Source organism: Paenibacillus sp. RS8, assembly GCF_041956825.1.
Taxonomy (GTDB): Bacteria; Bacillota; Bacilli; order Paenibacillales; family Paenibacillaceae; genus Paenibacillus_AQ.
In genome coordinates this window covers 5,007,111-5,064,781 of sequence record NZ_CP168131.1, presented here as the reverse complement: position 1 = coordinate 5,064,781, position 57,671 = coordinate 5,007,111, and the positions used below count along the sequence as shown (strand labels likewise).

General features: G+C 41.0%; 50 protein-coding genes (2 of these 50 cut by a window edge). 18 read left to right on the top strand and 32 right to left on the bottom strand.

What is annotated here, in order from left to right; all coding sequences use genetic code 11:
- The 3 genes from ACDZ28_RS24005 to ACDZ28_RS23995 form a co-directional block, all read right to left on the bottom strand.
- Positions 1–720: the 5' portion of a hypothetical protein gene (locus tag ACDZ28_RS24005; RefSeq protein WP_375102947.1), read on the bottom strand. It extends 189 nt beyond the left edge of the window; only the first 720 of its 909 coding nucleotides appear in the window; its start codon is at positions 718–720; its stop codon lies beyond the left edge, outside the window.
- Positions 717–1,343, bottom strand: coding sequence for an RNA polymerase sigma factor (locus ACDZ28_RS24000; protein WP_375102946.1), 627 nt, complete (start codon positions 1,341–1,343; stop codon positions 717–719). The genes ACDZ28_RS24005 and ACDZ28_RS24000 overlap by 4 nt, the downstream gene beginning before the upstream one ends.
- Before the next feature lie 696 nt (positions 1,344–2,039).
- Complete coding sequence (locus tag ACDZ28_RS23995) at positions 2,040–2,918, bottom strand: alpha/beta fold hydrolase (protein ID WP_375102945.1); 879 nt, start codon at positions 2,916–2,918, stop codon at positions 2,040–2,042.
- A 135-nt stretch (positions 2,919–3,053) separates the two neighbouring features.
- Here ACDZ28_RS23995 and ACDZ28_RS23990 point away from each other — a divergent pair, with 135 nt between their 5' ends.
- Positions 3,054–3,773: a MerR family DNA-binding transcriptional regulator gene (locus ACDZ28_RS23990; RefSeq protein ID WP_375102944.1), complete on the top strand. Its 720-nt coding sequence runs from the start codon at positions 3,054–3,056 to the stop codon at positions 3,771–3,773.
- A 137-nt stretch (positions 3,774–3,910) separates the two neighbouring features.
- Here ACDZ28_RS23990 and ACDZ28_RS23985 read toward each other — a convergent pair whose 3' ends face one another.
- Both ACDZ28_RS23985 and ACDZ28_RS23980 read right to left on the bottom strand, forming a co-directional pair.
- The gene (locus ACDZ28_RS23985; protein ID WP_375102943.1) at positions 3,911–4,264 is read right to left on the bottom strand and encodes a VOC family protein; all 354 of its coding nucleotides are present in this window, start codon (positions 4,262–4,264) and stop codon (positions 3,911–3,913) included.
- A gap of 75 nt (positions 4,265–4,339) precedes the next feature.
- On the bottom strand, positions 4,340–5,140 hold the full coding sequence (locus ACDZ28_RS23980; RefSeq protein ID WP_375102942.1) for a phosphotransferase: 801 nt from the start codon (positions 5,138–5,140) through the stop codon (positions 4,340–4,342).
- 221 nt (positions 5,141–5,361) lie between these two features.
- Between ACDZ28_RS23980 and ACDZ28_RS23975 the strand changes: the two genes are divergently transcribed.
- Positions 5,362–8,472, top strand: coding sequence for an ATP-binding protein (locus ACDZ28_RS23975; RefSeq protein WP_375102941.1), 3,111 nt, complete (start codon positions 5,362–5,364; stop codon positions 8,470–8,472).
- Between the two features lie 57 nt (positions 8,473–8,529).
- Here the strand turns inward: ACDZ28_RS23975 and ACDZ28_RS23970 are convergent, their stop codons facing one another.
- The 5 genes from ACDZ28_RS23970 to ACDZ28_RS23950 form a co-directional block, all read right to left on the bottom strand.
- On the bottom strand, positions 8,530–9,324 hold the full coding sequence (locus ACDZ28_RS23970) for an SDR family NAD(P)-dependent oxidoreductase (RefSeq protein ID WP_375102940.1): 795 nt from the start codon (positions 9,322–9,324) through the stop codon (positions 8,530–8,532).
- A 90-nt stretch (positions 9,325–9,414) separates the two neighbouring features.
- Complete coding sequence (locus ACDZ28_RS23965; protein WP_375102939.1) at positions 9,415–10,443, bottom strand: helix-turn-helix domain-containing protein; 1,029 nt, start codon at positions 10,441–10,443, stop codon at positions 9,415–9,417.
- Positions 10,444–10,561: 118 nt separating this feature from the next.
- The gene (locus ACDZ28_RS23960; RefSeq protein WP_375102938.1) at positions 10,562–11,512 is read right to left on the bottom strand and encodes an LLM class flavin-dependent oxidoreductase; all 951 of its coding nucleotides are present in this window, start codon (positions 11,510–11,512) and stop codon (positions 10,562–10,564) included.
- On the bottom strand, positions 11,493–11,855 hold the full coding sequence (locus ACDZ28_RS23955; RefSeq protein WP_375102937.1) for a hypothetical protein: 363 nt from the start codon (positions 11,853–11,855) through the stop codon (positions 11,493–11,495). The genes ACDZ28_RS23960 and ACDZ28_RS23955 overlap by 20 nt, the downstream gene beginning before the upstream one ends.
- Before the next feature lie 55 nt (positions 11,856–11,910).
- A complete protein-coding gene (locus ACDZ28_RS23950) occupies positions 11,911–12,360 on the bottom strand; it encodes an OsmC family protein (protein ID WP_076121648.1) in 450 nt (149 codons plus the stop codon).
- 153 nt (positions 12,361–12,513) lie between these two features.
- On the opposite strand from ACDZ28_RS23950, the gene ACDZ28_RS23945 reads away from it, so the two are divergent.
- From ACDZ28_RS23945 to ACDZ28_RS23935, 3 genes are all read left to right on the top strand, one after another.
- Entirely contained in the window at positions 12,514–12,999 is a 486-nt protein-coding gene (locus ACDZ28_RS23945) for a nucleoside deaminase (RefSeq protein WP_076121649.1), read from the top strand.
- 270 nt (positions 13,000–13,269) lie between these two features.
- Complete coding sequence (locus tag ACDZ28_RS23940; RefSeq protein WP_375102936.1) at positions 13,270–14,244, top strand: glycoside hydrolase family 43 protein; 975 nt, start codon at positions 13,270–13,272, stop codon at positions 14,242–14,244.
- A 50-nt stretch (positions 14,245–14,294) separates the two neighbouring features.
- Positions 14,295–15,437, top strand: coding sequence for a glycosyl hydrolase family 8 (locus ACDZ28_RS23935; RefSeq protein ID WP_375102935.1), 1,143 nt, complete (start codon positions 14,295–14,297; stop codon positions 15,435–15,437).
- A gap of 85 nt (positions 15,438–15,522) precedes the next feature.
- Here ACDZ28_RS23935 and araA read toward each other — a convergent pair whose 3' ends face one another.
- From araA to ACDZ28_RS23920, 3 genes are read right to left on the bottom strand one after another with little or no spacing between them, the layout of a single operon-like run.
- Positions 15,523–16,947 carry an L-arabinose isomerase gene (araA, locus tag ACDZ28_RS23930; protein ID WP_375102934.1) on the bottom strand — a complete coding sequence of 475 codons (1,425 nt, stop codon included), beginning with the start codon at positions 16,945–16,947 and terminating at the stop codon, positions 15,523–15,525.
- A gap of 37 nt (positions 16,948–16,984) precedes the next feature.
- The gene (locus ACDZ28_RS23925; RefSeq protein ID WP_076121655.1) at positions 16,985–17,680 is read right to left on the bottom strand and encodes an L-ribulose-5-phosphate 4-epimerase; all 696 of its coding nucleotides are present in this window, start codon (positions 17,678–17,680) and stop codon (positions 16,985–16,987) included.
- A 16-nt stretch (positions 17,681–17,696) separates the two neighbouring features.
- Entirely contained in the window at positions 17,697–19,304 is a 1,608-nt protein-coding gene (locus ACDZ28_RS23920) for a xylulokinase (RefSeq protein ID WP_375102933.1), read from the bottom strand.
- Between the two features lie 313 nt (positions 19,305–19,617).
- On the opposite strand from ACDZ28_RS23920, the gene ACDZ28_RS23915 reads away from it, so the two are divergent.
- Positions 19,618–20,700 carry a GntR family transcriptional regulator gene (locus ACDZ28_RS23915; protein ID WP_375102932.1) on the top strand — a complete coding sequence of 361 codons (1,083 nt, stop codon included), beginning with the start codon at positions 19,618–19,620 and terminating at the stop codon, positions 20,698–20,700.
- A 134-nt stretch (positions 20,701–20,834) separates the two neighbouring features.
- On the opposite strand, the gene ACDZ28_RS23910 is transcribed toward ACDZ28_RS23915, so the two are convergent.
- From ACDZ28_RS23910 to ACDZ28_RS23890, 5 genes are all read right to left on the bottom strand, one after another.
- Complete coding sequence (locus ACDZ28_RS23910) at positions 20,835–21,962, bottom strand: glycoside hydrolase family 11 protein (RefSeq protein WP_375102931.1); 1,128 nt, start codon at positions 21,960–21,962, stop codon at positions 20,835–20,837.
- A gap of 313 nt (positions 21,963–22,275) precedes the next feature.
- Complete coding sequence (locus ACDZ28_RS23905) at positions 22,276–23,109, bottom strand: SUMF1/EgtB/PvdO family nonheme iron enzyme (protein WP_076121560.1); 834 nt, start codon at positions 23,107–23,109, stop codon at positions 22,276–22,278.
- Positions 23,110–23,260: 151 nt separating this feature from the next.
- Positions 23,261–23,896: a glycoside hydrolase family 11 protein gene (locus tag ACDZ28_RS23900; protein WP_375102930.1), complete on the bottom strand. Its 636-nt coding sequence runs from the start codon at positions 23,894–23,896 to the stop codon at positions 23,261–23,263.
- Between the two features lie 378 nt (positions 23,897–24,274).
- Positions 24,275–24,868, bottom strand: coding sequence for an NAD-dependent epimerase/dehydratase family protein (locus ACDZ28_RS23895; RefSeq protein ID WP_375102929.1), 594 nt, complete (start codon positions 24,866–24,868; stop codon positions 24,275–24,277).
- Positions 24,869–24,874: 6 nt separating this feature from the next.
- On the bottom strand, positions 24,875–25,144 hold the full coding sequence (locus ACDZ28_RS23890) for an ArsR/SmtB family transcription factor (protein ID WP_375105402.1): 270 nt from the start codon (positions 25,142–25,144) through the stop codon (positions 24,875–24,877).
- Between the two features lie 384 nt (positions 25,145–25,528).
- Here ACDZ28_RS23890 and ACDZ28_RS23885 point away from each other — a divergent pair, with 384 nt between their 5' ends.
- The 10 genes from ACDZ28_RS23885 (at position 25,529) to ACDZ28_RS23840 (ending at position 38,509) form a co-directional block, all read left to right on the top strand.
- The gene (locus ACDZ28_RS23885; RefSeq protein WP_375102928.1) at positions 25,529–27,292 is read left to right on the top strand and encodes a sensor histidine kinase; all 1,764 of its coding nucleotides are present in this window, start codon (positions 25,529–25,531) and stop codon (positions 27,290–27,292) included.
- Positions 27,285–28,838 carry a response regulator gene (locus tag ACDZ28_RS23880; RefSeq protein ID WP_375102927.1) on the top strand — a complete coding sequence of 518 codons (1,554 nt, stop codon included), beginning with the start codon at positions 27,285–27,287 and terminating at the stop codon, positions 28,836–28,838. The genes ACDZ28_RS23885 and ACDZ28_RS23880 overlap by 8 nt, the downstream gene beginning before the upstream one ends.
- Before the next feature lie 129 nt (positions 28,839–28,967).
- Entirely contained in the window at positions 28,968–29,924 is a 957-nt protein-coding gene (locus ACDZ28_RS23875) for a sugar ABC transporter permease (RefSeq protein ID WP_042127715.1), read from the top strand.
- A gap of 9 nt (positions 29,925–29,933) precedes the next feature.
- Positions 29,934–30,836, top strand: a complete 903-nt coding sequence (locus tag ACDZ28_RS23870; RefSeq protein WP_042127713.1) for a carbohydrate ABC transporter permease — start codon at positions 29,934–29,936, stop codon at positions 30,834–30,836.
- A gap of 76 nt (positions 30,837–30,912) precedes the next feature.
- On the top strand, positions 30,913–32,664 hold the full coding sequence (locus tag ACDZ28_RS23865) for an ABC transporter substrate-binding protein (protein WP_375102926.1): 1,752 nt from the start codon (positions 30,913–30,915) through the stop codon (positions 32,662–32,664).
- A 200-nt stretch (positions 32,665–32,864) separates the two neighbouring features.
- On the top strand, positions 32,865–33,959 hold the full coding sequence (locus tag ACDZ28_RS23860) for an endospore germination permease (RefSeq protein ID WP_076121550.1): 1,095 nt from the start codon (positions 32,865–32,867) through the stop codon (positions 33,957–33,959).
- Between the two features lie 38 nt (positions 33,960–33,997).
- A complete protein-coding gene (locus ACDZ28_RS23855; protein ID WP_076121548.1) occupies positions 33,998–35,404 on the top strand; it encodes a spore germination protein in 1,407 nt (468 codons plus the stop codon).
- Positions 35,404–36,543, top strand: coding sequence for a Ger(x)C family spore germination protein (locus tag ACDZ28_RS23850; RefSeq protein WP_042127708.1), 1,140 nt, complete (start codon positions 35,404–35,406; stop codon positions 36,541–36,543). The genes ACDZ28_RS23855 and ACDZ28_RS23850 overlap by 1 nt, the downstream gene beginning before the upstream one ends.
- A gap of 270 nt (positions 36,544–36,813) precedes the next feature.
- Positions 36,814–37,110 (top strand): hypothetical protein, encoded by a 297-nt coding sequence (locus ACDZ28_RS23845; RefSeq protein WP_042127706.1) that lies wholly within the window; start codon positions 36,814–36,816, stop codon positions 37,108–37,110.
- Positions 37,111–37,255: 145 nt separating this feature from the next.
- Positions 37,256–38,509, top strand: a complete 1,254-nt coding sequence (locus ACDZ28_RS23840) for an ATP-binding protein (protein WP_375102925.1) — start codon at positions 37,256–37,258, stop codon at positions 38,507–38,509.
- A gap of 67 nt (positions 38,510–38,576) precedes the next feature.
- Here ACDZ28_RS23840 and ACDZ28_RS23835 read toward each other — a convergent pair whose 3' ends face one another.
- The 11 genes from ACDZ28_RS23835 to ACDZ28_RS23785 all read right to left on the bottom strand — a co-directional run bounded on the left by ACDZ28_RS23835 (position 38,577) and on the right by ACDZ28_RS23785 (position 53,212).
- A complete protein-coding gene (locus ACDZ28_RS23835) occupies positions 38,577–41,648 on the bottom strand; it encodes a glycoside hydrolase family 2 TIM barrel-domain containing protein (protein ID WP_375102924.1) in 3,072 nt (1,023 codons plus the stop codon).
- A gap of 38 nt (positions 41,649–41,686) precedes the next feature.
- Positions 41,687–42,508 (bottom strand): carbohydrate ABC transporter permease, encoded by an 822-nt coding sequence (locus tag ACDZ28_RS23830; protein WP_042127700.1) that lies wholly within the window; start codon positions 42,506–42,508, stop codon positions 41,687–41,689.
- Positions 42,508–43,320: a carbohydrate ABC transporter permease gene (locus tag ACDZ28_RS23825; protein ID WP_231574270.1), complete on the bottom strand. Its 813-nt coding sequence runs from the start codon at positions 43,318–43,320 to the stop codon at positions 42,508–42,510. The genes ACDZ28_RS23830 and ACDZ28_RS23825 overlap by 1 nt, the downstream gene beginning before the upstream one ends.
- Before the next feature lie 228 nt (positions 43,321–43,548).
- Entirely contained in the window at positions 43,549–44,850 is a 1,302-nt protein-coding gene (locus tag ACDZ28_RS23820) for an ABC transporter substrate-binding protein (protein WP_042127696.1), read from the bottom strand.
- A 184-nt stretch (positions 44,851–45,034) separates the two neighbouring features.
- Positions 45,035–46,825: a sensor histidine kinase gene (locus ACDZ28_RS23815; protein ID WP_375102923.1), complete on the bottom strand. Its 1,791-nt coding sequence runs from the start codon at positions 46,823–46,825 to the stop codon at positions 45,035–45,037.
- Complete coding sequence (locus tag ACDZ28_RS23810; RefSeq protein ID WP_375102922.1) at positions 46,822–48,381, bottom strand: helix-turn-helix domain-containing protein; 1,560 nt, start codon at positions 48,379–48,381, stop codon at positions 46,822–46,824. Before ACDZ28_RS23810 ends, ACDZ28_RS23815 begins: the two co-directional genes overlap by 4 nt.
- A gap of 520 nt (positions 48,382–48,901) precedes the next feature.
- Positions 48,902–49,792 (bottom strand): hypothetical protein, encoded by an 891-nt coding sequence (locus ACDZ28_RS23805; RefSeq protein WP_042127690.1) that lies wholly within the window; start codon positions 49,790–49,792, stop codon positions 48,902–48,904.
- Between the two features lie 120 nt (positions 49,793–49,912).
- Complete coding sequence (locus tag ACDZ28_RS23800) at positions 49,913–50,698, bottom strand: ABC transporter permease subunit (RefSeq protein ID WP_375102921.1); 786 nt, start codon at positions 50,696–50,698, stop codon at positions 49,913–49,915.
- Positions 50,699–50,712: 14 nt separating this feature from the next.
- Entirely contained in the window at positions 50,713–51,594 is an 882-nt protein-coding gene (locus tag ACDZ28_RS23795) for an ABC transporter ATP-binding protein (RefSeq protein WP_375102920.1), read from the bottom strand.
- Entirely contained in the window at positions 51,575–52,525 is a 951-nt protein-coding gene (locus tag ACDZ28_RS23790; protein WP_375102919.1) for an ABC transporter ATP-binding protein, read from the bottom strand. Before ACDZ28_RS23790 ends, ACDZ28_RS23795 begins: the two co-directional genes overlap by 20 nt.
- A gap of 30 nt (positions 52,526–52,555) precedes the next feature.
- Positions 52,556–53,212, bottom strand: coding sequence for a TetR/AcrR family transcriptional regulator (locus ACDZ28_RS23785; protein WP_375102918.1), 657 nt, complete (start codon positions 53,210–53,212; stop codon positions 52,556–52,558).
- Positions 53,213–53,455: 243 nt separating this feature from the next.
- Between ACDZ28_RS23785 and ACDZ28_RS23780 the strand changes: the two genes are divergently transcribed.
- Positions 53,456–54,364 (top strand): AraC family transcriptional regulator, encoded by a 909-nt coding sequence (locus tag ACDZ28_RS23780; RefSeq protein ID WP_042127677.1) that lies wholly within the window; start codon positions 53,456–53,458, stop codon positions 54,362–54,364.
- 124 nt (positions 54,365–54,488) lie between these two features.
- On the opposite strand, the gene ACDZ28_RS23775 is transcribed toward ACDZ28_RS23780, so the two are convergent.
- Positions 54,489–55,982 carry a glycoside hydrolase family 43 protein gene (locus tag ACDZ28_RS23775; RefSeq protein ID WP_375102917.1) on the bottom strand — a complete coding sequence of 498 codons (1,494 nt, stop codon included), beginning with the start codon at positions 55,980–55,982 and terminating at the stop codon, positions 54,489–54,491.
- 139 nt (positions 55,983–56,121) lie between these two features.
- On the opposite strand from ACDZ28_RS23775, the gene ACDZ28_RS23770 reads away from it, so the two are divergent.
- Entirely contained in the window at positions 56,122–56,985 is an 864-nt protein-coding gene (locus ACDZ28_RS23770) for a helix-turn-helix domain-containing protein (protein ID WP_375102916.1), read from the top strand.
- 41 nt (positions 56,986–57,026) lie between these two features.
- On the opposite strand, the gene ACDZ28_RS23765 is transcribed toward ACDZ28_RS23770, so the two are convergent.
- Together ACDZ28_RS23765 and ACDZ28_RS23760 are read right to left on the bottom strand one after the other, a co-directional pair.
- Positions 57,027–57,374 (bottom strand): MerR family transcriptional regulator, encoded by a 348-nt coding sequence (locus ACDZ28_RS23765; protein ID WP_375102915.1) that lies wholly within the window; start codon positions 57,372–57,374, stop codon positions 57,027–57,029.
- A 27-nt stretch (positions 57,375–57,401) separates the two neighbouring features.
- A protein-coding gene (locus ACDZ28_RS23760) for an aldo/keto reductase (protein WP_375102914.1) crosses the window boundary here: on the bottom strand, positions 57,402–57,671 show its final stretch. The gene runs 711 nt beyond the window's last position; only the last 270 of its 981 coding nucleotides appear in the window; its start codon lies off the right edge, out of view — the gene reads right to left on this strand; it ends in the stop codon at positions 57,402–57,404.

The window sequence follows — 57,671 nt, the reverse complement described above, 5'->3', positions numbered from 1 at the left end:
CGCCTGGGCAATAGCTTCGTATTCTTTATTGCTTAAATCAGCTGTTTTTGCGCTATAGAGCCCATCGATGAAAGATTCCACAGAGGCATGATCCGTCATTTTCTTTAAAACGTCATTCCCTACATGATTAAGAACATGGATTTCTTTTGCATGCTCTTTTAGATTAGACATATCTAGATATTCCTTAGCTGTCACTATAGAATCGTTTGTCTTCGCCACGATTTCTGCCAAATAATAATGTCCCTCATACTTAACAGCAATACGGAATTGGGATGGGTACGTCGGGATTTCATATAGCTTACCTCCGACTGCGAACGTAGATGCATAATCCTTTTCTACATCTTTACTTCCATCGTCCTTCCCGATCTCTTGGTTGATATCAAAATCTATGCTTCCAAGTGACTTTTCAGGCTTCATTCCTGTGAACTTAAACTGAGCACCATCACCCACGAATGCATAACGAAATCCATTGTAATTTAAAATCTTCCGAACTCCGTTGGGAGCTGAGACTGGCGTTTGCTGCGAGATTTGTGGTGAATTAGTAAATGATGGCTTCAAAGGAGATGTGTAAACGGCCACTCCTAACACCAATACAGCACAAGCGGCCAATGATCCCCACTTCGCAAATGTTCTCTTTTTAGTGCGCCTCGCCGTGTCGGCCTTTTCCACCAGATTGCCGTCTACATAACCAATAGTCTTAAATAGATCTTTATTATTCATAGGATATAGCCCTCTTTCATAAGGTATAATTGGAGTTTTTTTCGTGTTCTAAAAAGGATGGATTTCGTATTACTCTCACTTATTGAAAATCGCGTTGCGATATCAGCCAAAGAATCGGAGTACCAGTAGCGTCTCAGGAAAATATTCCGATGATCTTCGTTAATTTTCAGAAGGAAATTGCTTATGGATTCAGCCATTTGTTCTTCCTCGTATTGACTTTCAACATTGTCTGGCGAGAATAAACAATCATTTAATTCATCAAGAATCGTATCGAATGTTTTATTCCGCTTTTTGGCCATGTAATAATTGTATTTATTTAATGCGATATTCCGGGTGATCCTCCCCAAAAAAGATGAGAGCTTAGTAGGCGTCTTCGGCGGTATCGCTTCCCATGCTCCAAGAAAGGTATCGTTCACGCATTCTTCCGAATCTTCTAAATTAGACAGTATGTTATGAGCGATCTTAGTACAATAATTTCTATATTTTTTGGATGTTTCTTCTATTGCTTTTTCATTACGCGCAAAGTACAGCTGTATGATTTCACTATCTTCCACTCCATCACTTCCGTTCAGTTTGATTAAGGCCTCACTTATAAAGTAAGAAAAGAAGGGTTTTGGTTGCAAAAAAGTTTTATTCTTATGTAATAGTGCGGGAAATCATTTTATGTCTTCATAAGCTTCGACATTCAATGCCAATAATATGACGTGAGATCTTATCCTTTTGATTCTTAAGTCATCTTCATCGACCAATGTGCCTATTAAAAAAGCCGGTGTACCCTTTAAAGGGCAACACCGGCCAATATATTAAAGAGAACAATAGATGAATTGCAGCACCTTTCTATAGGGCAGTACTGCCCCGATAAGGCAATCGGTCTTCTGTGTGAAGTGACCATAGAACGCCGTCAACATACAAAGCATCCACAGCTTCATGATAGAAGCATAACCGCTCCGCAATTTCGTGGACTGACCTTCTTTTTGTTCAAATCATGCTAATCAACCACTAACCGTTTATTGTGAAATTCTATTTTGTAATAGATATCTTTAGCATCTTCTTCCAGTGTACCTGCTCCAACTGGTGGATGGTCGAGTAATTGGGTAGTTCCATTAAGACTTTGTCCTGATCTCCCTGTCTGTAGATAATAGAGTAATTACTCTGAAAGGTCTGAGCACACTCTTGTCCCATCGTACTCGATACGACCAAATGCCCAAGTTCTTCTCAACCTTTGGCTATCATCAATAATATTTCCTTTTCCGTTTGCTGTTCCGCCCGAATTGATTGATCCTCATTTACAGCTGGGGTAAAAATGCTCAATTTACAGTCTAGTCCGTATTTATAATTGTTTTTATAAACCAAGGCTTAATCAATGGTAATACCACAGCTGGTTGCATCGCTTTTGTATGATCCATTTGGGTTCCCGTTAGGATTTCAACATCCCAACCTAAATCACACAGCTTCGTCGTATTCTTCTTTAATATCCCAGCAATATCAACGGTAACATTCCCAAAATTCTCACCATATACGATAGTATCATTTTCTCCTGCAAAAGCTAATTTAGGAAGACTAAGCAAATGGTGAATACTACGATCATCAAAAGCAGTGAGGCTTTCGTATAAGGCAACGAATTGAGCTGTTACACGGGTATCCATAGATACCTTGATGTTGTCCCAGTCTATCTCATCAGGATTCTCTGTTTCAAAAGAGCTTATTTCAGCTGCCTCATTTTGATTATTCAAAGCTTGGGTATGTGTTTTGTGAGTTACAATCATCATCTCTTGATAGGGACCATTATAAGGCGGAAAACCTCCCATGACCAAGCCTTCCAGACGATTTGTTCTGACAGCCAATTGTAGTCCAATTAAAGCTAGCCAAGAATAACCGTAGTAGCTGAAGTTCTTAATGTTCATTTCATCAGCAATGAGGAGAAAATCCTTCACAATATGCTCTGCGGTTAAGTTGTCGACTGGATGTTGAAAGAGATAACCCTCATAATCAAAATAAAGCACTTGAAACGTATCCGCGAGACCTTCAACAAAATGTTTACCTAATTCAGGATCTACGCCCCATAGCTTTAGATTTTCTGCCTCCTGATTGTACACGGATTTTTTAGCGATAGGTAACATAATGGTTGGACGATCTGAGACACCCGTTAATCCTACTTCTATTGTTGATTGATTTGATAATCGTATGTTCTTTTTCAAACAATCCTCTCCTTACTGTTTTATAAAAATATCATATAACATTCATGCAATCTTTCGGTTTATCCCATTCTAGGCCTTGATATATCTTGATAAATTAGATTTAATGTTGTTGTAGCACTTGAAGGTTTTACTTTAATGTATGGGGCGATAGCGACTATGGATGATATTTACACACCTACAATGATAGCTAAGAAATTAAATGTAAGTACTACTACGTTAAGAAGATACGAAGATCAAGACTTAGTTCCCGATGTCCCGAGGACTGCTAGCAATCGCAGATGTTACACATCCATCCATGTTCAAGCTTTTATAACGATTCGTGTCCTTTTGCAAGGATATGAGATTCCAGTGGTGTACGATGTGATGAGAAAGATTAAAGCCGGGCAAATTGAACATGCACTTTGGACAATCAATCAAGAACAGCATAATACACAATTAGAAAAGCTTAGGTTAGAGGAAGTGTTACGCATGTTCCGAAACGCAGATTTATCAAAATACAAAGATTTCGAGGTAACAAATGCAATGACTATTGGTGAGGTTGCACAAATGGCAGGCGTTAAGCCATCAGCCATTCGACATTGGGAACAAGAAGGCCTTATTACTTCTAACAGAAACAAAGACAACGGCTATAGGCTCTATACTCTAACGGAATTAAGAAAGATTATACTGATCAGCAGTTTAAGGAAGACCGTGTATTATATCGAGAACATGAAACAACTCCTGAATGAAATAGAGACACAAAACTATAAAAAAGTTGAAATGTCCTTCGAGCTTGCGCTTCAAAAACTAAATAGCCAATTAATGAAGCAGTTTTTAGGGATCACTGAGCTTATGAAATATGTGAAATACTATTGAGGAAGCTAGATTTTTTAGGGACATAATCACGCTTCCTTAAAATCATTTATAAGTACGCAAAAAATTCCGTCCCTTAAAGGACGGAGTTGATTCCGTTAGATTAACAATCTAGATTTATACACGCCGTGACTGCTTATCTAATGTCCATGAGCAAGGATATTGATAAGTTTGCCAAATGGATCGCGGACATAGAATCGCCGAACTCCCCAAGGCTCATCAACAGGTCCATATTCTATCTTATATCCAGCACTTTTCATTCTTTCAAACACCACATCGACATCATCAACTTCAATCGATAGATCAGGTGTAGGCGTATTGGAGCCGCCCTGTGAGGCAAAGCTTATTTGAATGTTTTCCTTTCCGGGTAAGCCGTATGTTTCAATCCAACCATGATCCATCAATAAATCAAGCTCGAGTACGTCCTGGTAAAAGCTTTTTGCTGCCGAAACATTCTGCGTTTTTATATTTGTAACAATTCGTTTTACTCTCATTCTCAGACCTCATTTCTAATGGTATACTTATTAAATTTTTTCAATTTTCCTGTCCGTTAGCGGAATATCCGATTTTTATATCCAATCTTCGAAATGCTCTGTTACAAACTGAATCTCTCTCTCATAGTGGGCCAAGTGACCCTCGTCAACCATTTTCTGAAAGGCAGGATTACCATTGGCAGCACCATTTCTCAACGTATCACACAGTACTATCAATCGTTGTATAATCCACTGTCGCAGATTACTTGAGACGGGATTTCCATAAGCTTCAAAAAACAAATGAATTCGCCGACGTCGCTCTACGGCATGTATTTCATATTGGTATGCTACTGTGGTTCCAGAAGTATGGTCCGGTGCGAAACTCGCAAGTGGAACAGATGTGTACAAGGTGTACGCAATGTCCCATATACGCGGACCTGGGCCTGCCATGTCAAAGTCAATCAGCGCCACAGGAGCCTCTTTTTGAAAAACAATATTATACAACGCTGCGTCATTATGACAGATCACTTCGTGTTCGGCATCGTCGGCATAGCTAAGCTGCCATCTGTCCTCCGTATTGGGCCTAAACCCTGTAGTCGCATCATGGAAACGACGCATAAGATGTGCCAAACCCACAAGCGTTTCGTCCGACCACATATACGGTTCAAGTATCGGATAATTATCCCCTGGAACTTCTCCGGAAATAAATGTCAATATTTCACGACCGGAATCATCGATCCCGAGAAATTTTGGTGCTCCCTCATAGCCCTGTTTTTCCAAATGTTCGAGTAGTTCATGAACATTCGGACTCCAATAACCCATAGGGCGGCGAACAGTGTTCGCCATACGGACAATATGATTTACATTACCGCCTTTTAACACTTCTTCCTTAGGCATTCGGTTCATTCCTTTTCATTTCAGTGCATTACCTATTGCAGATTTTTGACCTCTTAGCGTTGAAAACTCCCTCTCTAATAATAACAATATTTACAAGTTATTGTTTATAAAGAACAATTATAACTATACTGGCCCTTAAGATCATTGTTGACATTTGCTCATCTTATACAAATAATCTCCTTTTTAGATTCTAGATTAGAATTATTTGCTATAATATTCACATGAAAAATAATACTATCCTACATAAGCTGGCTATCATTCTACTTTTTATCAGCATTCTCTTTGGCATACGCTGCATTTGGATTAGCCTTTTTAAGGTTTCTGATAATGTTCCTGTAATTAGCAACGGGGTACTAGATTTACGGGGGCAGGATCTGAAGAAAGCTAACTTAATCAGACTAGATGGTGAATGGGGCTTCTATCCTTCGCAATTCGTTTCGTCCAAGTCTGCTACGATCCCAAAACCGCCCCAATATCTTCAAGTTCCTGGGAATTGGAGCCAAGCCTTAGGAAGCGAGTACAATTCTTCATATGGATATGGCACTTACCGTCTGCGCATTTTAGTAGATCCACTTCAGCAGCCTGTCGCATTGTGGATCAAACAAATATATTCCGCCTCTAGTGTGGAAATTAACGGCACCCCTATTCTTAATAATGGGGAAATTGCTCTTAATGCCGATACATATGTACCAAAAACCACCACATTTACAGCATCTTATTTTTCAAAAGACACGGCAGTAATAGATGTTCTTATTCATGTAGCAAACTTTGATCATCCCTATAAAGGTGGTATAAGCGGGCCTATTTACTTTGGCTCTGAGGAAATGGTTGACCGGACAAATTTTTATACCGTCGGATTTCAAATGCTTACTGCAATCATCCTGCTGCTGCATGGGCTATATGCCTATATTCTATACTTATTTAACCCAAAAGAACGTGCTCTCTTTCTTGTAGGGTTAATGACATTATCTGTAGCCGTAATCCTTTTAGCCCGAAACGACAACTTAGTTCTTTCATTGCTGCCGATTAATTACACTTGGTCATTAAAAATCCGTTTAATCGCTTTCTTATGGCAAAACCTTTTTATTCTGCTTGTTTTCAGGAAATTCACCTCTGGCGCCGAAGGCAACAAGTGGTTACGTGCTTACACTGGGTGTCTATTTCTTTATACCTTATTTATATTTATTGTTCCTGCTTATCTGGTCAGTACATCGATTCATTGGGGAATCATTCAGGTGTTTCAGTATATTCCCTTCATCTGGTTGATTTATAGCTTGATTCGCTTATTGTTCAAAAAACAAGATGATAAGGATGTTGTTTTTCTGCTGTTATCAGGTGCGGCGATCGTTTCTAATTTGTTATGGAATTTGTGGGATAGTAAAGGACACTATTCGATAGTCTACTATCCTTTGGATATTATTGCTGCCATCGTGGGTTTCTCAGCTTATTGGTTTAAAAAGTATTTCCAGAATGCCAAAGAGAACATGGAGCTAAATGAGCAGCTGAAAAAAGCAGACAAACTCAAAGATCAGTTTCTCGCCAATACTTCTCACGAGCTAAGAACACCGCTTCATGGGATTATGAATATCGCGCAAAATATAGTAACGAAGGAAAAGGATAGACTCTACGAGAGTAGCCGGCAGGATATGGAGCTGCTGATTACTATCAGCCGCCGTATGTCACATATGCTTGGCGATTTACTGGATGTTGTCCGTCTTCAGGAGCATCGAGTTATTTTGAAACAGGAGCCTATTTCAGTTCAATCGGTGGTCCCCGGAGTCATTAGTATGCTGCAATATATGATTGAAGGCAAACCCGTACAGTTATCCATGAGCATTCCAGAATCAATGCCACCTGTTCTTGCGGATGAGAAAAGAGTGGTACAAGTTTTATTAAATCTAGTCCACAACGCGCTCAAATACACCGAAGTAGGACTTGTTTCAGTGTCAGCTGAGGAAAAAGACGGTCAAGTCTTTATCTATGTGACAGATACCGGGGTAGGCATGACCAAAGAAACTATGGAGCATGTATTCCTCCCTTATGAGCAAGGTCCTCACGGAATAAATGACGGACGTGGGATTGGGCTGGGTTTAAGCATAAGTAGGCAGTTGGTCGAACTACATGGTGGTAGCTTGCGCATACAATCTGAGCCCGGCAAAGGTTCAACTTTCAGTTTTGCTCTTCCCCTTGCTGGTTCATATAGCGACCAGATAGTAAGGGAGGCTGAACCTATAACGACGTATACAGCAGATGAGATTTATAAGCAGATGGCTGACTGGGGGATTTCCGAGCAATCCAATCATCACGCAGAAAAAATCCCGCCGCTCCTTTCAGACGCAAAGGTAAATCTTTTGGTGGTAGATGATGATCCTGTTAATCTGAATGTACTAAAGGGGATTCTCGAAAATGAGCCTTATCTCATTACGACAGTGAACTCAGCCCAAGAGGCACTGGATTGGTTAGATAAAAAGAGTTGGGATTTGCTTATCAGTGATGTAATGATGCCGCATATGTCAGGATATGAATTAACGCAAAAGGTTCGCGCTCGTTATTCCTTATATGAACTCCCCATACTATTACTGACTGCCCGCAGTCAACCTGAAGATATTTACACTGGATTCTACTCCGGTGCCAATGATTATGTTACCAAGCCGGTGGATGCAGTAGAACTCAAGTATCGCATTCGGGCCTTAACAGCGATGAAAATATCCTTTAATGAAAGGGTGCGTATTGAAGCAGCTTATCTACAGGCACAGATTCAACCCCATTTTTTGTTCAATACGTTGAACTCTATTGCGGCACTCAGTGATATGGATACTAAAAAGATGCAAGAGCTCATTACTGCTTTTACTTCCTTTTTGCGAATCAGCTTTGACTTTTTAAATATCGGAGAACTTGTGAACCTCTCTCATGAACTAGAGCTGGTAGAATCTTATTTGTATATTGAACAAACACGATTTGCAGAACGAATATCCGTTGTTTGGCAAGTAGATCCGGACATTGATATCCTGTTACCTCCCCTGTCCATCCAACCCTTGGTAGAAAATGCTGTTAAGCATGGTCTGCTCAAGTATCAACAGGGTGGTACCATTTATATTCGGATCACACGTCTGAACAATGCTGTAAAAATCGAAGTGGAGGATAATGGGCAAGGTATGGATCATAGAACGCTCGCGTCGTTGCTGGAACCGACCATGAAAGCTAAAAGTGGCATCGGATTGGCCAATACCCATCGAAGACTGATGCAATTGTATGGTCAGGGCCTTTCGATTCACAGCAACCAAGGAGAAGGCACTTTGGTATCCTTTGTTATACCGGAGGTTGGTGAATAACTTATCAAATGAAAAAGCCATTCCTTAAGGAGTGGCTTTTTTCGTACGATATCTACATTAGAAAATAGTTGGTACCATGCCCCCATCCATACGGATCGGAGAACCTTTAAATGCAGAGGCATAGGGACTACATACAAATGTTGCTAGTCTGCCAATTTCATATGGTTTAATAAATCGCTGTATTTCAGATTGCGGTAAGTTTGTAGTCATGAATTTTTTCTCTTTCTCTGAAAAAGTTAACTCTTCATCTGAGTACATCTCATCAATGATTTGCTGCACATTTTCAGAAAGTGTTGGTCCTGGCATGATAGTATTGACTGTAACTTCTGTTCCTATTGTTAATTTAGATAAGCTTTTTGACAAAGATAATAGCATTGATTTTGTCATTGCATACTGTGGCATTTGCGCTGAGGGCATTATTGCTTCTTCACTGGCGATGAAGATCACTCGGCCATAATTGTTGTTTAACATTTTTGGTAAATAAAATTTTGTTAACCCATTTGCAGCAAGAACATTTGTACGGATGTATTTTTCAAATATTTCATCGTCAACGTCCTCATAGCTCATAATTTCATAAATCCCCATATTATTAACTAAAATATCGATATTGGGGTATTTATCAAATAAAGCTTCGCTTTGCTCCAAATTGACAATATCGGCAGTAGCATTCTGCGGAGAAGTTGCCGGGAATTTTGATTTAATTTCATTTACAGTTTGTTCTACCTTTTCATAGTTCCGTCCATTTATGAGTACATTAACACCTTCGTTGGCAAGTTCAAAGGCGATGGCTTTACCAATACCTTTCGTAGATCCTGTAATTAAGGCTGTCTTATTGTTTAATCCCATTTCCATATTTCATTTCTCCTTTTAATACGGCGCTTATTAGTGGTTTCTCAAGAACAGTTCTGTGCACCGGCTAGTATTTATACTATCTTACCGGGATTATTCAGTAACTAGTGTCTTGCGCCAAACTTCTTGTTTAACACGCCAATTTGAAGGAGTATCTCCTTCCCAAAGTCGGAAGGCACGGTAGAACGAGTTCTGATCTTCATATCCGATCAAGAAAGCCACCTCTTTAACATCGAGGGAAGGATCTGCTAAATACGCTCGCGCCTGCTCATGTCTAGCTTCTGTCAGTAACTGCTTGAAGCTCGTATTTTCTCCAGCAAGCCTCCGCTGTAAGGTACGAGCACTCATCCTTAGCTCTTTAGCAACGGTTTGAATCTCAGTTTGACCTCCGCTAAGGCAACGTTTCATAATCCATTTGACCCTTTCAGTTATTGAGTGACTGCTCTGTTGTTCTGCAAGTGTCCGATCTAAAACGGGAGTCAGAATCTCTAGCAACTCTTCGTTATACGAGATAAAGGGCAGCTCCAAATCACTTCGTCGTAGTGTTAAGCGGTTAGTCTCAGCACCGATCTGAATTCGACAGCCGAAATAAGCTTCAAGAACCTGTAAATTCCCTATGGGTTGTGAAAATTCTACAAACTGTGCTGTTATAGGTTTACCAGTTCCCCGACGCCCAAGCTCCACTAAAAACGCCAGAGTAAGGCCAAGCAGCAGAGGAGGACCGGAATACTCGGGATGCTGCCAATTTAATTCGATTGTACACAACTCTCCCTCCTCGATGATATGCAAGCTTTCTGGAGGGCACATTCGTTTATAGCGCACCATTCGGTTTAGAGCGTCACGATAATCTTTAGCATGATAAGTGGCTAAGACAGTCGGCGGATATTGTGTGGTTTCAAAAACAGTTGCTAGCTTGATGATTCCTTCAGCAGTATCTCCAATGAGATCCGAATATGCCTGCCAGATAGCGAAATATTGGGCTGTGGTGACTTCTGACTCTGTTATAAGGCTCAGCGGAAGACTTGCTTTACTGGCTATATCTTGGGCCGTTATCCCTAATTGAATTAATCCTGTCCAAAATCCGGGAGGGATTTTAATGGAGTCAGAGGTATGAGACTGCATCTATATGTACCTCCTTTAGCATAATCGAATGATCAAAGGGCTACCTCTCGGCAGCCCTCTCATGATATATCACTAGTTTCCCATTAGCATAGCAAGAAGAAGATCTCTTACTAATTCATTAGTTAGCGTTCAAGCAAGCACGGGCAAGAAGCTCAAACGAATGCAGCCGTTTCTCATAGTCTGGAATCATAGTAACGATAATGAATTCATCAATTCCATACAAACGAGATAAGTGTTCCAGCTTTTCTTTAATACTTTCAGGTGTGCCTATCAGCAGCTTACGATCCAAGAGCTTGGACCTCTCTTCGGCTGAACCTTCTTGTTGGAACAATGTCATACCCGATGAGGCAAGTCGTTCTGCCTCCTCCTCTGTCTCGGCGCAAATCACGCCAACAGCAACAATTGCCCGCGGAACAGATGAATTTGAAGTAGGAGCAAAAGCTTCTCGATAAGCCTGCAAAATCTCCTCCCCAGGTACATCGCTCATGAATTGTCCAAACACATAGCCTGCTCCAAACTCAGCAGCATATGCCGCACTCTTCTTGTTCGTACCTAGCAGCCACAACTCTGGTGATTCAGGCGGGATCGGGCGGGCGGTTATCTGACGTCCTTCATAGGAATAGTTCCCCTGTAATAACTCGTTGACTCCCTTAAGTAGCTCCGGCATTTTCCAGACATTTTCGAGAAAATTCCCGCTAAGCGCTAAGCTAACTTCAGCAGCACCGCCTGGAGCCCGGCCCAACCCAAGGTCGATGCGCCCCGGATACAAACTGGCCAGCAAATGAAAAGACTCTACCACCTTTAGCGGCTTATAGTGTGGCAGCAATAACGCTCCCGAGCCGATGCGGATATGCTGTGTTTTCGCTCCAATATGCGATAAAAGCACTTCTGTCGCTGTACACGCTAAGCCCGGCATATCATGATGTTCGGCAACCCAATACCGGGTATATCCCAGTCTTTCAGCAGTTTGAGCCAGTTTCACTGCTTGTCCCAACGCAAAACTTGCATCCACATTATCAAATACAGGCACGAGATCCAATAAGCTAAGTTTAATCGAAGTCGCTGTCATGGCTACGTCCTTCTCTAGGGTTCCTATAAAATTCAATCATATCGATAAAAGTAACCTTGTAATTACCGGTAACCGCAGCGAGATCATACATTTGTCCATCGCTGTCTTCTTTGGACGCGAATACAATATCATGCCGCAGCTTGTCCATAATCATTTTGCCGATGAACTGGTGCTCGTACTCTGCATATTTCTTTTTGAACTCTTCATTAAATTCCCACAGGTCTTGGTAAGATCGTTCAAGCATTGCATTTACCAAAGTCAGTTCTTTGCCCTCTTTTTGTACCGCTACGTAATAATTCCCTCGTTCATCCTTGATTAAGTCCTTATACAACTCAACGTTCAAAGTTAACGTCTCCTCTCTGATTACCTAATGGATAAATGTCCTGTAGAACTTATCCTTACAAGCTTGAAGTCAGTACTGTTGGCTCTGTAGTAATTTGTACGTTTCCTGCTACAGCTCTGGAGATCATACAGGAGTCTTCTGCTTTGTGGGCAATACGAATTGCTTTTTCAATATCGTCCTCTGACGCATCTTTAGTAAGTGTGATGATAGGTGAATGCTTGATCGCTTCATATGTAAAAATATTATTGGTTACATCCACTGTCGCCTCTGACGTTAACGTCAGGCTGGAAGTCGTAAGTCCTGATCGCTCCATCATAGCTGCAAGTGTAATGAGATAGCAGGTTGCCGCGGCACCCAGAAGCATCTCATCCGGATTCGTTCCAACTCCGGGTCCTCCCATTTCCTTAGGAATGGAGATTTGAGTCTTGAGCTGGCCCGCTTCAATTGTTCCGTCACTGTTACGACCGCCGTTCCATACTGCATTTAAAATAAATGGGTGCTTCATTTCTAAATGTCCTCCCTATGTGTATCATGCTGGAATTTAATTTTTCATCTGATACTTTACATGCTAACATAGAAGAATGAAGCGAACAAACAGGATCAGGTCTAGTTGTTAAACAAGTTTTTCAATAAATTAAAGTCAGGAGGCTCTATCATCATGATCAACGAAACGGATATCAAACATCTCAAGCGCTGTATTGAAATTGCCCAATCTGCTCTCGAAGCTGGGGACGAGCCTTTCGGCTCCATCCTGGTTTCAGCAAGTGGAGAAGTCTTGGCTGAAGACAGTAACCATGTAGGCGGTGGTGATCATACTCAGCACCCGGAATTCGCATTGGCCCGCTGGGCGGCTCAAAATATGTCACTGGAAGAACGCAATCAGGCTACTGTGTATACTTCGGGAGAGCATTGCCCTATGTGCGCAGCGGCTCATGGTTGGGTTCAATTAGGACGAATTGTATATGCGAGCTCTTCGCAACAATTATCACAGTGGTTAAGCGATATGGGCGTTGCAGCATCACCCGTCCGTAATTTGAGTATTCAAGAGGTTATCCATGATGCGGTTGTAGATGGCCCTGTACCGGATCTGGCAGAACAAGTATGGGAACTTCATCGGCAATTCCACGGAAAAAGACAACCATAGACTTTATCAGAATTCATCAGTTGATTCTCATATAAAAAAAGAACCTTTTAATAAAGGTTCTTTTTTATATCCTAATTCGTTTTATTATTCTTAATTATTTCACTGAATCAGTCAGGGAAATTAGTATTTTGAACATGAGGCGATTCGACAATGTCAATAAAGAAACATCTAAACTTTGTGGGGTATAAACTATAGTTGCTATATATACAGAGTCCTAAAGTTCTTATACCATTAAATTTGTAAGCGATTAACTTTATAGGAGGAAATGACTTGACAAAGCCAGTGCAACCTAATGAACCTCTCGTAACTCATATTTATACTGCGGATCCTTCCGCTCATGTATTTGAAGGCAAAATTTATATTTATCCTTCTCATGACCTGGATCACGATATGATCTCTAATGACAACGGAGACCAATATAATATGGAAGATTACCATGTTCTATCTATTGATGGAGATGGTTCCCCATGTATTGACCATGGTGAAGTGCTTCATGTGAAGGATGTTCCATGGGCTAAGCAGCAAATGTGGGCTCCAGATGCAGCATACAAAAACAATACCTACTATTTGTTTTTCCCAGCCAGAGACCATGACGATATTTTCCGAATCGGGGTTGCCACCTCAGCGTCACCTTCCGGACCATTTACACCTGAACCAAACTATATTCCCGGCAGTTATAGCATTGATCCCGCCGTTTTCGTTGATGATGACGGAAAATCGTATATATACTTTGGTGGTCTTTGGGGAGGACAACTTGAAAAATGGCAAACAGGCTCATTTATTGCGGATGCCGAGGGACCGGCTGAAACAGCACCAGCTCTCGGACCTATCGTAGCTGAGTTGAGCGAGGACATGCTGAGCTTTGATGGTGAGCCAAGAGAAATATCTATCATCGATGCAAATGGAAATCCGATTCTTGCAGGAGATGAAGAGAAAAGATATTTTGAAGGTCCATGGGTACATAAATATAACGGTTATTATTATCTTTCTTATTCCACGGGTACTACCCATAATATTGTATACGCTATCAGTAAAGATCCGCTTGGTCCTTATGTATATCAAGGAAAAATACTTTCACCAGTACTAGGCTGGACTACACACCATTCCATTGTTCAGTTTAAGGAGAAATGGTATTTATTTTATCATGACAGTTCTTTGTCTGGAGGTGCTGACAACAAGCGTTCTGTAAAATATACAGAGCTAAAATACAATGATGACGGCACCATTCAAACCATCCATCCTTAGTTTTATATTGAAAAGGGCTGCATACTGTAGTTCACAGGAGGGGAAATAAGATGCCAATGACACAACAAGGTGCTTATTATACGGGCGAATATCGCAATTTCTTTAAGGAGATTGGCTTTTCTGAAGATGAAATCAATACTAAACTCGAAGAAACTTGGAATGATTTATTTTACGGAGATCCGAAAGTACGAATCTACTATCCGCAAGACGAGGATAAAAGCTATATTCTAGATACAGGTAATCTAGATGTTCGGTCCGAAGGTATGTCCTACGGGATGATGATGGCCGTTCAAATGAATAAAAAAGATGAGTTTGATCGTTTATGGAACTTCTCCAAGACGTTTATGCAGCACAAAGAAGGTCGTTATGCCGATTACTTTGCTTGGCACTGCAAGCCTGACGGTACAAGGATTTCTCAGGGACCTGCACCGGATGGAGAAGAGTTTTTCGCCATGGCTCTGTTTTTTGCCTCAAAACGTTGGGGGAACGGTCCGGAACCTTATAATTATTCTGAGCAAGCCCGAACGATATTGCATGCTTGTGTACATAAAACAGAAACAGGAGCTGGCGACTCCATGTGGGACGCGGAAACGAAATTGATCAAGTTCGTACCGGAATCTACCTTCAGTGATCCGTCTTACCATCTCCCCCATTTCTATGATTTGTTCTCACTGTGGGCTGATGAAGGTGACCGTATATTTTGGCGTGAAGCGGCGGAAGCCAGCCGCGCATATCTTCACACTGCATGCCATCCTATAACTGGCCTTGCTCCCGAATATGCCAATTTTAACGGCACTCCGGCAGAACCCCAGCCTCATGGTGATTTTAGCCATTTTTTCAGCGATGCTTACCGGGTTGCAGCTAATATCGGTCTGGATTGGGCTTGGTTCCAAAAGGACATTTGGCAGGTAGAACAATGCAATCGGATTCAGGCTTTTTTCAGGAATATCGAAGTTTCCGATTACCGGCGTTATACCATTGAGGGACAGCCATTCGACGAACTGGCACTGCATCCGACAGGTCTTTTAGCGACCAATGCTATGGCTTCCCTTGCTTCTAATGGACCGGAGGCAGAGCATTTTATACGTTTGTTTTGGGATACACCATTGCGTACTGGACTTCGTCGTTATTATGACAACTGTCTGTACTTCTTTAGTTTACTGGCTTTAAGTGGAAATTACCGAATTTATTGAAGGAATGATAAGATGATTTTCACGCAAAAAAGAACCTTAATCATAAGGTTCTTTTTTTGCTTTTTAACATTCAGGTGCTCTGAAATTATTTAATAACTACATATTCCAAATTCACAAGTTTTGCGTAAGCAATAATTTGGTCTGTTGTAAGTGTCAATGAAACAACGGTGTGGTGACCGCCGCCATTTTCGATCCAAGCTTTAACCCCGTCTTGGAAGTTTGGTTTAACATTCCAAAGCACACGAGCTACTGGAAGGTTTGGAGCTGGAACAGTTGGTTCAAAGGCAGTAACTTCATTGATCAAAAGTTTGTAATGAGTGCCAAAGTCAGCCATAGAAACTACTACACCGTCTCCTGCTTTACCGTCAAATACTAAACGGGCTGGATCGTCTTTACCACCAATACCTAGTGGAGACACGATGATTTTTGGTTTGTTACTTGCCAAAGTAGGATCTACTTCTAGCATATGGGATTGAAGAATAGATTCTTGTCCAACCGTCAATTCATAAGTGTAATCTTCCATAAAGCCAGTGGATTGGTTATGGCTCATCACTTTAAGCAAGCGGTCAAGTGCTGCTGTCTTCCAATCGCCTTCCCCAGCAAAACCATAACCTTGCGCCATCAGACGTTGAACAGCTAGTCCTGGAAGTTGTTTCATACCATGCAAATCTTCGAAGTTAGATGTGAAGGCATTGTAGCCACCCTGATCAAGGAAACGTTTAATAGCGATTTCATAGCTTGCTTGAACTCTTACACTAGCTTCCCAAGCTTCTTTGCTGTTAGTACCATAATCAAATTCATACAGCTCTGCATATTCAGCGAACAAGGCGTCGATTTCTTCTTCTTTAACTTCATTGATGATTTGTACAAGATCACCAATACCGAAGTAGTCCACAGTCCAGCCAAATTGAATTTGGGCTTCAACTTTATCTCCTTCAGTAACACCAACGTTACGCATGTTGTCTCCAAAACGGGCAACCTTGATGTTAAAGCTTTCGTTGTAAGCAACGGCTACGTCCATCCATGCTGCAATTTGCTTTTGAACTTCAGGGCGTTCCCAATAACCTACAACCACTTTATTTTGTTTGTTCAAACGTGCATTAATGAAACCATATTCACGGTCACCATGGGCCGCCTGGTTAAGGTTCATGAAATCCATATCAATGGTTGCCCAAGGAATACTTTCATTATATTGCGTAGCCAGATGAAGCAATGGCTTTTGCAGCATTTTTGTTCCGCGAATCCACATTTTTGCAGGCGAGAATGTATGCATCCAAGTGATAACACCCGCAACCTCGTCACGGTAGTTAACTTCTTTCATGATGTTTGTGATTTTATCTGCGCTGACAGCCAAATCCTGCAATACTAGTGGGTATGGCAAAACTCCGCTTTTATTCAAAGCATCTGTCATTGTTTGTGCGTGTGCTTTAACTTCAGCCAATGCTTCTTCACCATAAAGATGTTGTGAACCTACGACGAACCAAAATTCTTTTGCTACTGCTGTTGACATATACATCCTCTTTTCGTTTTTTTATAGATTTGTTTAGTTATTTTTGTCCGTAATAAGCGTCTTTTCCATGTTTGCGCAAGTAATGTTTATCTAAAATACGTTGTGGCAATTCCTCGGCAAAATGGTTCAGCTCTCTTGCAAATAAATTCATTTTGGATACTTCATCCAAGACTACGCTGTTCATTACTGCTGATTTTGCATCTTTTCCCCAAGTAAAGGGTCCGTGTCCTTTAAGTAAAACACCAGGAACCGCCATAATATCTATTCCGCGTTGTTCAAAGGTCTCGATGATCACATTACCTGTTTCTGCTTCGTACCCCCGATCGATTTCCTCTTGCGTCAAGAACCTAGCACAAGGAATGGAACCATAGAAGGTATCTGCATGCGTCGTTCCCATAACAGGAACATCCAGTCCTGCTTGAGCCCAGATAGTTGCCCAAGTGGAATGCGTATGCACAATCCCGCCGATTTCGGAGTAATGCTTGTAAAGCACTGCGTGAGTAGGTGTATCGGATGAAGGTCTCATATCACCTTCAACCACATTACCATCGAGATCAACAACGACCATGTCACTGGCTTTCATTGTGTCGTAGCCTACACCACTTGGTTTGATTACGAATAAACCACTTTCGCGATCAATCGCACTCACATTTCCCCATGTATATTTAATAAGACCTTGTTTCGGTAATTCTAGATTGGCTTGAAAAACCTCTTCTTTAAGTTGCTCTAACATCTTGCTCCCTCCATTCTTACACTAAATTGTCGACGGCGGACTGTTCAATTGCCAGACCTTTTTTATATCGTTCAATAAAGGTATCAAACCCTTTTATGTCAGCTGCATCTGGATGGATTTCTTCACCCTTTACATCTTTGAACACTTTTTGATCGAGGAAGTCTTCTAAGCTCTCTTCCCCATTCTTGTTCATCATGTAAGAGGCGAGAATAGCCATGCCCCATGCACCGCCTTCTCCAGCGGTCGTCATTACGGAAACTGGCACATTTATTGATGCAGCCATCATTTTTTGGCCCACTACCGGAGTCTTAAATAAACCACCGTGACCTAAAATACTATCAATGGCAACATTCTCTTCCTTCATCAAAATGTCCATTCCGATTCTCAAAGCTCCAAATGCAGTAAACAAATGCGTTCGCATAAAATTAGCCAGATTGAATTTACTTTCCGGCGAGCGGACAAATAGTGGACGGCCTTCATCAAGCCCGGTAATATTCTCACCTGAGAGATAACCGTAGCTGAGTAATCCACCACCATCTGGGTCCGCTTCCAATGCTTTATTTAGAAGCACGCTGTACAATTTATTGGAATCAACTTTGTGTCCCATTGCTTCATAGAACTCGCGGAATAATCCGAGCCAGGCGTTGAGGTCACTTGAACAGTTATTCGCATGCACCATGCCAACTGGACTTCCGTTCGGAGTAGTAACCATATCGATTTCTGGATACACCTTGGAAAGTTCTTTTTCTAACACGATCATGGCAAAAACAGAGGTTCCTACTGAGACATTCCCTGTGCGTTTTCTCACGCTATTCGTAGCAACCATCCCGGTTCCGGCATCTCCTTCTGGAGGGCTAAGCGGAATACCTGCTTGTAAATGCAACGATGGATCCAGAATTTTAGCTCCCGTTTCAGTTAAAACACCTGCTTGCTCCCCTGCAACATACACCTTAGGAAGTAGTTCACTTGTCTTCCACGGATAACCTTTGCTCGCAACAAGTTCATCGAACTGCTGTATCATGGATGCGTTATAATTTCCTGTGGATTCATCAATTGGGAACATGCCCGATGCATCACCAACACCAAGTGCTTTATTTCCAGTTAATAGCCAATGAATGTATCCTGCTAGCGTAGTAACATAACGAATTTGTGGCACATGTTCTTCTTCATTCAAAATTGCCTGATAAAGATGAGCAATGCTCCAGCGTTCTGGAATATTAAACCCAAACAGTTCAGTCAATGCTTTAGCTGCTGCACCCGTTGTAGCATTACGCCAAGTCCGGAATGGAACCAGCAGTTTATTTTGTTCGTCAAAAGCCATGTATCCATGCATCATTGCAGAAAAACCGATTGAACCAACCGTTTGAAGGGTAATTCCGTAATTCCGTGCCACTTCTTCCTTCATTTCGCGGTAGGCGTCTTGCAGGCCTTTCATAATATCTTCCAAGTTGTACGTCCAAAAGCCGTCCTTCAACTGATTTTCCCATTCGTAACTTCCAGAAGCGATCGATTGAAAGCTAAGATCAATAAGTACAACTTTGATACGCGTGGACCCAAATTCAATACCAAGCGAAGTTTCTCCCTTATTAATCGCTTGTTCGATGCTTAATCGATTCGATATCACGTTTGTCACCTCTCTGATAGCGCTTTTTTAAAAGGTCATGATAAGAATTAGCTTTCTTAATTGACAGCTATAGTATAATTTTTTGTACGTACATTTGTCAATTGAATAGTTATATATACATACAAATATGGAGATAATACTGATTTAACTCTATATTATGTAGCATATTACGCTTTAAAAATTCTATATTTTTACAAATATCCATATAAAAAGAGCCCCTTTCTATTTATTTCGTAGTCATGCTATAATTTGTACATACAAATTTACCGAATTAACGAAAAACTTAGCGAACAAGTATGGAAAGAGGAATTACATGAAACCTAAGTATCAAGTGATCATAGATGATATTAAAAGTAAAATCCTATCGGGAGATTATAACGTAGGAGAACAAATCCCAACTGAATCTGCATTACAATCGATGTACGAAGTTAGCAGACAAACTGTTCGAAAAGCTATTTTAGAACTATCCAACGAAGGCTTCCTGCGAAGCGAAAAAGGCTCTGGCACATATGTCAGCAATCAATATCGATCAAAGAACAGCGGGAGTTCTCATAAGAAGACGATCGGTGTAATCACGACTTACATATCCGACTATATATTTCCCTCCATTATCCGCGGGATCGAAAGCCGAATGAATGAGGATAATTATTCTCTTCTATTGGCTAGTACGAATAACGATGTTGCGCAAGAAAAAAAGGCGCTGGAAATGATGCTGTCCTACGGCGTAGATGGTTTAATTATTGAACCGACTAAAAGTAATCTATATAACCCAAATATTGCTTACTACTTGTCGTTTAAAGAGCAGGATATTCCTATTATTATGATCAATGCTTTTTATGAAGAAATAGAACTGCCATATCTTTGTCTTGATGATGTGCAGTCCAGCTATCTGGCAACAAGAGAATTAATAACCAAAGGACACACCCAGATAGGGCTTATTGCAAAAATGGATGATTTGCAGGGGAAATACCGGATGAAAGGCTATATTAAAGCGCTCGAAGAAGCTAAATTACGGTTTTATCCAGAACAGATTTTTTCATTTAACACGGAGACAAAACAGACGCTTTCTACTGATTTAAAGGATTTTCTAAATAAAAATAGAGAGACGCTTACTGCTATTGTTTGTTATAACGACGAAGTCGGATTGGAAGTAGTCCATGCCTGCAGACAACTGGATATCACTATTCCCGAGGAATTATCGATTATTGGACAAGACAATTCCTATATCGCTAAGAACGCGAACATCAAACTAACCACTTTGACACACCCGCAAGAAACTATGGGACGAGATGCAGCGGATTGGGTCATTAAGAAACTGCAAGGTAAAAAAGACCTGCCCAACAACACTTATTATCAGCCTGTGTTAATTGAAGGTGAAACTGTTGTTGAGAGATAGTTATAATTTAAATAGATAAATAAATTTTTTCGTCTATACAAGACAAGCAACCCACCATTCATGGCTGGTAGGTTGCTTTTTTCATTTTGTCTCTACATTAAGCAGTCCGTCTCCAATTTCCGTGTTTGGAATATTTAATTGATTTCAAGATAATCAAGATAAGCATCCCATGTCCCGTTATCAGTAGTTACGACGAGCTGGATCTCTTGATTTCCGGTTCCATGACTGACATTGTTTAGAGTATAAACGGCGGGACTGCTTCCCCCGAAGTAAAAGGTACCCTTGGTCACTCCACCGATTTTCAAATCGACCCTCGCCATATTAGAGTTATTCGAAGCCCCGCGGAGTGAAAAATTATGGGTACCGGTCGTAAAATTCTGTGTGTATTTCACTAAATCATTGTTGGCGTATAAAGCAACTCCGGAGAATGGTGAACTTATATTTGAGGTATACTGACCACTTTTAATCATGTTTTCAGCTTCTATTTTTATGCTTGTGCCTGGATTTGGTGTAGAGGTTGGGTTTGGCGTTGAAGTCGGATTAGGCGTTGGCGTCGGGTTCGTACCTCCGCTACCTCCGATCGTAATTGTATTGCTAGTCACGGTAGCTGTCCCACTACTTTGATAACCCTCTACCGTAAGCGAAGTTTCATACATCTTCCCCATCGACATTCCTCTGCTCTCCCACGCTTTAAAGTGTTCACTAACAGATATAGTTCCGCTTGTACGTTTGGTCGTCCGGACACTCCAATATTGTTTAAAGGTTGCTGTGCCTTTAATTGAAGGTTGGTTGACTCTGGTAGTCTCATATATGTCATATGTTCCCCCATCAACGGTAATGGTTCCTTTAGACGTTCCACCAGGCGGACGCCAGCTCCCCCAGCTATCAACGATGTAATATTCGATTAGTGGATCAACGGTCCATCCGTAGACACATAAATACGAATTTCCGTTTGGTTGGTAGTTGGCACTGTAGTTCACAGTTATGTTTCCAATTTGCTGGTGTGTCTGGGTCTCATCGAACTTCTTACCTTTACGGAACAGAGCATTTCCGATGTTGCTCCACTGAGCACTGAATGTACCTCCACTATCAAGAGTCATACTCGTGGTACCGGAATCCTTCCATAGCTCATAGTAGTAGCCGTCTTGGGTGCCATTTTGATTAGATGTGATCGTTGTTGCAGCATTTACACTTACTGCAGGCAATGCAAGCATAAAACAAATAATGATTACTAAAAATAAACGCATTCTCTTTTGTTTCATTTGCTTTCCTCCTCTTGGTTATACTGCAACTAGTCTTACTAAGATGCTGTGCAACCCGTTTGATCAACCTCCTTTTTATTCCATATTTATTAATGTAAGCGGAAACAATAAGATTCTATCATTGTCCTAATTTTTTCATATGCATAAACTAAAGCTTATACCGTGAAAAGTTTAGATCTTATGTAGTTGGAAATAAACGAAAATTAAATAAGCTGCTTGCGGTAGAGTACCGGAAACAGCTTATTGACTAGATCATTTCATCATTACCTAAGAAATGGAGTCTTAACTTAAAAGAGAATTACCTTTCCGCCGTTTACTCACCACGACTAACACGAAAACCTTGATCAGGTCCCATGCCATTTGCGTCGAACTTGCCTTGAAAAGATATCTCGTTGTTGGTGATGTTACCGATCCAACCGCCGCCCTTCACAACTCGGAAAGAACCGACATCGCTTCCCCTATCCCCATACCAGTTCCAACACCATTCCCTTACATTCCCAGACATATCATAAAGTCCTAACTCGTTGGGCTGTTTGACACCAACTGATTTTGTTTTATTATTGTTGTTTACAATAATAGGCCAGTTCCATTCTCCCGATAAGTATTTATCTCCAGCGTTTTTCCAATACCATGCTACCTCATCTGCATTATTGCTTCCACTGTAGGTGTAACTCTTGCTTAACTGACCTCCAGCTGCAGCATATTCCCACTCTGCTTCTGTCGGTAATCGATAACCATTAGCACCTTCATTGATCGTTACGGTCCATTTTATATTATCGTTTTCACTCTTATTATTTGTATCTATTTTATTCTTATCTATATTGTAATAGGGTATTAAACCCTCTTTTATACTCCGCTTATTACAGTACTCAACAACGTCATACCAGCTAACCATTTCAACCGGCAAATTGTCGCCCTTGAATTCTGAGGGATTACTTTCCATTACCTCAATCCATTCTTTTTGAGTCACCTCATATTTACCGATATAAAAGTTCGATAGGGTTGCACCATTGTAGTTGGACTTTGTGTTTATAAAAGTCCCTCCCTTTACAAATACATTGTCATTACTCGTTTCAGGCTTTTCTTGTGAGCAAGCGCTGATAACAACTATTGTTGCTATAAATAGGAAACTCAATAGTTTTCTCATTAATTTATCTCCTTTGAACGGATAGGAAAATAATAAGTCGTGACCATGATCTTAGTAGTATGTAAATATTCTTTTGGAATAAATAAGGCCGCCGGTTGTGAGACCGGCAGTCCTTAGTATTATCATCGATTAAGCGGGTACAGTTTACCTGTTACCACACCGTTACGTTAGAGCTCCCACTACTTTGATATCCCTCAGTAGCTAACACTTGGTAAGCCCAACTACTTCCCAAATTCATTCCATATTTCTTCCATGCGTTAACGTGGTTGCTAAAAGTGATAGCAACATTGCTCCCAGTCGCTCTCTTCGACTGTCTTACACTCCAGAACTGAGTGAAAGTTGCTGTTCCGTCAATAGAAGGTGCGTTGGTTCGGGTAGTTGTATAGATGTCATATGTGCCACCATCACTGGTCACGGTACCTTTAAATGTTCCAGTTGGTCTATAAGTGCCCCAGCTATCAACGACGTAATATTCTATGAGTGAGTTTCTCGTCCACCCATAGAGTGTCAAATATCCATTACCGGACGGAGCCCAGACTCCGGCATTGTAGTTTATTGTCCTTGTTGGTGATCCGGTATTCCAGCCTTTACCGACAACAAAGTTCCCGGTGTTTGACCATGTAACACTGTAATTCCCACCTGATCCATTCGTAGCATTTACCGTTCCTCCACCATCAGTCCAATTTTGCCAATAATCTGTCGCTGCATTTGTAGTTGCTGCAAACAAACTAAAGCTCATAGTAGCTGCGAAGAATACAGTCAAGATTTTCTTATTCAACTTAAACATAATCTACCTCCTAAGATTTTTTTGATTACATACTACTTGACTGACCTCTAGCATTCCAAGTAATCGTCTTTGGTTTTCTTTGTTGTTTGGTAAAATTCCTGAGATCACCACATCCTTCCATTTATATAATTGTAAGCGGTTTCAGATAGAAGTTTATCATAGCTTACATACAATTTAATCTGTTCAAATTAAAGATTTTACCCCAAAAAGTAATGTTCTTTTGTGGTCAAAAATGGAAATATAAAGAAATAACATACAAAAAAAGAGAACTTAGCGTCCCCTTTTAACTTGTCATATATCAGATTAATTATGCCCCTAACAAGCCCCTGCATAAGTAGGAACTTCACCTAGTAGATTATAAGTATCTTTGTGTATATTTCAATTGCATATTTGTATAATCTGGTCGGCTAGTTGATTTACTTTGATAGGTTTAAGATCCTTGTTGAACAGACCCATGGCTTTTATAAACGGAACCATAACGACTGCATCAGGACGATCCCCGTATACTAAACTCGGTTTTACTATACCGATTTTCTTGCCACTCGATTGGGCGTAATTCTCACCCTTTTGCTTGGATTCAAGGAACGGTTTATTCTTAAACGGCATTCCAATTCGCCCTGAAATATAGCATCCTTTAGGGATGTTCAATTTGTTCATAAGCTCCACCATGATTTTTACAGGTTCAACATTTAGCTTTTCGAATTCTTCCTTGCTGCTTGCTGTAGCAGTACCCACCAAATCAACGATGGCATATGCTTCTTGAGGAAGCTTTGAAAGATAAGAATCCATATTAAAAATATCAATAGCCATCCACTTAATACGTTTATGGTTCACCAGGCTAGGTAAGAGCTTATCCGGCTTTCCGTTCCGAGATAGGCTAATAATCTGAACCTTAGAGTCTATTCTTAACCATTCTTCCATCAGATGTGTTCCTATATATCCACTTCCACCCATTAGAATTACATTTTTCATTATTTATCACCCTTCATCATTTATTGTATTTTCATTAGATTCTTGCGAATCCTTGATGAACTCATCAATATGGTCAAACAACTTTTTGAGTCTGAAAATATCACTCTTTAGAACATCCAAATAATAATATTTTTTTGTTCCTTCTTGATCATAACCAATTAAATTGGCTTCTTTTAATATCTTTAAGTGATGAGAGACAGCCGGACTGGATAAATTAGTCCTCTGTGTCAGTTCCCCCACTCTGATTCCCTTTTCGTTTATACTTTCACCTTCAATTAAAGCAATAATGATAGATTGACGGGTTTCATCTCCAATGGCTGCTAGAGCTTTACTGCATTCGCAAAATTCCTCAGCCAGATTTCAAACGTTCTTGTCTGTCCATAGGCAGCCCCTTTGGTTTAATGGTTTAATCTTATGAACTATAGTACATGATTTTTTTTAGGATTAATTCATCGGTAAAGAAAATCGAGACCATTGAATTGTATAGTCAAAAAAACTGATCTAGTTGCTAATCTCCCCTACCAAAACTCCATAATAGAAGACAATAAATCCCTAAATGATCACATATAATGAGTGTTCATTTAACGATATACTCTAATGTAAACGCTAACATTTTGCTGGAGGTGGCCCATATTCGTGTATGCCCGCATCATCACTCTTATGAATAATCTCAGACTCAGTACGAAGTTATTTCTTTCATTTGGCTGTGTTGTTCTGATTCCAATCCTGATTGTTGGGTTGTTCCTCACGAATGAACTACGGAATATGGCAATGGCTAATGCACTCGAGCAGATTACCGCCAACGTGGACCGGGTGAAGAAACGCACTGGTGAGATGCTCAATATCCCTCTTGATATTGCCTATCGTCTATCGAATGACAGCCGATTGGAAGAGGCGGCCAATCATCATTATGAGTCTGTCTATGATGTTGTGGAAGCTTACTGGAACTATCCGGATTTCCGTGATTTTGTCCGTTTGTACAACGAAGTTTCCAGCATCCGCTTGTATATCGACAACCCGACGGTTCTTGACAATTGGGAGTTTCTTCAGACGAATGAGAAGGTTACGCAAGAGCATTGGTACCAAACTGCATTAGCCCAAAGGGGATTAGTAAGCTGGAATTATATTCAAGACGACCGCAACGGACAATATTATCTAAGTCTAATCCGAAAGGTCAATTTTTTTAAGGCGAGAACCACCGGTGTACTAGTCGTGAATGTGAATTCGAATAAACTCAATGCTATCCTCAATCAGGAATCCTTTGAAACGCTTATTATGGATGAGAACGATAATATCGTTGCTTCAAATCGCGTAGATACACAAGATAAATCACTGACGAATATTGACCTGACCACCCTATCCGCTACCGGGCAAGGTCCACACGATGTAACGATTGATGGCAAGCCCTTCAAAATGGTGATCGATCACTGGCAACCTGGAGGGAGCTTGAACAGTCTGCGTATCATTTCCATTTTTTCAGTAGCAAGTATCGTTGATGAGCCCAACCGAATTATCTTTCTAGCTTCTATTGTCATTCTTTCGGCATTAATGATGGCTATTCTCTTAATTTACTATGTCTCGCGGCTGCTCACCGGAAGGATACTGCATCTTAGCAAACATATTTCGAAGGTCGCTTCGGGTAATTTAGGGGCTACGCTAGTTATAGACGGGAAGGATGAAATCGGTCAGCTGGCCAGACAATTCAATCATATGGTTCGGAATATTAACGCTCTAATGAGCGAGGTTCAAGAATCCAATCGGCAGAAAAATGCGACTCAGCTAAAGCAGAATGAAATCAAATTTAAGATGATGGCCAGCCAGATCAATCCACACTTCCTCTTCAATGCCCTAGAATCAATCCGTATGAAAGCCCTTGTCAGGGGACAAGCGGATATTTCTCATATTGTTCGACTACTGGGAAAAATGATGCGTAAAAACCTCGAAGTCGGCAATGGAATGATCAGTCTGCAAAGCGAGTTAGAAACCGTAAACTGTTACCTAGTCATTCAAAAATTCCGCTATGATGACAGACTCACTTATGAGCTCCATGTGGACCCCAAAGCGAACCCTTTACAAATTCCACCTTTGATTATTCAGCCTCTGGTAGAGAATTGTGTCATCCACGGATTGGAGAATCGAATTGAAGGCGGCATGGTCCGGGTGGAAATCCGCTTAGAAGACAGTTATCTTAAGGTCCAGGTATCTGACAACGGAACGGGTATTTCAAAAGCACGAATACAAGAAATTAGGAAGATGTTAGATAACAATGATGACTATGAAACTAATAATATTGGGATGCGCAATATTCATTTGCGGCTGCAGCTGACCTATGGTCCGCAATTTGGGCTGACCTTAACAAGTCAAATCGGATTCGGGACGCAAATCAGCTTTGCGATTCCATTAAGGAGTGATTCTTATGTATAGTGTGTTGATTGTGGATGATGAGCAGGCAATCCGTGATGGACTAGTAGCTCTGCTGGACTGGGAGAGTCTTGGATTTCAAGTCATTGATTCCGCGGCTAATGCCATTGAAGCTAAGCATAAATATGAACTTTACTCCCCAGACCTGATGATCATCGATATCCGCATGCCCGGTAGAGATGGTTTGGAGCTTGTTGAAGAACTGAGAGCGCTCGATCCAGAAATGCATATTATTATCCTCAGCGGTTATGCGGATTTTCACTACGCTAAGCGTGCGTTATCCTTGGGCGTTGATACCTATTTGCTCAAACCGGTAGACGAAGATGAATTGCAGCTATACTTGGAGAAGCTGTTCATTGAGTTGAATGCGCGTAATTATAATCGCAAGAACCATGCTGCAGTCAAGGCATGGAACCGGGAAATGCTTGTTCAATCCTTGTTAATGGATCGAAGCGCACAGACCCCGCCAAACATGGAGCTAACCGTTGTTGAAACAGGGCTTCTTTGGGATTCTTATCAAGTGGTTCTAATTAGGCTCCTGCTTCAAGACAATGCGGACCACGGACCTTCAACAGTCGTAAAAGCAAGACTTGCGAAAAGCTTTGAAGAACATGACTGGGGCATAGTATTCTTGCTTGATTCTTATTTAGGAGTGCTACTGCAACCCTCATTTCAGAAAGAGCTTGTACATAAATTAATGGTCCAACATATACGGCAAGTGGTAAACGAGCATGAACTGGAATGTATCATTACCGCAGGCGATATGGTGAACACTCTGGAGGATATCCCTGTCTCCTACCAAACGGCGCTGGCAAGGATGAAGGAGCACTTTTTCTACGACGAGCTGGGGATGATTGGACCGGATTCCATGAAAATAAAAAACGGGCTGACAGTGAGTCCAGAAGAAATAGAGAATAAGCTGGAATCCGTAGTGGAACGAATGTTTTTTTCTATGGATACCGGCACTAACGCGTTACTCTTCACTCTGATTCTAGAAGCAGGAGAACTAATGATCAGTGCCGATTATTCCGAGATGGCCGTGAAATCGCGTTATGTGCGTATTGTCACTTATCTGCTTAACAAACTCTCTCTCCAATATAAGGAACTAAGCCCGCTGCACAGCAACATGGATGAACAGATTGAACAAATCTATAAACAAACCTCTCTGCCCCAGTTGCAGAGCTATATCTCCACTCTCCTGGAGTATTATGCAAAAGGTATAACTCGGGACGATATGGAGGTCTTCCTAAAGCGGATGTTGGACCTCATACATCGACATTATAATAAGAATCTTAAGCTCGACACGCTAGCAGATGTATTTAGTTACAGTAGCGCTTATCTGGGTAAACTCTTTAAAAATAGCACGGGCTATTCTTTTAACAGCTATCTAGATAAAGTCCGTATGGAGAAAGCCAAGGAACTGCTAACTAAAGGTTATAAAATCCAACAAGTAGCAAACGAAGTAGGCTTCAGCGATGTGGATTATTTTCGTGAAAAATTCAAGAAGTTTGAAGGTGTCTCACCCTCCGATTATCGCAGAAATAATTGATATCAGTTTTCTCTTTCAGAAATCGCTTACGAAAATGACGGATTTCTCCCTGTTTTTTATATAAAATTTTCGGGTGTTTCCTTTACTTTCAGTAGATTATGATAGTGGCATATCTAAGGAGGGACATAAATGAAAGCGATTACCTCGAAAATACAACCGGAGTCGAAAAAGCCAGCTTCTCGCTTTTGGCCAACTTTTTTACAGCAGAAATACCTCTATATGATGGCCATCCCATTTGTACTCTGGGCATTTGTATTTAATTATTTACCTTTATGGGGATGGACAATGGCTTTTCAGAAATACAAGCCCGGTAAATCCTTTTTCGAGCAGAAATGGGTCGGTTTGCAGTACTTCAGGGAGCTATTCCAGGATGATCAATTCTTTAATGCACTTCGTAATACGCTCGCTATGAGCATTATGGGCCTGTTGGCGGGATTTATCATTCCCATTATATTTGCCATTCTTCTGAACGAGCTACGGCTGCAATTGCTGAAACGATTTGTGCAGACAGTCTCCTATCTCCCCCACTTCGTATCTTGGGTGGTTGCTGCAGGGATTATTACCAAGATGCTCTCTACCGATAATGGTGCGGTAAACGATCTCCTACTAAGTCTTCATTTAATCAGTGAACCCATACAATTCATGGCTAAAGGTCATTTTTTCTGGGGAATTGTCACGGCTTCGGATGTTTGGAAGGAAACAGGCTGGAACACAATCATTTATCTGGCAGCCATCTCAGGCATAGGTCCAGAGCTTTATGAAGCAGCGAGGGTAGATGGTGCAAGTCGCTTGCAACAAGTTCGTAACATTACACTTCCAGGGATTCAGACAACGATCATTATTCTGCTCATCATTTCCATCGGGCATTTAATTAGTATCGGATTCGAGAAGCAATTCCTGCTCGGCAATAATCTAGTGCGCGATTACTCTCAGACGCTGGATCTGTACGCACTGAACTACGGTCTCGGTATGGGTCGGTTCTCCTTCGGTACAGCCATTAATATTTTCAATTCTGTGGTGAGTGTGATTCTGCTGTTTGCCGCCAACGGGATATTCAAAAAAATAACTAAGGAAAGCATCATATAGGAGGCCCTTATGCTAAGTAAAAAACTGGCCGCCGTATCTTGGTCGGACCGCATCTTTGATTTAGTTGTCTATGTAGCGATTACCGTGGTGACCATAGTTACGCTATATCCTTTTCTAAACGTATTGGCGATTTCTTTTAACGACTCTACAGACAGTATTAAGGGCGGAATTACGATCTATCCACGTGTGTTCACTTTTAAGAACTATGAGACGATCTTTGCCTATTCTGGGCTGATGACTGGACTCAAAATCTCGATCTTGCGAACGGTGATTGGCACGATTCTTGGGTTGGTTAGTGCCTCTATGTTGGCTTTCACGCTGAGTCGGGTGGACTTCCAAGCCCGAAAGTTCGTCTCTACATTTCTAGCGCTTACGATGTATGTCTCAGGTGGTCTCATCCCTGGCTACATCCTAATCAAAGATCTTCATATGATAGGAACCTTTGGCGTGTATGTCCTCCCAGGTCTCGTCAGCGCATTTAATGTATTTATCATCCGTTCTTTTATCGACGGCTTACCCTATGCGCTGCAGGAATCTGCTAAGCTGGACGGGGCTAATGACTTCACGATTTATTGGCGGGTTATTCTTCCGCTGACCAAACCTGCGCTGGCAACCATCGCTCTCTTCATCGCCGTTGGCCAATGGAATTCATGGATTGATACGTATCTTTACAATGGTTCCAAGGATGCGTTGACTACCCTGCAGTTCGAGTTAATGAAAGTCATACAGAGTACGACAACTAATGCGGACAATTTCCGAGGAAGAAATATGACCGAGGTTATGGCACAAATTTCTCCGGAATCAGTCAAAATGGCAATCACAATCGTAGTCACAGTGCCAATCCTAATTGTCTATCCATTTTTGCAGCGCTACTTTGTCAAAGGTATGACTTTGGGCTCAGTAAAAAGCTAGTACGCTTATGGTATCAACAGGCTCCGCCTGTATACACATTACATTTTTAACCAGAAAAAAGGGAGGGTTTCTATTCATGACAAGAAAGAAAGCAAAATCGCATGTGATATTGATGGTCTTGACTTTACTGATTAGTGTGCTGGCGGGTTGTAGTGGATCAAACAACAAAACAGCAGATAACAACGAAGGAACAAAATCAAAAAATGAAGTTAGTGCTACTGCAGAGGCTACCGCAGAAGCAACTGCACAAGCTGAAGATTTGAGTCCGCTCACACTCTCCTTCTTCGCAGAAGATCCAAATCCGAACTGGAACAACATGAAAGACGATATCAGTAAAGTGATTACAGAGAAAACAGGTGTCACACTCGATGCAGAATTTGCGGTAGGTGATCCACAACAAAAAATTGCCTTGATCGCTGCTGGTGGTGATTATCCGGATATCATCTCTGCCAAAGCTGATATTGGGAAACTTGTAGATGCTGGAGCAGTCATCGATTTAACCGAGTTAATCGACAAGTATGCCCCTAATATTAAACGTGTGCTGGGTGACAACCTTGCTCGGGCAAAATACACGAATGAAGACCAATCAATCTATGCTATTCCGACCTGGGCGGCGGTTGATGAGAAGAAATTCGTAGCCGGCGGTGGTTTTGAGCTCCAGCATCGCGTCTTGAAAGAAGCTGGATATCCTGAAATCAGAACGGTCACCGATTATGAGAATGTAATAAAAGCCTATCTGGAGAAACATCCAACCGATGAGAATGGTAATAAGAACATTGGAGTATCCCTTAATGCGGATGATTGGCATATGTACATTTCCGTGACTAACCCTGCTGTTGCTACGACAGGTGGTTCAGATGACGGAGAATATTATATTGATCAAGAGACCCATGAGGCGATCTACCACTTCCGTCGTCCGGAGGAGAAAGAGTATTTCCGCTGGCTGAACCATATGAATGACATCGGATTGCTCGACAAAGAGAGCTTCGTGCAAAAGTATGACCAATACAAAGCTAAAGTAGCCACCGGGCGAGTTCTCGGACTGATTGACCAAGATTGGGATTATAATGATGCTCAGCAAGCACTGAAAACGGCAGGTAAATTCGATCAGACCTATGGCCACTATCCAGTAACGCTGACAAAAGATTTTAAAGAAACCAGCTTCTGGCCTACTGGATTTATGGGCGGTTATGGGATTTCGATCTCCAGCACAAACCCGGACCCAATTCGTACTATTAAATTCCTAGACTTTCTCGCTTCTGACGAAGGACAGATCTTAAATAACTGGGGAATTGAAGGTAAGCATTATGTACTTGAGAACGGCAAACGGGTTGTTCCAGCAGAGGTGCAAGAGCGTATTAACAATGAAAATACAGCCTTCACTAAGGAATCTGGAATTGGCTTCTACTGGAATATGATGGTTCATTATGGAGATGGCGCTAAAGATGCAAGCGGAAATTATTACACTAAAAACTTCCCCGAACAGCTTGTACTCGGTTATAGCGATGCTGAAAAAGAAACATTAGCTGCTTACAAGGCAACCACATGGAAGGATTTATTCCCGAAAGAAGAAGAATTTACTGAAAAAGCCTATGGTGCAGCATGGAATATCGCGCTACCAGGCGAGGATGAGGTCTCCATTCTTGGTAACAAAATGAAAGATATTACATGGAAACGCATTCCGGAAGCTATTTTAGCGAAACCGGCAGATTTCGATAAAATCTGGGACGACTACATGGCAGCCCTAGAGAAAGCCGGAGTAGAAAAAATGGAAAAAGGCTACACCAAATACGTGCAGGATCGTGTTGCTTTATGGAGTTCTAAATAAAAAACATTCTGAGCCGTGCGGATATCCGCACGGCTCAGAATGTTTTTTACGATAACACAAAAAGTCAGATATACAACTAATACCCCCTACTCCAAATCGTACACTATACCTGAAAGATCCCGAAGGTTACCTATGGAAGTATAGATCATCTCCAAGAATGGCATTATAAGGTAGATGAATGGTCTGGTTTATTTAGGAGGATGAGAACAATAAAAACAAAAATTTCGTTTATTCAATCCATCATGATTATTATGCTGAGTACAGGCCTTCTGAATCATGTCATTATCATTCCCATCTTATTGGACGCGGCAAAACGTGACGCATGGATTTCAGTTCTGCTTGCGGCTGTATGTGCGTTAGTTTGGATTTTTATCCTCCACATTTCTAGCTCCAAAATCAAAAAGCAGCATCTTTTCGCGTGGCTTTCCAAAGCTTACCATCCCATTGTGGGTCGAACGCTTGCAGTAGTCGCTTGTATATATTTGTTTATAATATGTATGCTTACAACCAGAGATACTATCTACTGGGTGCATCTCACTTTCTCTCCAGAGACACCCATCCTGATACTCGCTTTCATATTGCTATTGATTTCTGTATTCAATGCATATTTAGGTATTCATTCCCTCGCGAATACCGCTGCTGTATTGCTGCCTTTTGTGATTATATTGGGCTTTTTTATAATGTTCTCTAACATACCGCATAAAGATTATTCCTTATTAAAACCGATACTTGAAAATGGCATGCGGCCAGTTTGGAATGGAACTATGTATGTAGGAGCAGGCTTTGTTGAAGTTATTATGCTTTTCTTTCTGCAACACCACATTAAATCACGAATATCATATCTATCCTATATGGTCATGCTTCTCCTTCTCTTAGGACTGACCATGGGACCGGTTATTGGTGCAATCGTTGAATTTGGTCCGGATGAAGCGGATAAACTCAGATTTCCAGCTTATGAAGAATGGAGATTACTAACGATTGGACGATACATTGAGCATCTAGACTTTTTTAGCGTTTATCAGTGGTTCAGTGGAGCTTTTCTGAGGATTTCCCTATCCATGTTTCTTATCCTTGATATATTCCAAATTCAAAGCAGAAAAGTAAAAATGTTGGTACTTGGCAGCATTTTCGCATCAATTCTAGTGTTCACAGCCATTCCTTTCAGTGACCAGTTATTTCTGAACATATTGTCTAACTATGTACTTCCCTTCTCTTTATGGGGGGTGCTTGCTTTTTCTGTAATTATTGCAGCCTTGATCAGCTTGGCTCAGCGAAAGGGGAAAGTAACATCGTGAAAGAGATTAAGTAACAGGAATCCAATACATTAGAGGATATGATCACACGGATTTTTGATTCAAGCTCAGACATTAAAAAATTGACGATCTCTTTATCGGACCTGGATTATGCTGTTCAACTGGTTTATTGCCAGGGATTATGCGACGAAATCAAAGTGGAACAATCCCTCATACCCGAATTAAAAAAGATCCCGGAATCTATCCTTACATCGCATGAACTTGATCTTGAGCAAAAGGTTCCGTTTCACATGTCACCCCTTCCATCCAATGAGATTGAAAAATCAATGATAAACACTGTGCTGAGCGGTGATCTGTTCCTTCTATTTACGCCATCGAATCGATCCTATGTTGTGAAATTGGCTGATCCTCCTAAACGGCAACCGGAAGAACCAAATACAGAAGTGTCCACAAGAGGTCCTAAGGATGGTTTTACGGAAGAATCATTTACCAATATTGCCCTTATTCGAAAAAGACTCAAGACTGAATTGTTGGCGGTAGAAAAATTCACGATTGGAACTCAAACATCCACTGAAGTTCATCTTCTATATCTCAAAGAGACGATTGAACCTCATGTTCTACAAGAGATTAAGACAAGACTGAACAGCATTCAAATCAAGGGACTTGTGGGCAGCACTCAGCTTGAAGAATGTCTGACTGGATTTTCGTTATTTCCATTATTCTCATATACGGGCAGACCTGATTATGCAGTAAATTCATTGCTTCATGGAAAATTTGTCCTGATGACCAATGGTTCCCCCACAGTAATTATGGCGCCAGTGAGTTTTAGCTTTTTGTTGAATACGTCGGAAGATGCTCATATGGTAAACATTTTTGTTGCTTTCACAAGATTGTTACGAGTACTCGGAGTGATGCTTTCTCTATTTTTACCGGGATTCTGGATCGCACTCAGTACGTTTCATCAAGATCAAATCCCCTTTACGCTGCTTGCAACGTTAGTGAATTCAAGACAGGGGGTCCCTCTTCCGGTTCCCCTTGAAGCGATTGTGATGCTCATTTTATTCGAGATTTTTCGCGAAGCTGGGATGAGATTACCTACCGCTTACGGTCAGACCTTGTCGGTTGTAGGAGGTTTGATCATCGGTCAGGCTGCCATTAGTGCGGGTATTGCAGGTGCAGGTACGATTGTCGTTATAGCAATTTCTGTGCTGGCTACCTTTACTTTAGTGAATCAGACACTAGTTGGCATCGTTAGCTTGTTAAGAATTGTCGTACTCTTATTTAGTGGTTTTCTCGGGTTATTTGGTACGATGATATGTCTTCTGGCACTGATTCTCTTTATGGTCAATCTACGTTCTTTCGGCACCTACTATCTATCCCCTCTATCCCCGCCACACTGGAAGGAATTTTATAAGGTTATTTTCCGAATGCCTTGGGGCAAGGTAAAGTTCACGAACACTGCGACAAAAAAAGGACGAGATCGATAATGAAATTAATCCGATGCATTCTTGTCATCCCCCTGCTCTCCACACTTCTAACGGGTTGTTGGGGATCAAAGGAAATTGAGCATATGATCTATGTGAACACAGTAGGCGTCGATTATGTAGATAACAAAGTCGTTATTTACATTCAAATGGTTAACTTTAGTGGCATTGCGAAAAAAGAGGCGGGGCAGACGCAAGAACAGAAAACCTTCACTGGAAAAGCAGAGGGTGATTCGTTTGATAACGCGATATTTAATTTGTATGCTTCTAGTCCGCAAAGAATCGTCTGGAGCAATGTAAAAACAATCGTATTTAGTGAAGCGGCGTTAAAGAAGGAAAGTGTTGTCAATCAAGTATTGGACGTGTGGGATCGATATTATGAGTTTCGTTATACTGTATGGACGATGGCGACCAAAGAACCTATAGAAAAAGTATTAAATACTGCGTCGATCAGCGATTTATCGGTGATATACTCACAGCTTAACAGTCCCATGCGAACCTTTGAACAAAGCTCAATTATCGCACCATTATATCTGTACAAGTTCATTTGGAAATGGAAGGAGGAAGCTGATACGGTTCAATTACCATTTCTTGAAATCGTGCCAGATTGGACCAGTAATAAAGTGCCCTCTCCTAACGTTAGTATGACGGGGATCTGTTTTCTGCAAAATCAGCAATATCGTGGCCATCTAAAGAGTAAGGATGTTTTAGGCATTCGGTGGTTTGAAAAAAAGACACAACGAACGCCACTAGTTATCAAAGATGAAAAAAAAGTACTTGCTGTGATCGTAATGAGCAAAATCAAATTCTCTATTCATCCTAAGATGAAGAATGGCAAGCCTGCCTTTGATATAAAAGTGTCTATGCAGGGCACGCTTCCAGAGTTAAACCCCAACCTTACTAGGAGTGCGCTTGAACTTAAAGCTATAAAAGAAATTGATAACCAGATCAGGGAAACTTACTTAAAAGGATTAGAAATTAATGCCGATGTATATGGACTCTCAGGCATTTTCTATCGCGAACTTCCGAAGGAATGGAAGAAATTAAATGATAAGGGAATTATACCGCTCGACTCAAACAGTATCGACAAGATCAGTATCAGTGTGAATCTTAATAGTGGAGGTATATCTAAGATTCAGTAAACTTGATGACGGATCAAGTTCAGGCTGATGAACAACTTTGATGATTAAAGATGGTTCATCAGCCTCTTACTTATATGTCCTACGGTATTTGTATCTTTCTTCTCTATCGCAATGATAAGTGCTTTTACACTTGGTGCGGTATTATTCGTGATTCGTTCAAATGGATCATTTGTAAATAATGCACGCAAAGCCTTTTTCAAGCGTCCCTCTTACGGCATACTGCTTCACCAATCCGACAATCATTACAATCATCGAAGCCAATAATAGAAAATGATATATCCACCAACTAAGTCTCCATATCTCTCCCATAACCAAACACTTGCTAACAACATACTTAACTGCGCTGATATACCAGGTAGATTAGTTGCAGGAAGTAAAAAGTATGGTGTCGATATCCCAGGTAAAGTGAACATCAGAGCAAGAGAAGTAAATGAGAGCGATAAGAATCTTAATATTTTTTATGGTATAGCAATTGAAATTAAGGGTCCAAAAAAACTTGTTTTTGTCATGATAATGTCTCCCATGTTAAATCAGCATCCAATAACCACCAATAAATATACAACATAATGGGTTGGTTACTAGGTTCGACTGGCAGAAAATCTATCTTAACGTATTCGTATCCTTAATGAACCAGCTTTTCAGAAGGAGGAATTCATAGTTATAACGAATAACAGTATATTAAATTCTTTTTAGACTGGGTTGGAGGGCTAATATGCTGGATGTAAAAGATATTTTGCTGCAATTATTGTTTGCCCTAACCCCTTTTGTCCTGTATACCATTTACTATCGTGATAAAGCCGAAAACTACTCAAAACAATTTATCACGATCACTTGTATGATCTGTCTTTTTATGTCGATGACTTTTCCAGCTACTGTACAAGTTGGCATCATATTCGACATTCGATACGTGATCATGTTTTTCGGAATGGTGTATGGAGGCATAACTACTGGAGTTTTTCTTCTCATAGAATTTTTAATATACCGCCTGATTATTGGTGGACAGGGATTATTTTCAGCGATTATTATTCTCTCTATTACTTTCACCTTATCTGCCTTGTTATCCAGTCTTTACCGTCGTCGTTCCGAATACCGAAAACTTATTACATTTATTGCAGGGATAAGCTTTTCCATCATTCCAATCGGCACTATGTTTGCAACAGAATACCAATATACGATACAGCATTTAAAGTTTAACATCCTCGTTATGCCAGTACAAAATTTCCTCGGAATTTGGATATTGATTTCCCTTTTTAATAAAGCAGTTTCTGACAAGGAATTGTATCTGAGGTATCTTCAGAGTGAAAAATCGGAAACAATTGCGCATGTCGCAGCTTCTCTTGCCCATGAAGTCCGTAATCCGCTTACAGCCGTTATGGGATTCTTGAAATTACTGAAGGATGATTCTATTACTAAAGAAAAAAGTCAAAAATATATTGATATTTGCCTCGAAGAGATTAAACGTACAGAAGTTATTCTTTCGGAATATCTATCGATAGCTAAACCAAATCATTCCATGGTAGAGCAAATTGAACTTGTGCAGCAGATATACTCGATCGTAGATATCATAACGCCTTACGCCAACATGAATAACGTATCTTTGGAAGTGCAACATTTGGAAGATAAACTATTTGTAACTGCAAATCCTACTGAAATCAAACAACTATTCATTAATTTTATTAAAAATGCGATTGAAGCTTGCTCTGTTCAGGCAACAGGTAATGTAAACATCCGTATCGAGCGGCAATCCAAATATGCAAAAATAACAATAATTGATAACGGGGTTGGAATGAGCAGCCAGCAAATAGAGCGACTAGGAAGCATTTATTTTTCAACTAAAAGCAAAGGAACGGGATTGGGCCTTACGCTTTCATACCAATTAATCCGTTCGATGAACGGTGATGTCACTGTACAAAGTAAATCAGGAGAAGGAACTGAATTCATACTCTCATTTCCTTTATCCGACTGAATGCAAAAAACGCTCGCCTCAACCTTATCGTTGAAACGAGCATTTGGATTACCTATTTCATCTCAAATTATGCTCTGCGAATTATAAATTCAAAATCCATATCATCCGAAGGATCTATTTGATATTCATCAAGAACTGGAGCTCCCCAGCTATCATCCCCGCCTACGCCCATTTGACGTCCGGCAATCGTAACAACGGTATAATGAACGTTCGGCAGCTCATAATGATGCGTTGCATTCTCCAGCTCCATTGCCGAATAAGGCGATATATTGGCTTCAACAGGGGCTGTGACTGGTGCCGATATTATAATCCCTTGGCCATGATCGTTAGTTATGGATACTTCGCGCACACCTGTGCGGTTGCCCGATTCCTGCGGTACCAAATAGGAGGACACATTGTCCACCGCATGATTCTGGAAACGACACAGTCTCGCCCCAAACGAGCGGTCGATATAATTTTCTTCCGGCCCATTCGCATACCAATTCAGCTCGTGATAATCCGCCGGAACCTTAAAGGTTAAAGCAAAGATCGGAAGCTTTGGTAAACCCGCTGCTCCATGGTAGCTTGATTTCACCTTTATGCTTCCATCGGAGAACACTGTGTAAGTTACACTTACCCGCACTCCCTCTGATACACTAAGCTTATACACATAAGTTACTGTCGCACGGTCCTTCTCCTCCAAAAGCTCGAAGCTTAACGTTCTACGGGTCAAGCTTGCTGCATACCAAGGGGAAGAGTCGAAATGGATTCCTGCCCCCTTGTCATTGTCTGTCATCGCTCTCCAGAAAAGCGGTGCCGGCGGCGAAGAGATCATTTCCCGGCCTGAATATTTGACGGAGATTAATGTACCCGCCTGCTTTGAGAACATTACAGAGAAGTCACGGCCATGCACCCCAATATTGACATCCCCTTCAACCACGCGAAAATCATTCACGACAGGTGTGATCTTAGCATATGATGGGGACTCTTCTGCTGACGTATTCCCCACTTGAAAAACATGCTGGCCAAAAGCGATTTCATAACCGCTATTTGCCCATAATAAATCTTCCTTCAGGACAAGAGAAACATCCAAGCTATACTCACCAGGCTGGTTCTTAATATCCGGTAGATCAACTTCTACATATCTTTCCTCACACGGATTAACCTGGGCAAGTGCAGTTCCACGATAGATTACCCTACCCTCATAGTTCAGAGCGTATTTCAACTCATATGCATCCAAGCCCACAAATAAGTTCTCATTACTAATGGTAACACCATGACTGTCCGGGTGCAGTTTGACGTTCTGATACAGAAATTTCACTTCCTGCATTTTCGGAGACCATCTCCGGTCCGCATACACAATTCCGTTACCGGAGAAGTTGTAGTCCGTTGAACGATCATCGAAGTCTCCTCCATAAGCCATGAAGGGCTTACCGTATCGATCATTTTTCACAATTACTTGATCCATGTAGTCCCAGATGAATCCGCCTTGATACATTGGATACTTCTGCTCTAGCTCGGTGTATTTGTGTAGTCCCCCGACGGAATTTCCCATCGCATGCATGTATTCACAGCTAATATATGGCTTTAACGGATCTTCTTTTAAATACTTTTCGATATCTGCTGCTTTCGCATACATACGGCTCTCCATATCGCTCGAATCATCATAGTCCCGGTTATGGAATACCCCTTCATAATGAACCAAACGAGTAGGGTCCTTCTCTCGAAAATAATTCGCTACGTTCAGGATTACTTCTCCTGCAAAAGATTCGTTGCCACAGGACCAAATTAGAATAGATGGATGGTTCTTATCTCTCTCCACCATGGAAATCGCGCGATCCATCACAATATCCTGCCATTCAGGCTTATTGCCAGGGATGTTCCAAGACGGTTCAACAGCCCCCATTTTCTGCCATGATCCATGCGACTCTAAATTCATCTCGTCAATGACATAGACACCGTATTCATCACACAGCTCATACCAGAATGTCATGTTCGGATAGTGAGATGTCCGCACAGCGTTGATGTTCGCCTGCTTTAATGTTTTTATGTCCCATAGCATATCTTCTTTTGTAATGCTGCGTCCGAAACGTGGATTAAACTCGTGACGGTTGACGCCTTTAAATACAATACGTTTGCCGTTTAAGTGCATAATTTTATCTATCATCTCAAATTTTCGAAAGCCAATTTTTTGCGGCACGACTTCCACAAGATCCCCGGATGCGTTGTAAACAGATACATAGAGAGTATACAAATTAGGATCTTCTGCGCTCCACAGCTGAACCTTTGTTGCTGCAAGCGTAAGCGAAAGGGTATCTCCTGAAACTTCACTCACATCGCTAGCCACAAGATTACCTGCTCTATCCTTAAGCTCAAGGAGTACTTTTGAAGCAGACTTACCTATCAACTGCATGACAGCGGTTAGTGTTCCCTGTTCAAACTTATTATCCAGATCGGTCTGAACGTGTAGATCCCGTACATGAACATCAGGCACGGTGTATAGATACACCTCACGAAAGATTCCCGAAAAGCGCCAGAAGTCCTGATCCTCAAGCCAACTCCCAGTGCTGCGCTGATAGACCTCAACCGCCAGCTTATTCTCACCTTCCGTCAAGTACGGTGTCAGATCAAATTCACTCGGTGTAAAGCTATCTTCGCTATAGCCAACAAATTCCCCATTTAGCCATACATAGAAAGCCGTTTCCACTCCTTGAAAAGATATATACACCGGACGTTGCTCCCAACCGGTAGGAACTACAAAATACTTCACATAACTACCTACGGGATTGTGGTCCTCAGAGATCTTCGGAGGTCTAAGATGCTCATGACCGTCCCATGGATACATCGTATTCACATACTGAGGCTGCCCATACCCCTGAAGTTGGATATGACCGGGAACTTCAATATCCTTCCAGCCTCTGCAGGATACGCTCTCCTTATAAAAATCCACCTGTCGTTCCATGGGATTATGGGCGTAACTAAATTTCCAACTTCCGTTCAGACTATAACGAAAGGGCATTTCGCCAAGCGCTTCGGCTTCAAGTTTCGTTTCGTAATATCGATGATCGGAGTGAGCATATATTCTGCCAACGGCATAAATGGAAGGGTCTGATAACCATTCCAGACTTGGAGCGACGCCCCGTTCAACCTGCTGCTTCATTTCATTGTCCTCCTTCTGCTTTTAAAATAATCGCTAAGTTATTTAACTGAACCCGTCATCCCAGCCACAAATTGCTTTTGCATCATGAAGAATACAAGAGCAGTCGGCAGTGTCGTAATGACAATCGCAGACATGATCAGACCATAGTCAGGGGCATAACCCGATCCAAGATTCGAGATAAGAAGGGGCACAGTCATATTTTTTGGTGATTGTAATACGATCAAAGGCCATAGATAATTGTTCCAGCTGTTTAGAAATGTGATAATCGCAGCGGCGGCGTAAGTTGATTTCATCGTTGGCATATAAATCCGGAAGAACAAACCAAATTCCGAAAGACCATCGATGCGCCCAGCCTCCATCATATCCTTAGGAAACATTTTTGTATTTTGACGAAAGAAAAAAATTAGGAATGCTGTTGTAAATGTCGGAAGAATGACTGCACCTGCTGTATCGATACCAAGAAATGGCACTACACTTGATACTTTTGCGAACATTTGAAATAGAGGTACCATGATCGCCGCAAATGGAATCATCATTGAAGCAAGTAAAATATTGAATACGATATCTTTACTCCGGCTGCGGTACATTTCAAAACCATATCCAGCCGCCGATGCTACTAGCAGTGAAAGCACAGTAGTCACTACAGAGATTTTTGCGGAGTTCCAAAGAGCCTGCCACATATCCACTGAACTAAATAGATTGTTTATATTTTCAACTAGATGTGCACCTGGCAACATTGTCCCTTTTGTTACATCAACCGACTGGTTCGTGGCGCTTATTACCATCCAGATAAATGGAAAGATAGAGATCAGCGCAGCGATGATTAGAAACAAGTAAGTAAACATGCGTTTGGTTTTCATTATCTCTTATCCCCTCCTACTTTGTTCTGAATAAGCGTCAGAATGAGCACCATTACAACAATCGAATAGGAGACGGTTGCAGCATATCCAAAGTTAGGTGTGTATTCAAAGGACAGGTTATAAATATATTGGGAAATCGACATGGTTGCATTGCCCGGTCCACCCTTCGTGATGTTAACCACCTCATCAAACAACTGAAGTGTTCCAATGGTCGATGTTATCGTCGTAAACAAGATGATCGGCTTCAATAGTGGGACTGTAATTTTGAAAAATTGTGTAAATGCATTTGCACCATCGATATGAGCAGCCTCATAAATTGATTTATCGACATTTTGCAATGATGACAAATAGAAAATCATATTATAGCCAGTAAAGCGCCAAGTGATGGCAATGATGATCGTAACTTTGGCCCAGAAGGGGTCAGTAATCCATTGAATCGGCTCGCTAATTAGATGCAGATTCACTAGAAATTTATTGATGATGCCTTCGGCTCCAAACATGTATTTGAAAACAACGGAGTACGCTACAAGTGAGGTTACCGTGGGCAGAAATATGGCCGTTCTGAAAAACCCTTTAAATTTCAGTCTTTCGTCATTGAGGAGTACGGCGATAAAGAGCGCCAGCACCAGCATGACTGGGACTTGAATAATCAAGTAAATGAAAGTGTTCTTGACGGCTGTAAGAAAAGTGGTGTCGCTAAACAGTCGAATATAGTTATCAAAACCGGTAAAATGAAGGTTGTTTCCTCTGCCTGTTTTGAAAGATAAAATTAAAGCTTGAATCATTGGGTAAAAATAGAAAATACTGATCATTATGACCGGCACAAGAACGAATAACCAGCCTGTTAGATGGATTCGCCGTTGACCCTTAGAGCTCTTATGTCTTTGAGAGCTTAGCCCTGGCTTTACAGTTTCCACTCCACTCCACACCCTTCTGTCTGATTTATTAGAGATGAAAGCCCCTGCTGCCCATCCTTCTGTAGAAATCCAATTTACAGGAGAAGAAGAAGCAAGGGCTTAGATTGTACAGCCTAAGTGTGATTAGCGAATTTGGGTATCTGCTTGCTTCTGAGCGTCTTTCAGAACTGTATCGATATCTTTTCCACCAAGATAAGATTGTACGGCTACAACCATAATGTCCTCAATTGCGTAAGTGTTCATGCCATAGTTGACGTTTGGAATTTGCTCGGTCCATGCTGCGAAATCTGATACGACTTTTTGACCTTTGAAGAATTCATCCGCAGCTGAATAAGCTTCTCCGCTTGCCGCAGCTTTTAAAGTACCGATGACACCAACTTTTGTATTCAACGTTTGATACAATTCAGCATCAGAGGCAAAAGTCTTAGAGAGGAACTCTGCAGCTGCCTCTTTACCATCTACATTCATTACATACCAGGAGCTGCCCCCAAGGTTGGATGCGTGAACGGAGCCTGTAGTAGCTGCCAGCTTAGGAAGCGGAGCGACTGCCCATTTACCAGATTGGGAAGCTTCAGCTTTAATTGAAGGTGTAATCCAGTTACCTGTCGGAACAGTAGCCACTTCACCACTATTGAATGCGCCTACAAATTGGCTCCAGTCGGAGTTTACTTTTACGATGCCGGAATCCATCATTTCTTTGTACAATTCAAGTGCTTCTTTCAAAGCAGCATTATCTGCTATAGTCGGAGTTTGACCATCTTCACCTGTGTACCATGCGCCCGCTGATTGGATCATGACTCGGATAAGCCCAAGATCATTTGGATCAAGCGTAATCATGCTTTTGCCGGTTTTTTCTTTTACAGCTTTACCGATCTCGATATATTGCTTCCAGTCGATATCCTGTAATGAATCCAGGCTGTAGCCTGCTTGCTCAAGATAGTCTGTCCGTACGTACATTCCAGTTACACCAGAGTCAAATGGAACACCGTATTGCTTACCGTCAACACTGGTCGGGCCAATCTTGTAATCCGCAAAGTCAGCAGCCTTTACAACATCCGTTAATTCAAAAAAGGAATCCGGATACGCTTGCAAGAAGCTCTGCGCACGGTAATCTTCGATCAGAACAATGTTAGGCAGCCCCTTCGTCGAACCAGAGTTTAGCCCAGTGTTCAGCTTCTGAACGATATCAGCCTGTGCGTTCTCTACGACGTTTATTGTTACGTCTGGATTGACTTTCGCATAAGCCTCTTTGGCAACATTCATAGCGGCAATGTTAAACGCTGGGTCCCAAGCCCAAACTGTGATCTCTTTTGGCTTGCTATTACCTTCACTACCGGAGTTGCTCGTATCGTTTTTTGTTCCACCTGAGGAACATGCAGACAGTAGTACCACACTAGCCAGCATTACGGATAATAATTTTTTCACTTCTTAACCCCCTTGATAATCTGAAAAATAATAAAGATGGAAGCGTTTTCCCTGCTACGCTTCCATCTTATCACTTTGTATTCGCTTTCTTTGGCAGTATCTTTGTTAGCTTTGGTGTTATTATTGGATCCTATTTTGATTCTCATTTCAATTCTGGCACTATTTTTAGATTCATGTAAAATTTTTAGTTTTTTAACAATGGAAGCGTAATAATGATTTTCGTACCTTCGTTTCGTTTGCTTGTAATGTTAATACCGTATCCCTCTCCATATAACAATTTGATTCTATCATCTACATTTCGTATACCGATCCCAGAGAACAGTTGGCGTTTGTGTTTCGACGCCGGTAGCTGCTCCGCTTCCATCAAATTCGGGTCAAGGTCCATTCCATCTCCGTTATCTACAACTTCGCATACAAGCTGATGCTCCTGTACAGCAATCATGATGAGAATTCTTCCCTCATCTTTAAGGTTGAATGCATGAAAGAACGCGTTTTCGATAAAAGGTTGAAGAATAAGCTTTGGCATATGATAATCCAAGCTTTCAGGCTCTACAAAATAATTCACGCGGATCTTCTCACCGTACCTCACATGATTGATAAACACATAATGCTTCAGCGATTCTAATTCTTGACTAACAGGTATAGTGGATTGAACATCGCTGACAGTATTTTGCAGGAGTGAGATTAGCGAATTTATCGTTCCAGCAGCTTTTTCCTTGTTGCCCTGTTGTACCAGAAATTTAATAGAAGCCAACGTATTATATAAAAAATGTGGATTGATCTGCATTTGAAGTGCGGCCAGCTCTGCATTACGCTGCTGCTTCTGTGTCTCCATTAACCGATCAACATAATCATGTAGTGAATCAAGCATATAATTAAAAGCATTACCCAGCTCCTTAACTTCATAACTGCTTGTGGAAACATCTACATGATTATCGAACCCTCCCTTGGGAATACTCGACATCTGTTCAACGAGTACACGCAGGGACTTCGTCATTTTCCTTGTAATTAAAAATACAATAATAAGCGAAATGGCTACGATCGCCATGATCGTTAACGACACTGCTTTGGCATTTACCATCTGACCGGTCACAGCTTTCTTATCGATCAGATTTACCAAATAAACATCAAATTCAGGCAAGTATTCAGAGAACACTATTCGTTCATTCCCCATGATATTGACAGATTCTCCATTTTCTCCCGCACTCTGTTCATCAACTACTTCTTGGAGCAGCTGTTGATCGAGCAGCCCGATTAACTCTGTCCTGCTGCTGGATACGATTTGACCTTTTCCATTCAGCAACACAACATCATTACCTTCACTTGTAAAATTGGCGTAGAAGTTCTTAAAATCGCTATCACGAATTGCAATGTACATAGTGCCATAGATACTGCCGGTAGAATGATCAAATAGAGCTTTAGAAGCCACTAACATGATCTCTTTCGCTTTGGTTTTACTATCTTCTTTTTGATAAAGCTGGTACAGGATTTGCTCAGGTTTTGCTACTGTCGCTTTCGTAATCGGGTGTTTCTTCAGTTCTTCAGCAGTAGCAGACCAATACCAAGGATCGGTTGAATAACTCCTGCCATTTGCTCCTACGATCATAATACCCACATCAAAAGCACTAAGGTTGGAGCGGACAGCACGCATGCCTTCTGTCATCTGGTAGGTTTTGATAGCAAGCGTCACTGAATCCGTTTCACCGCCAGACAAATAGCTTCGGACAGCTCCATTTTGTGCTGTCATAGTAGCGCCTGTAGCTACAACGTTGTTGTAAGACTCCAGGTTTGTCTTCATTTGATTCAGTAGTTTACCGTTCGTTATGCTGAAGGTCTTTAAGAATAAACTCTCTGACATACGGATGGTAATAGACAATGTCAGAAGGGATACGGTAATTATGCTTATGAGAGTTACAAGAAAAAGCTTGAGAAATAAACCCTGCTTTCTAAGCTTGTGGATGATTGCTCCGATCATGACTGCTCAACATCCCGTCTCCGGTACCGGCTCGGAGAAATGCCAGTCTGTTTTTTAAATACTTTGGTAAAATAACTTTGATCTGAGTAACCCACGCTTGCGCTAATATCAGCAATTGATTTCTCCGTTATCTCAAGCAGCTCCATAGCTTTTTCCACCCGTACTTTATTCAGGTACTCACTAAATCCTTCGCCATTATGTGCAGTAAAATAACTCGATAAGTAAGAAGCATTGAAATGAAACTGTCTAGCTACCCCTGTCAGTGTAATCGGATCTGCAAAATGATTCTGGATATATTCGAGAAGCTTCGTCATATTTGGATTAACAGCTGGATTCGTCTCCCCAATCGTGCGCTCAACTTCATGAATGAATGCTTCAGTAACAGCAATTGCATCACTTGCATACAACGCTTCATCTATTTTTCGGAAGTAGTCGTATTTGGTCTCCTCCAGACTTCCAATCTCAAATTTCATTTTTCCAAGTGTCGTCGCTACGTTAAATATAAAGTTCCCCAATAGCGATTTGAATTCGAAAATATCCATGCGATAATCCATTGAACGTTGATGAACATATTCCAGAAACTCTGTAAATGCCTTCTGGAATTGCTTACGTCTCAACTGATCCATTAATTCTCCCATGTCAATTTCCTGATACGCTCCCGGAAGGCTTGGCAAATGATCATTTTCAATCAGATTTCGTTCCGGCAAATAGAAACTGTATCGATTAAGCTTTAAATAATTGTCTCGATAAATCGCACCAAGACTCACAAAGTCCGTGAAACTCTGACTAATAATAAAATGCGTTTCTTGCACACGCTGTGCGATTTCTGAGATCAAATAACGGAGTTCAATTGCAAGCTCGTCCCATTGTTCCGGATCAACATTGAATAGATAAATAACCGATTCGTTAACAAATCTTAGCCGAATAAACACTGCACTGTCTAAAACGAACTTGCGGATTCCACTTTCTATTTCATTTGCGAACATTAACTTGTTACCAGAATCTTTAATATGTTTCATATCCGCTCCGAAAAACGCGAATTGTTTATGAGGAAACCACGAATGTAGCAGTGTAGGTTCCAGTAAAGATTCATATCCCGTCATGAGCTTCTCAATCGCAAGTAAAACCTTCTTTTCCTCTGGATCGATCGCTGGATCGGCCAGCTTCATCCCTGACATTTTTGCTGTAGTTTTATTTAGGATGGATAATAGGTAGTCGGCTTCCAGCTTCGGCTTCAGGATGTAATCGGCTACACCATTCTGAAATGTGGAGCGAACATAATCATATTCACTGAAACTGCTTAAGACGATTACAACAACGTGAGGATACTTCTCTTTAACAATCTTGACTAGCTTCTCTCCGCCCATAATTGGCATCACGATATCTGTAATAATAATATGCGGATTAACCTCATCCATCATACTTAATGCCTCAAGACCGTTAGAAGCCTCACCTGCGATTCGATACCCTTCTTGTTCCCAATCCAAAAGATGTTTAATTCCTTGTCTAACCAGCATCTCGTCATCCACAATCATAATTTTAAATATTGGTTTCATATCTGCCCCCTTGCAGCTGTTCAACCTATTATTGTATTCATTCACTAATTGAACAAATTTTAAAAGTCTTGAGAATGATCAGAACGTCGTCTCCTTTAAATATATACAAAGCCTGTTTGTAACCGTTTTCTTTTTATCTGTTACTGTTCGGCTCATCCGACTTGAGCAACCTTCTGTTCAAATAAAGCATTCAGACTAACTTAAATTTGTTTAATCCAAATAATAGTCCCCATCAGCAATTATGGTCAACCCCCCATTTTTGATTCTAACCAAAGAACAGGTTCAGTCTATTTGAAAAATAAAAAATTAACTATAGTTTTACAATAAACTATAGTTAATTTATAGAATTTAATTGTATTATAGCATTCCTATTCGTGAGTCTCGGTACAATCCTCACTAATAGTAAAAAATTTCGTAATAACCTTCCGTTGGACATTAACCTTTGTAGTGATAAGAAAAAAGCCGCGAGTATCGCGGCTTCTTTCTGCGTAAGATGTTCGTATTAAATTTGACATGGACTCTACAAACTTAACTTCTGTTGAAGTAAAACTGCCAGCTCTTCAGCTGTATCCCAAACGATTGGACGAATATTTTTCACTTGCACAAAAAGATTATCGGCATCGCTGCTATTCACGGTCCATATCACTGGGATGTTCAAACCGAGCGCATATCCTGCCGTAAAATACACTTCAGGGGATTGACCAGTTAAATCTGCGATAATCAATTTACTTTCTTCAATAAGCTCCAAGGAATACGGTTCACGGTTTTGTGTTGTGTGTCTTAACAAACGCGGCGTATAACCAAATTGTTCGATTTTTGGAAGCAGCTTTTCCATCCACTCCGTGTGCAACTCCTCGGCATCCGACAATAGAACGATACATGGTTTTAACTTTTTGCCTCCTGCGATTGCGGCAGCTTCATTCCATCCCTCGTCCGTCAGCTTAAAGGTCATGCCTTCTCTAATGATAAACTGCTCGTTAATCAGCTTATCTATGATATATACCAGTTCTTGCAGATTGGGCGAATACGTCAGGTTATAGCTACTGGAGAGTGGTTGAATAACGATAGTATCTCCTGGAGCCTCAGAATGTCTGTATAAGTATTGCAGTAAACGGTATCCTTTATCTTCAATCGTCACAGGAATTCTTGAGGATATTACAATGGATTCCAAATCGTCAGCCGATAGACTAACCTTCTCCTCACGATCAGTCAATTCCCGAATATAAGCCGATATGATATGAAACATGTCACGTTTCTTTTGATGCGGGAGTGAATTAATCGGCTCATAGCTATCTCTCAATAAGTTATAGAACCCGTCGGGAGAACAATTACAACCTAAATACCTATCATAATCGCCATCTGTTGCAGTGGAGACGATCTCATCACAGAACAAGCAGTATTTCTTACTCATGACAACTCATCACCTCTTATTCATTGATATCCCCTAACCTTACCAAGAATATCTTAAAAAGTAGACAAGAAGATATTTCCTTTTGATGTGAGTGCCCCCTCCTCAATCATCGGACACATATTATAAAGGCAAATCCTTTTCCTTAAAAACTCGTATGCCTATCGCATAAAGTCCAATCCCAATAACACCAAGCAATGTAAACTGAATCGAGTAATCGCCGTTATTTATGATGGCATCCGTATCAAATAATGTATTCAGTGAGATATACTTAAATCCCTCCAGACTGCTATCAACCTTCCCCATCAGTTCAAAGAGAAAGAAAGCAAGTGGGATTCCTGCACCAAAAGCGAGTGAGTTCTTGGACAAATTGAAGATACAAGAAAACAAGAAAGAAATACTGCTGGTTGCAAACATTAAGAGGAATAAACCTACATTTAGCATTATCAAATCTGAAATATTGAAATCAATATCGCTCTGAAAAGCCTGAACAGAAATTACACCCACGATAGATAAAATCGTAAACATTGCAATAAGCGATGTTACCAGATAAATAGCCTGTGTTCTGACTACGGTGCTTCTTTTTATAGGTGTTGATAGCAAGTAAGCCATGGAGCCTTTATCCACCTGTGATGCAATAAGACTGTTGGCGGTCATAATCACAAATATCAATGGCAGAATAACGCCTTGCATGGAATAGAAGGTCTGAGAAAGCATGCCAAGGAATGAAGTTGATCCTAACATGTTCGCAAGGGGGGTATCCTTCACCATATCCGACATGCTAGATATCGTTTTTGGATCGAATACAGCAATCAGCACGCCACTAAACACGCTCATGATTATCGTGAAAATAAGCCACAGCTTAAAATTTGCTTTCAATGTTTGCTTAAAGATCGTTTTACTAAACATTGGTTTCTCCTCCTTTAGTAAAGACTTCTGAAGTATTTTTCGAGTGTGTACTTGTTCTCAGTGATAAACTTGATTTCATAGCCTTTGAGCACTTTGAAAAGCGTATTGATATGACGATCATGTATATTAACAATGACTTGATTTTGACTTTCACGTTGATCGACACAATTAAATGGCTCTGTTAAAAATCGTTGGTAGTCTTCATGCGAAGTAAACTCTATTTTGTACGTCTTCTCTTCATTATGTTTAACCTCAAGTGTCGATTTCACAGCAATAATCTGACCATCTTTAATAAGAGCAACCTTGTCACACGTATGTTCAACCTCTTCAAACATATGACTCGACATAAATATCGTTTTGCCTTTCTTCTTTTCATCGTTTAAGATATTTACAAATTCAGCTCTCATTAGCGGGTCAAGTCCTGTTGTTGGTTCATCTAGAATCAAAATATCAGGATCAGCCATTAAGGTAGCAACAATTGCTGTCTTTTGTTTCATTCCCTTGGACATTCTTTTCAAGTTAGCAGTCGGATCTAGTTGAAGCTTCTCGATGATTGTATTTGCGTAGGTCATATCTTTGAGTCCTAACAGCTCAGCCTGCTGTTTCAGGAATTCTGTTCCAGTTGGAGCATCAGGAAATGCGATCTCTCCAGGCGTATAGCCTATCATTTTCTTTATCTCAGCTGAGTCTTCCCAGCAGTCCATTCCGTTAATTCTTACACTTCCGATTTGCGGCTTTAAGAAGCCCATCAAATGTCGAATCACTGTGGTTTTACCTGCTCCATTTGTGCCGACAAAGCCAAATACTTCACCTTTTTCAATTGAGAGATTGATGTTAAAAATGCCTCGTCCTTGGCCATAATCTTTTGTCAATTTTTCAATTTCTATTAATGGCATTATCAATGGCACCTCTCTCTGAATTAGAGTTTCGGTCATAAAACTTCATGAAGTAATCTTCAAGCGTAAACTTGATCTCTGAGAAAAACTTCAAATCATATTCTGATAAGTAGCTTATAAACATGTTGATATCGTTATCATTCACTCGTATTTCCGCTTGATTGTTATGCGCTTTTAGAGAAGCGACCTCAATGTTTTTTAGAGACTGAACCTCATTACTAAAACGCTCAAACTCTTCTTTGGAGTTGAATTCAAATTCAAAGGTTTTGCTCTCATTGTGACGAAGCTCATCAGCAATAAAGGTTGAAATTAACCGTCCATCTTTGATAATTGATATTTTGTCACAGGTAGCATCAATCTCATTAAAAATATGGCTCGATAATAAAATCGTCTTCCCTTTCTCTTTTTCCTCTTTGATAAAATCAATAAATACATTTTGCATGATGGGATCAAGACCGCTTGTAGGCTCATCAAGAACAAGTACGTCTGGATTATGCATAAATGCTGTTACAATCGCGAGCTTCCGCTTCATCCCTAAAGACATACGTTTTAAACTACCCACTGGATCAAGTTCGAATTTTGAGATCAAATAATTAGTATGCGCCATATCATGGATGCCACGTAAATCAGCCATCATCTTAATAAACTGTGTACCTGTCAGCGATTCAGGCAAAGCAATTTCCCCAGGCAAGTACCCTAGATTCTTTTGAATATCACTGGCACTCTCCCAGCTATTCAATCCATTTACTAAGGTGTATCCCTTCTGAGGACGAGAAAATCCCATGATATGGCGAATTGTTGTCGTTTTACCCGCTCCATTCGGCCCTAAAAATCCGTAAACTTCACCTTTTTCAACTTGGAATGAAACATCGAACACACCACGCTGATGCCCATAATCTTTTGTTAAATGCTCAATCTGTAACACTGCCATATAAATGCTCCTTTCTGACTAAGTAAGCTATTAGGATGAGGCTTCAGATAAAGGATTTCTTATTCCATCCATAACGAAATGAACAAAGTTTTCGACTTCATCATCACTTATGGAATAGTTCTCAAACAATACAAATCGAGACACAAAGAAGCTTCCACAAACAGTCATTAAATAAATCAAAACTTGATCTGTAGGTTTATCTTTTAGTTCTCCGCGTTGCTTGAATTCTTCTACTACTCGAGAAATTAGCAGCGAGATATTTTTGATAAAATGTGGGCCTATTTCTTTCTTAAGCTCATCTTTATATATGACTTCCTTCACAAACACTCGAAAGATCTCTTTATTTCTATCAAAAAATTCTATTCTATTCTTTAAAAATCCCTTAAGAAATTGCTCGAACGTCTTCGTATCCTCTGTTAAGACTTCACTAAAAACCTCATTAGCTATTGAGGGTAAAGAATCTTTCACAAATGGCAGAATAATCGAGAGCAACAGCTTATCTTTTGTTCCGTAGTGTTTAAAGATCGTCCCTTCCGATACGTTTGCCATCTTAGCTATCTCCGCCGTTGAAGTATTCGCAAAGCCCTTTTCAGCAAATAATTTAATGGCTATTTCAATTATCTTTTTTTGTTTATCTGTTTTTGTCTTTTGAGCAGCAATTAGTGAATCGAATAGATCATGTGTCATTTTTTTACTCCTTTTTAAGAGTTCATCAGTAAAGTGAGTGATTACTCACTCGAATATAGAACATAAGAAATCGAGAGTCAATAAAAAGTGAGTAATTACTCATTTTTTCCTCAATTCCAAATTTATTTTTTCTTGAATAGCAGCCAACACCGTTATCCTGCTTGCCTATTCCTCTCACTACCACTAACAATAAGCATTTTATTGCCGTATAATTGATTGAGAATACAACTTTAGGAGGAGCCCATGTCTAAAGAAATACAAGTGCGAAAAGAAGAACTCACTCAATTGATTGATCGTCACTCCAGTCAGGATGGCGTAAAAGATACCGCTATTCCCTCATTGTTTGTGATTCGCACCTCCAATGTGACCGAGCCCATCTTTAGAGTGTATACACCTTCTTTATGCTTCATTGCCCAAGGAACAAAAGAGTTGTTATTGGCACAAGAGCGTTTTGAGTATGGGCCTGCCAATTACCTAATAACATCCATGAACTTACCAGTTGTCGGTAAGATAATTAAAGCTTCTCCCGACGTGCCGTATCTGAGCTTCAAGCTTGATTTTACACAGAGTCAGATCTTAAAAGTGCTTAATGATTCTGAATTTAAGATCGCTTCTAAAGAAAACGCAAAGCGTGCAATGTTTGTGGGGCAAATAGATCTATCCTTACTCGATGCGATTCTTCGATTGGTTCGTTTATTAGATGAACCTAATGATATTCCGTTTTTAGCACCGATTTATACCGATGAAATCCTTTATCGGCTACTGCAAGGTCCTTATGGTGTTGCATTGGCACAAATTGCATTGGAAGGCAGCAGTACCTACCGCGTGAATGAGGCAATCGAACAGATAATCAACAACTGTGATAAGCCATTACGAATTGAAGAACTTGCCGAAACGGCCAGTATGAGCATCTCTTCCTTCCATAGACATTTTAAAGAAGTCACTGCTATGAGCCCGATCCAGTTTCAAAAACAGCTGCGATTACAAGAAGCCCGGCGTCTTTTATTATCCGAGTCAGCGGATGCAGCGGAAGTTGCATTCCGAGTAGGTTATGAAAGTGCCTCCCAGTTCAGCCGTGAATATTCTCGTATGTTTGGTGCCCCTCCTAGAGCAGACATTAAGCAGTTGAAAGAAAGGATGCTCATTGGATAAACATTATCTAAAGTCTAAACTGAGCTTGAGACAGCCATAAATCAAAATAAGCAGCCATTCATCCATAATGGAGAATCGCTGCTTATTACGTTTCATTTGTACTCGTTACCGTACCGCTTCTCTATCACTTTTGATAGCGGAAGTAATCATAATATGCGGTAGTTCCATGGGCAGAGTAGTTATACATCCCAAAGAACACACCGGTAAAACCGCCTGCCACTTCTGTAGAGATCAAATGTGTCTCTGCTTCACCTAGTGGATGCCATATCTGATCTGCGCCTCGATAAGAAAACAAATATTTCTCTGGGAGTGCCTGAACCTTCAATTCTATAACTGTGCCCTCAAAAGGAGAAGAATATTTCACATCTCTTATGCTGCCTACCTGTCTTCGCAGTGTGATCACATTTTCACCTTCTACATGGGTCAGCCCGAATGCGTAGTGATACTGCTGATCCATAAACACAACGAGACCCGCTTCATCACCATCTGAAGGGTTGAATTCCATTTTTGTGGTGATTTCACAATCCACGTGGCGCTGTCTACGGCCAATAAACGCTGGCGTTCCCTTATCGCTCAATCTCACATCCGATCCTCGTAATGCAAGCCACCCTGCTCGTTTCTGTAAAGACCAATCGACTTTTTTAGCATTACGAATAAAATTCCAGCTCATTCCTAGAGTGGACTGATTGAAATCATCGGTCTCAGGCTCGTCTTCCCATAGTACTGGTGCAGGTGTGTCAGCTTCCATTACTAATCCAACAACACCGTTATCACCAATCATCGGCCATCCATCCTCACTCCATTGGACTGGAGCCAGGAATGTTTCTCTGCCAAGATGATGACGGTAAGGATACCCTACCGGCCGAGTTCCTAGAAATACTGCCCACCAGCTACCATCCTGTGCTTCAACAAGATCGCCATGACCTGTAGCTTGAATAGGATAATCCGAGCTTCGATGACTCAAAATAGGATTTCGGGGAGAGGATTCATACGGTCCATAGGGTGATCTACTTCTTGCTATAGTCTCCATATGGCCATATTCCGTCCCGCCTTCTGCACACATTAAATAATAGTAGCCGTTTACCTTATATAGATGGGGTCCTTCAGGGAATTTACCGCCACTGCCTGTCCATATCAAGTTGGAATCACTAAGCTTATGGCCTGTTTCGATATCAATCTCACATTGGTAAATTCCCATGCCATCCTTGTTTCCAGTGCTTGTAAAGTACACTTTTCCCTCGTCAAAAAATAAGGATGGATCAATTCCTTCCTGATCCACATAGATCGGATCCGACCATTCACCTGCTGGATCTTCTGTCCAAACATAAAAGTGTCCACCGCTATCCTGATTCGTCGTCACCATGTAGAATCTACCGTTATGATGACGAATGGTCGGTGCCCACACTCCTCCAGACACGACCGATTTATCAAATTGAAGCTGGGAATCACGCGTCAAACAATATCCGAGCTGCTTCCAATGGACTAAATCTTTACTATGCCAAATGGGTATTCCCGGGACGTAAGCAAATGAACTGTTTACCAAATAATAATCCTCGCCTACTCTGCAAATGCTTGGATCTGGATAAAAACCTGGTAATATCGGATTATTATATTTCATGAAGCATTCTCCTTTTGTTGAACAATTGCGGCTATGTCATGGATTATACTCCACTTACTAAACGATAAACCTTGATTATTCGGTCGTAAAATAGCATGATATAGACATTCATCTAGACATGCTTTTGGAGGGTAACAAGTTGAGTGAATTTTATTTAAATTGGTTTACATCGGATCAGAAATTCCCATTCTTTATTCAGTACGGCTTTCATGACAACGATACTGACCTTCACAGACATGTGGATTTCTCAGAGCTTGTAATCGTCTTGAGTGGCACTGCTACTCATATTGTAAATACCGAAGAATCATTCATCAAGAAAGGGAATATCTTTGTTATTAACGGTTCAACCCCGCATGCTTTTAAAGATCCTCAGGATTTTAAGATCTGCAATATTATGTACAAGCCCGAAATGCTGTCAACAGCTGGATCGGATCTGCGGACTTCGAACGGCTTTCAGGCGTTGTTTGTATTGGAACCGTTGTATCGTCATAAACACGCCTACACTAGTAAATTAAGCTTGCCTATTCCTATGCTTGAATACGTCACTTCCCTCATTGACGGTATGATTGAAGAATATAGCAACAAGCTTCAGGGATATCAGACTTTGCTTATCTCTCGGTTCATGGAACTGGTTGTCTATTTATCAAGGCATTATGAAAAACAGGATAAAGAGAGCCAAGATAATCATCTAATTCATTTGGCGAACGCGCTCTCCTTTATGGAAGACCACTATCTTGAACCCTTGTCGTTGGAGCAAATCGCCACTCACTCAGGAATATCGGTAAGACACTTAAATCGGATCTTTCGTTCTTACTATCAGACGACACCCATCTCCTATCTTCATCGTTTGCGTCTGGAACGGGCTTGCAGCTTGTTGAAGCATTCTGACTTCAGTATTACTCAAATCTCACACGAAAGTGGGTTTAGCGATAGCAATTATTTCACACGACAATTTACCAAAACCTACGGTATGTCTCCTAAGGCCTATCGAAAGAAGTCATAAAGGAACAGACTTAATACGACAATAAGCCCTCAAAAGAGGACTTATTGTTTACTCATTCGTTCAATTTTTTCATCCATCCGTTCCAATACTCTATTCATCTCTTCCATTTTAGATAAGAGTTGCTTCCGCTGCTCAATCAGGAGTTCAACTCTAGCATGATTAGCCTCATCCCCCTGTCTATACAATTCAACATATCTAATTAAGGTCTCAACGGGAAGACCAATGCCTCGCATACATTTGATATGTTCTATCCATCTGCAATCTTCTTCCGAATAGTCTCTATTTCCGCTTTTATTGCGATTCACATGTGGAATGATACCGATGCGTTCATAATAGCGAAGCGTATCCGGTGACAGATTGAATTTTTCACTTACTTCTGAAATAGTCATCCTTTCGTTATCCTCCGATACTCGGTATTAATTAAAACCAATGATTGGGTGAGGTGTATAAGGTTCTTCTAAGAACATAATTTCTTGCGGTGTTAACGTAAGCGATAGCGCTCCTACAGCATCTTCAAGATGTGATAATTTCGTAGCACCAATAATAGGAGCGGTAACCGGTGCTTTCTGAAGTAACCATGCAAGGGCGATATGAATCCGCGGAACACCATGTTTTTCGGCGATCGCAGCTACTCGCTCCACGACTAATCGATCTGCATCTGCAGTTCCATCATATTTGGATTTTTG

Bases quoted from the DNA above. Each gene is read 5' to 3' on its own strand.
- ACDZ28_RS23990 (WP_375102944.1), top strand. From the start codon at position 3,054: ATGTATGGGGCGATAGCGACTATGGATGATATTTACACACCTACAATG.
- ACDZ28_RS23985 (WP_375102943.1), bottom strand. From the start codon at position 4,264: ATGAGAGTAAAACGAATTGTTACAAATATAAAAACGCAGAATGTTTCG.
- ACDZ28_RS23980 (WP_375102942.1), bottom strand. From the start codon at position 5,140: ATGCCTAAGGAAGAAGTGTTAAAAGGCGGTAATGTAAATCATATTGTC.
- ACDZ28_RS23975 (WP_375102941.1), top strand. From the start codon at position 5,362: ATGAAAAATAATACTATCCTACATAAGCTGGCTATCATTCTACTTTTT.
- ACDZ28_RS23970 (WP_375102940.1), bottom strand. From the start codon at position 9,324: ATGGAAATGGGATTAAACAATAAGACAGCCTTAATTACAGGATCTACG.
- ACDZ28_RS23965 (WP_375102939.1), bottom strand. From the start codon at position 10,443: ATGCAGTCTCATACCTCTGACTCCATTAAAATCCCTCCCGGATTTTGG.
- ACDZ28_RS23960 (WP_375102938.1), bottom strand. From the start codon at position 11,512: ATGACAGCGACTTCGATTAAACTTAGCTTATTGGATCTCGTGCCTGTA.
- ACDZ28_RS23950 (WP_076121648.1), bottom strand. From the start codon at position 12,360: ATGAAGCACCCATTTATTTTAAATGCAGTATGGAACGGCGGTCGTAAC.
- ACDZ28_RS23945 (WP_076121649.1), top strand. From the start codon at position 12,514: ATGATCAACGAAACGGATATCAAACATCTCAAGCGCTGTATTGAAATT.
- ACDZ28_RS23935 (WP_375102935.1), top strand. From the start codon at position 14,295: ATGCCAATGACACAACAAGGTGCTTATTATACGGGCGAATATCGCAAT.
- araA (WP_375102934.1), bottom strand. From the start codon at position 16,947: ATGTCAACAGCAGTAGCAAAAGAATTTTGGTTCGTCGTAGGTTCACAA.
- ACDZ28_RS23925 (WP_076121655.1), bottom strand. From the start codon at position 17,680: ATGTTAGAGCAACTTAAAGAAGAGGTTTTTCAAGCCAATCTAGAATTA.
- ACDZ28_RS23915 (WP_375102932.1), top strand. From the start codon at position 19,618: ATGAAACCTAAGTATCAAGTGATCATAGATGATATTAAAAGTAAAATC.
- ACDZ28_RS23910 (WP_375102931.1), bottom strand. From the start codon at position 21,962: ATGAAACAAAAGAGAATGCGTTTATTTTTAGTAATCATTATTTGTTTT.
- ACDZ28_RS23905 (WP_076121560.1), bottom strand. From the start codon at position 23,109: ATGAGAAAACTATTGAGTTTCCTATTTATAGCAACAATAGTTGTTATC.
- ACDZ28_RS23900 (WP_375102930.1), bottom strand. From the start codon at position 23,896: ATGTTTAAGTTGAATAAGAAAATCTTGACTGTATTCTTCGCAGCTACT.
- ACDZ28_RS23895 (WP_375102929.1), bottom strand. From the start codon at position 24,868: ATGAAAAATGTAATTCTAATGGGTGGAAGTGGATATATAGGAACACAT.
- ACDZ28_RS23885 (WP_375102928.1), top strand. From the start codon at position 25,529: ATGAATAATCTCAGACTCAGTACGAAGTTATTTCTTTCATTTGGCTGT.
- ACDZ28_RS23880 (WP_375102927.1), top strand. From the start codon at position 27,285: ATGTATAGTGTGTTGATTGTGGATGATGAGCAGGCAATCCGTGATGGA.
- ACDZ28_RS23875 (WP_042127715.1), top strand. From the start codon at position 28,968: ATGAAAGCGATTACCTCGAAAATACAACCGGAGTCGAAAAAGCCAGCT.
- ACDZ28_RS23870 (WP_042127713.1), top strand. From the start codon at position 29,934: ATGCTAAGTAAAAAACTGGCCGCCGTATCTTGGTCGGACCGCATCTTT.
- ACDZ28_RS23865 (WP_375102926.1), top strand. From the start codon at position 30,913: ATGACAAGAAAGAAAGCAAAATCGCATGTGATATTGATGGTCTTGACT.
- ACDZ28_RS23860 (WP_076121550.1), top strand. From the start codon at position 32,865: ATGAGAACAATAAAAACAAAAATTTCGTTTATTCAATCCATCATGATT.
- ACDZ28_RS23855 (WP_076121548.1), top strand. From the start codon at position 33,998: ATGATCACACGGATTTTTGATTCAAGCTCAGACATTAAAAAATTGACG.
- ACDZ28_RS23850 (WP_042127708.1), top strand. From the start codon at position 35,404: ATGAAATTAATCCGATGCATTCTTGTCATCCCCCTGCTCTCCACACTT.
- ACDZ28_RS23845 (WP_042127706.1), top strand. From the start codon at position 36,814: ATGATATATCCACCAACTAAGTCTCCATATCTCTCCCATAACCAAACA.
- ACDZ28_RS23840 (WP_375102925.1), top strand. From the start codon at position 37,256: ATGCTGGATGTAAAAGATATTTTGCTGCAATTATTGTTTGCCCTAACC.
- ACDZ28_RS23835 (WP_375102924.1), bottom strand. From the start codon at position 41,648: ATGAAGCAGCAGGTTGAACGGGGCGTCGCTCCAAGTCTGGAATGGTTA.
- ACDZ28_RS23830 (WP_042127700.1), bottom strand. From the start codon at position 42,508: ATGAAAACCAAACGCATGTTTACTTACTTGTTTCTAATCATCGCTGCG.
- ACDZ28_RS23825 (WP_231574270.1), bottom strand. From the start codon at position 43,320: ATGATCAGTATTTTCTATTTTTACCCAATGATTCAAGCTTTAATTTTA.
- ACDZ28_RS23815 (WP_375102923.1), bottom strand. From the start codon at position 46,825: ATGATCGGAGCAATCATCCACAAGCTTAGAAAGCAGGGTTTATTTCTC.
- ACDZ28_RS23810 (WP_375102922.1), bottom strand. From the start codon at position 48,381: ATGAAACCAATATTTAAAATTATGATTGTGGATGACGAGATGCTGGTT.
- ACDZ28_RS23805 (WP_042127690.1), bottom strand. From the start codon at position 49,792: ATGAGTAAGAAATACTGCTTGTTCTGTGATGAGATCGTCTCCACTGCA.
- ACDZ28_RS23800 (WP_375102921.1), bottom strand. From the start codon at position 50,698: ATGTTTAGTAAAACGATCTTTAAGCAAACATTGAAAGCAAATTTTAAG.
- ACDZ28_RS23795 (WP_375102920.1), bottom strand. From the start codon at position 51,594: ATGCCATTAATAGAAATTGAAAAATTGACAAAAGATTATGGCCAAGGA.
- ACDZ28_RS23790 (WP_375102919.1), bottom strand. From the start codon at position 52,525: ATGGCAGTGTTACAGATTGAGCATTTAACAAAAGATTATGGGCATCAG.
- ACDZ28_RS23785 (WP_375102918.1), bottom strand. From the start codon at position 53,212: ATGACACATGATCTATTCGATTCACTAATTGCTGCTCAAAAGACAAAA.
- ACDZ28_RS23780 (WP_042127677.1), top strand. From the start codon at position 53,456: ATGTCTAAAGAAATACAAGTGCGAAAAGAAGAACTCACTCAATTGATT.
- ACDZ28_RS23775 (WP_375102917.1), bottom strand. From the start codon at position 55,982: ATGAAATATAATAATCCGATATTACCAGGTTTTTATCCAGATCCAAGC.
- ACDZ28_RS23765 (WP_375102915.1), bottom strand. From the start codon at position 57,374: ATGACTATTTCAGAAGTAAGTGAAAAATTCAATCTGTCACCGGATACG.